General features: G+C 73.3%; 49 protein-coding genes and 1 tRNA gene (2 of these 50 running past the window's edge). 22 read left to right on the top strand and 28 right to left on the bottom strand.

Annotated elements, in window-relative coordinates; translation table 11 throughout:
* A protein-coding gene (locus MTF69_RS16285; protein WP_243334993.1) for an MMPL family transporter crosses the window boundary here: on the top strand, positions 1–357 show its 3' end. The gene continues 1887 nt to the left of window position 1, outside the view; the window shows 357 of its 2244 coding nt (coding positions 1888–2244); its start codon lies off the left edge, out of view; it ends in the stop codon at positions 355–357.
* A gap of 45 nt (positions 358–402) precedes the next feature.
* On the opposite strand, the gene MTF69_RS16280 is transcribed toward MTF69_RS16285, so the two are convergent.
* The 3 genes from MTF69_RS16280 to MTF69_RS16270 all read right to left on the bottom strand — a co-directional run bounded on the left by MTF69_RS16280 (position 403) and on the right by MTF69_RS16270 (position 2895).
* Entirely contained in the window at positions 403–603 is a 201-nt protein-coding gene (locus MTF69_RS16280; RefSeq protein WP_030297784.1) for an AlpA family transcriptional regulator, read from the bottom strand.
* A 320-nt stretch (positions 604–923) separates the two neighbouring features.
* Entirely contained in the window at positions 924–1937 is a 1014-nt protein-coding gene (locus tag MTF69_RS16275) for a Gfo/Idh/MocA family protein (protein WP_243334991.1), read from the bottom strand.
* 43 nt (positions 1938–1980) lie between these two features.
* Entirely contained in the window at positions 1981–2895 is a 915-nt protein-coding gene (locus MTF69_RS16270) for a sugar phosphate isomerase/epimerase (RefSeq protein WP_243334989.1), read from the bottom strand.
* 66 nt (positions 2896–2961) lie between these two features.
* Between MTF69_RS16270 and iolC the strand changes: the two genes are divergently transcribed.
* The 4 genes from iolC (at position 2962) to MTF69_RS16245 (ending at position 8540) form a co-directional block, all read left to right on the top strand.
* The gene (iolC, locus tag MTF69_RS16265; RefSeq protein ID WP_243334987.1) at positions 2962–4023 is read left to right on the top strand and encodes a 5-dehydro-2-deoxygluconokinase; all 1062 of its coding nucleotides are present in this window, start codon (positions 2962–2964) and stop codon (positions 4021–4023) included.
* Between the two features lie 286 nt (positions 4024–4309).
* Positions 4310–5146, top strand: a complete 837-nt coding sequence (gene iolB, locus MTF69_RS16255) for a 5-deoxy-glucuronate isomerase (RefSeq protein WP_243335106.1) — start codon at positions 4310–4312, stop codon at positions 5144–5146.
* Positions 5143–7029, top strand: coding sequence for a 3D-(3,5/4)-trihydroxycyclohexane-1,2-dione acylhydrolase (decyclizing) (gene iolD, locus MTF69_RS16250; protein ID WP_243334986.1), 1887 nt, complete (start codon positions 5143–5145; stop codon positions 7027–7029). Before iolB ends, iolD begins: the two co-directional genes overlap by 4 nt.
* Positions 7030–7040: 11 nt before the next feature.
* The gene (locus MTF69_RS16245; RefSeq protein ID WP_243334984.1) at positions 7041–8540 is read left to right on the top strand and encodes a CoA-acylating methylmalonate-semialdehyde dehydrogenase; all 1500 of its coding nucleotides are present in this window, start codon (positions 7041–7043) and stop codon (positions 8538–8540) included.
* Between the two features lie 275 nt (positions 8541–8815).
* Here MTF69_RS16245 and MTF69_RS16240 read toward each other — a convergent pair whose 3' ends face one another.
* The 5 genes from MTF69_RS16240 to MTF69_RS16220 all read right to left on the bottom strand — a co-directional run bounded on the left by MTF69_RS16240 (position 8816) and on the right by MTF69_RS16220 (position 13947).
* Positions 8816–9370: a hypothetical protein gene (locus tag MTF69_RS16240; protein ID WP_243334976.1), complete on the bottom strand. Its 555-nt coding sequence runs from the start codon at positions 9368–9370 to the stop codon at positions 8816–8818.
* 72 nt (positions 9371–9442) lie between these two features.
* Entirely contained in the window at positions 9443–10462 is a 1020-nt protein-coding gene (locus MTF69_RS16235) for a WxL protein peptidoglycan domain-containing protein (RefSeq protein WP_243334974.1), read from the bottom strand.
* 124 nt (positions 10463–10586) lie between these two features.
* Entirely contained in the window at positions 10587–11879 is a 1293-nt protein-coding gene (locus MTF69_RS16230; protein ID WP_243334972.1) for a hypothetical protein, read from the bottom strand.
* 309 nt (positions 11880–12188) lie between these two features.
* Positions 12189–13445 carry a S8 family peptidase gene (locus MTF69_RS16225; protein ID WP_279345808.1) on the bottom strand — a complete coding sequence of 419 codons (1257 nt, stop codon included), beginning with the start codon at positions 13443–13445 and terminating at the stop codon, positions 12189–12191.
* Positions 13446–13533: 88 nt separating this feature from the next.
* Complete coding sequence (locus MTF69_RS16220; protein WP_243334970.1) at positions 13534–13947, bottom strand: GNAT family N-acetyltransferase; 414 nt, start codon at positions 13945–13947, stop codon at positions 13534–13536.
* Between the two features lie 269 nt (positions 13948–14216).
* Here MTF69_RS16220 and MTF69_RS16215 point away from each other — a divergent pair, with 269 nt between their 5' ends.
* The gene (locus MTF69_RS16215) at positions 14217–14987 is read left to right on the top strand and encodes a nucleoside deaminase (RefSeq protein ID WP_243334968.1); all 771 of its coding nucleotides are present in this window, start codon (positions 14217–14219) and stop codon (positions 14985–14987) included.
* Here the strand turns inward: MTF69_RS16215 and MTF69_RS16210 are convergent.
* Positions 14894–15454: a hypothetical protein gene (locus MTF69_RS16210; protein ID WP_243334966.1), complete on the bottom strand. Its 561-nt coding sequence runs from the start codon at positions 15452–15454 to the stop codon at positions 14894–14896. The two genes, MTF69_RS16215 and MTF69_RS16210, sit on opposite strands and share 94 nt — an antisense overlap.
* Positions 15455–15664: 210 nt before the next feature.
* On the opposite strand from MTF69_RS16210, the gene MTF69_RS16205 reads away from it, so the two are divergent.
* Positions 15665–16090, top strand: a complete 426-nt coding sequence (locus MTF69_RS16205) for a phospholipase (RefSeq protein ID WP_243335101.1) — start codon at positions 15665–15667, stop codon at positions 16088–16090.
* Between the two features lie 43 nt (positions 16091–16133).
* Here the strand turns inward: MTF69_RS16205 and MTF69_RS16200 are convergent, their stop codons facing one another.
* Positions 16134–16988, bottom strand: a complete 855-nt coding sequence (locus tag MTF69_RS16200; RefSeq protein WP_243334965.1) for a LysR family transcriptional regulator — start codon at positions 16986–16988, stop codon at positions 16134–16136.
* On the opposite strand from MTF69_RS16200, the gene MTF69_RS16195 reads away from it, so the two are divergent.
* A complete protein-coding gene (locus tag MTF69_RS16195) occupies positions 16960–17481 on the top strand; it encodes a hypothetical protein (RefSeq protein ID WP_243334963.1) in 522 nt (173 codons plus the stop codon). The genes MTF69_RS16200 and MTF69_RS16195 overlap by 29 nt on opposite strands.
* Before the next feature lie 85 nt (positions 17482–17566).
* Here the strand turns inward: MTF69_RS16195 and MTF69_RS16190 are convergent, their stop codons facing one another.
* The 8 genes from MTF69_RS16190 to MTF69_RS16155 form a co-directional block, all read right to left on the bottom strand.
* Positions 17567–18877 carry a metallophosphoesterase gene (locus tag MTF69_RS16190; protein WP_243334961.1) on the bottom strand — a complete coding sequence of 437 codons (1311 nt, stop codon included), beginning with the start codon at positions 18875–18877 and terminating at the stop codon, positions 17567–17569.
* Positions 18878–18902: 25 nt separating this feature from the next.
* A complete protein-coding gene (locus MTF69_RS16185; protein ID WP_243334959.1) occupies positions 18903–21191 on the bottom strand; it encodes an MMPL family transporter in 2289 nt (762 codons plus the stop codon).
* Between the two features lie 113 nt (positions 21192–21304).
* Complete coding sequence (locus MTF69_RS16180) at positions 21305–22480, bottom strand: alpha/beta hydrolase (protein ID WP_243334957.1); 1176 nt, start codon at positions 22478–22480, stop codon at positions 21305–21307.
* A complete protein-coding gene (locus MTF69_RS16175) occupies positions 22477–23577 on the bottom strand; it encodes an NAD-dependent epimerase/dehydratase family protein (protein ID WP_243334955.1) in 1101 nt (366 codons plus the stop codon). The genes MTF69_RS16180 and MTF69_RS16175 overlap by 4 nt, the downstream gene beginning before the upstream one ends.
* Positions 23552–25930: an MMPL family transporter gene (locus MTF69_RS16170; protein ID WP_243335099.1), complete on the bottom strand. Its 2379-nt coding sequence runs from the start codon at positions 25928–25930 to the stop codon at positions 23552–23554. Before MTF69_RS16170 ends, MTF69_RS16175 begins: the two co-directional genes overlap by 26 nt.
* Positions 25930–27669, bottom strand: a complete 1740-nt coding sequence (locus tag MTF69_RS16165; protein ID WP_243334953.1) for an FAD-dependent monooxygenase — start codon at positions 27667–27669, stop codon at positions 25930–25932. Before MTF69_RS16165 ends, MTF69_RS16170 begins: the two co-directional genes overlap by 1 nt.
* Positions 27666–28343 (bottom strand): HAD family phosphatase, encoded by a 678-nt coding sequence (locus MTF69_RS16160; protein ID WP_243334952.1) that lies wholly within the window; start codon positions 28341–28343, stop codon positions 27666–27668. The genes MTF69_RS16165 and MTF69_RS16160 overlap by 4 nt, the downstream gene beginning before the upstream one ends.
* Positions 28340–29323, bottom strand: a complete 984-nt coding sequence (locus MTF69_RS16155) for a ScbA/BarX family gamma-butyrolactone biosynthesis protein (RefSeq protein ID WP_243334951.1) — start codon at positions 29321–29323, stop codon at positions 28340–28342. The genes MTF69_RS16160 and MTF69_RS16155 overlap by 4 nt, the downstream gene beginning before the upstream one ends.
* Positions 29324–29721: 398 nt before the next feature.
* Between MTF69_RS16155 and MTF69_RS16150 the strand changes: the two genes are divergently transcribed.
* The gene (locus MTF69_RS16150; RefSeq protein ID WP_243334950.1) at positions 29722–30525 is read left to right on the top strand and encodes an AfsR/SARP family transcriptional regulator; all 804 of its coding nucleotides are present in this window, start codon (positions 29722–29724) and stop codon (positions 30523–30525) included.
* Between the two features lie 140 nt (positions 30526–30665).
* Here MTF69_RS16150 and MTF69_RS16145 read toward each other — a convergent pair.
* A tRNA-Arg gene (locus MTF69_RS16145) sits at positions 30666–30738 on the bottom strand.
* 332 nt (positions 30739–31070) lie between these two features.
* Between MTF69_RS16145 and MTF69_RS16140 the strand changes: the two genes are divergently transcribed.
* The 5 genes from MTF69_RS16140 to MTF69_RS16120 all read left to right on the top strand — a co-directional run bounded on the left by MTF69_RS16140 (position 31071) and on the right by MTF69_RS16120 (position 38114).
* The gene (locus MTF69_RS16140) at positions 31071–32696 is read left to right on the top strand and encodes a dynamin family protein (protein WP_243334949.1); all 1626 of its coding nucleotides are present in this window, start codon (positions 31071–31073) and stop codon (positions 32694–32696) included.
* A gap of 4 nt (positions 32697–32700) precedes the next feature.
* Positions 32701–34527, top strand: a complete 1827-nt coding sequence (locus tag MTF69_RS16135) for a GTPase (protein ID WP_243334948.1) — start codon at positions 32701–32703, stop codon at positions 34525–34527.
* Positions 34528–34662: 135 nt separating this feature from the next.
* Positions 34663–35070: a single-stranded DNA-binding protein gene (locus MTF69_RS16130; RefSeq protein ID WP_243334947.1), complete on the top strand. Its 408-nt coding sequence runs from the start codon at positions 34663–34665 to the stop codon at positions 35068–35070.
* 68 nt (positions 35071–35138) lie between these two features.
* A complete protein-coding gene (locus MTF69_RS16125) occupies positions 35139–36551 on the top strand; it encodes a thioester domain-containing protein (RefSeq protein ID WP_243334946.1) in 1413 nt (470 codons plus the stop codon).
* 72 nt (positions 36552–36623) lie between these two features.
* Entirely contained in the window at positions 36624–38114 is a 1491-nt protein-coding gene (locus tag MTF69_RS16120) for a bifunctional phosphatase PAP2/diacylglycerol kinase family protein (RefSeq protein ID WP_243334945.1), read from the top strand.
* A 129-nt stretch (positions 38115–38243) separates the two neighbouring features.
* Here MTF69_RS16120 and MTF69_RS16115 read toward each other — a convergent pair whose 3' ends face one another.
* On the bottom strand, positions 38244–38801 hold the full coding sequence (locus MTF69_RS16115) for a hypothetical protein (RefSeq protein ID WP_243334944.1): 558 nt from the start codon (positions 38799–38801) through the stop codon (positions 38244–38246).
* A 195-nt stretch (positions 38802–38996) separates the two neighbouring features.
* Here MTF69_RS16115 and ettA point away from each other — a divergent pair, with 195 nt between their 5' ends.
* From ettA to MTF69_RS16090, 5 genes are all read left to right on the top strand, one after another.
* A complete protein-coding gene (ettA, locus tag MTF69_RS16110; protein WP_243334943.1) occupies positions 38997–40661 on the top strand; it encodes an energy-dependent translational throttle protein EttA in 1665 nt (554 codons plus the stop codon).
* Positions 40662–40679: 18 nt separating this feature from the next.
* Entirely contained in the window at positions 40680–41159 is a 480-nt protein-coding gene (locus MTF69_RS16105; protein WP_243334942.1) for a thioesterase family protein, read from the top strand.
* A complete protein-coding gene (locus tag MTF69_RS16100) occupies positions 41156–41869 on the top strand; it encodes a hypothetical protein (protein ID WP_243334941.1) in 714 nt (237 codons plus the stop codon). The genes MTF69_RS16105 and MTF69_RS16100 overlap by 4 nt, the downstream gene beginning before the upstream one ends.
* Positions 41870–41923: 54 nt before the next feature.
* A protein-coding gene (locus MTF69_RS16095) for an IS5 family transposase (protein ID WP_243334940.1) occupies positions 41924–42792 on the top strand; the annotation gives its coding sequence in 2 pieces (ribosomal slippage) (positions 41924–42488 and positions 42488–42792; 870 coding nt in all).
* A gap of 143 nt (positions 42793–42935) precedes the next feature.
* Positions 42936–43481, top strand: coding sequence for a hypothetical protein (locus MTF69_RS16090; protein ID WP_243334939.1), 546 nt, complete (start codon positions 42936–42938; stop codon positions 43479–43481).
* A 238-nt stretch (positions 43482–43719) separates the two neighbouring features.
* Here MTF69_RS16090 and MTF69_RS16085 read toward each other — a convergent pair whose 3' ends face one another.
* Positions 43720–44124 carry a globin gene (locus tag MTF69_RS16085; RefSeq protein WP_243334938.1) on the bottom strand — a complete coding sequence of 135 codons (405 nt, stop codon included), beginning with the start codon at positions 44122–44124 and terminating at the stop codon, positions 43720–43722.
* Between the two features lie 117 nt (positions 44125–44241).
* Here MTF69_RS16085 and MTF69_RS16080 point away from each other — a divergent pair, with 117 nt between their 5' ends.
* Genes MTF69_RS16080 through MTF69_RS16070 form a run of 3 tightly spaced genes read left to right on the top strand, consistent with a single transcriptional unit; the run spans position 44242 to position 46527 of the window.
* A complete protein-coding gene (locus tag MTF69_RS16080) occupies positions 44242–45231 on the top strand; it encodes a methyltransferase domain-containing protein (RefSeq protein ID WP_243334937.1) in 990 nt (329 codons plus the stop codon).
* 43 nt (positions 45232–45274) lie between these two features.
* Positions 45275–45664: a PadR family transcriptional regulator gene (locus MTF69_RS16075; RefSeq protein ID WP_243334936.1), complete on the top strand. Its 390-nt coding sequence runs from the start codon at positions 45275–45277 to the stop codon at positions 45662–45664.
* Positions 45661–46527, top strand: coding sequence for a hypothetical protein (locus MTF69_RS16070; RefSeq protein ID WP_243334935.1), 867 nt, complete (start codon positions 45661–45663; stop codon positions 46525–46527). Before MTF69_RS16075 ends, MTF69_RS16070 begins: the two co-directional genes overlap by 4 nt.
* A gap of 120 nt (positions 46528–46647) precedes the next feature.
* On the opposite strand, the gene MTF69_RS16065 is transcribed toward MTF69_RS16070, so the two are convergent.
* The 7 genes from MTF69_RS16065 to MTF69_RS16035 all read right to left on the bottom strand — a co-directional run.
* Positions 46648–47679, bottom strand: coding sequence for an FHA domain-containing protein (locus tag MTF69_RS16065; RefSeq protein ID WP_243334934.1), 1032 nt, complete (start codon positions 47677–47679; stop codon positions 46648–46650).
* A gap of 90 nt (positions 47680–47769) precedes the next feature.
* Positions 47770–49095 (bottom strand): VWA domain-containing protein, encoded by a 1326-nt coding sequence (locus MTF69_RS16060; protein WP_243334933.1) that lies wholly within the window; start codon positions 49093–49095, stop codon positions 47770–47772.
* A 26-nt stretch (positions 49096–49121) separates the two neighbouring features.
* On the bottom strand, positions 49122–50570 hold the full coding sequence (locus MTF69_RS16055) for a protein phosphatase 2C domain-containing protein (RefSeq protein WP_279345847.1): 1449 nt from the start codon (positions 50568–50570) through the stop codon (positions 49122–49124).
* Between the two features lie 708 nt (positions 50571–51278).
* A complete protein-coding gene (locus MTF69_RS16050; RefSeq protein ID WP_243335096.1) occupies positions 51279–54026 on the bottom strand; it encodes a serine/threonine-protein kinase in 2748 nt (915 codons plus the stop codon).
* Positions 54027–54031: 5 nt separating this feature from the next.
* On the bottom strand, positions 54032–55348 hold the full coding sequence (locus MTF69_RS16045; RefSeq protein ID WP_243334932.1) for a hypothetical protein: 1317 nt from the start codon (positions 55346–55348) through the stop codon (positions 54032–54034).
* An 86-nt stretch (positions 55349–55434) separates the two neighbouring features.
* Entirely contained in the window at positions 55435–56370 is a 936-nt protein-coding gene (locus tag MTF69_RS16040) for a glutamate ABC transporter substrate-binding protein (RefSeq protein ID WP_243335094.1), read from the bottom strand.
* 152 nt (positions 56371–56522) lie between these two features.
* Positions 56523–57506, bottom strand: partial view of a hypothetical protein gene (locus tag MTF69_RS16035; RefSeq protein ID WP_374323147.1) — the 3' portion only. It continues 420 nt past the right edge of the window; 984 of the gene's 1404 nt are visible here — the last part of the coding sequence; the start codon falls outside the window, past its right edge — the gene reads right to left on this strand; it ends in the stop codon at positions 56523–56525.

Raw genomic sequence — 57506 nt, 5'->3', positions numbered from 1 at the left:
GAGGAGTACGACCGGACCGGAGACCACGAGGGGGCGGTGCGCACCGGGCTGACCCGCACGGGCGGACTGATCACCGCGGCGGCAGTGATCCTGGCGGTGGTGATGGTCGCCATCGGCAGCTCACGGGTGACCAACACGAAGATGCTCGGCCTGGGGATCGCGCTGGCCGTGCTGATGGACGCGATGGTCGTGCGGAGCCTGCTCGTGCCGGCGGTGATGAAGCTGACCGGGAAGGCCACCTGGTGGGCGCCGGCGCCGCTGCGCAGACTGCACGAACGCTTCGGGCTGAGCGAGGGGGAGCCGGCGCCGGCCGCCGGGCGGGCCGAGCCCGAGCCGGTGCCCGCCGGGAGCCGCTAGCGGACGGGGCCCCTGGAGGGTCCCGTCCCTGGACCGGACGCCGGGTCAGTCCTCGCGGCGTCCGCGGTTGCCCGGCCGGCGCGCCACCCAGGTGCGGATGGTGTCGGCGTACCAGTAGGGCTTGCCGCCCTCCACGTGGTCGGGTGCGGGCAGCAGCCCGTGCTTGCGGTAGGAGCGCACCGTGTCCGGCTGGACCCGGATGTGAGCGGCGATCTCCTTGTACGACCACAGCTGTCGGTCGCTCATCCTCGAACACCTCCTTGTCCACGCCGCGGGGCCGGCCGGGAGGCCGTCGGGGGAGCCGGCGCGTGGACACTGACGATCACTCAGGTTGTGCCCGGGGAACGACGCAGGGTGAGGCCAGGGGAGGGGCTGTCGTCCGGCTGTGACGGAAGACCCGCGTAATGCGGACATGCGTGACACAAGGGCGACCCCCGTGACAGGGGTGGCACACGGGGAGCAGACGGAAAACGTGGGCCGAGTGGGCCAGGTGGACCACGCGGCGCAGGTGACCCCCTCCTCCGCGGACCGGCCGAGGGGTGTGCCCCGCGGCCGGGCCGGGCGGATCAGCGGTAGAGGGCCGGGCGTTGGGCCAGTTCCACCTGGGTCCGTACGCCGCTGCGTGCCGCGGTGAGGCCCGCCTCGGACACGGCCGCCGCCGCGTAGCCGTCCCACGCGTCGGGACCGTCCACCCGGCCCAGCGCGGCGGCGGCGACCCAGCGGCGGAGCTGGCGGTCGTAGGCGTCGGCGAACCGCACCGTGAAGTCCTGGTCGATCTCCCCGCCCCACCGGCCCGCCGACTGGACGACCATCGCGTGGCCGTCGCCGATCCGGGCGGTGCCGGATTCGCCGACCGCCTCGCACTGCACCTGGTAGCCGAAGCCGCAGTTGACGAAGATCTCCACGTCGACCACGGCGCCTCCGGAGGTCTCCATGAGGACGAACCGGGGATCGAGCAGCCCCTCGGGGGCGGCCGAGGCGGGCGTCGGGGAGAGCACGGTCACCGCGGTGATCTCCTGGCCCAGCAGCCAGCGGGCCGCGTCCACCTCGTGCACCACCGAATCGCTGATCAGCATGTCGCTGGTGAAGAAGGACGGCGAGGCGGCGTTGCGGTGCCGGCAGTGCAGGAACAGCGGCCGCCCGATACCGCCCGCGTCGAGGAGCTCCTTGAGCCGCGCGTACTCGGCGTCATAGCGCCGCATGAAGCCGACCTGGACGAGCCGGCGGCCCAGCCGCGCCTCCGCCTCCATGATCCGCAGGGCGCCCGCCGGATCGGGGGTCAGCGGCTTCTCGCAGAGCACCGGCAGCCGCCGCTCCAGCGCGTGCAGGATCGCTTCCTCATGGGCGGGCCCGGGCGAGGCGATCAGTACGGCGTCCACCCCGGGCGCCGCGATCGCGGCCGCCGGATCGGTGTGCGCGCTCGCCCCCTCCAGACCGGCCGCGACCTCCTTGACCCGGTCCCCGTCCGGGTCGGCCACGGCCACCACCCGGGCCCCGCCGACCGTCCGGCCGAAACGGCGGACGTGGTCGGAGCCCATCTTCCCGGTACCGATGACGGCGATGCCGAGCGTGCTGGTCATGTCGTGTTCCTCCACGAGGGTTCGTACGGCCGGGGGATCCGGTTCAACGGGCGCCGCAGGAGCGCAGGTGGGCGCGGGTGCGGCGGGCGATCGGGAGCGGCTGGTCGGGCGGGCACGGGTACATGTCCTGCTCCACGATGGCGAACAGGTCCACGCCGAGCCGCTCGGCGGCCGCCAGCACCGGTTCCAGCGCGGGCACCCCCGCGGGCGGCTCGCACATCACCCCGCGGGCCACGGCCGGCCCGAAGGGGACCTGGTCCCGGACGACTTCGGCGAGGATCCGCGGATCGACCTGCTTGAGGTGGAGGTAGCCGATCCGCTCGCCGAAGGTCTCGATCGCCCGGACGCTGTCGCCGCCGCAGTACGCGTAGTGCCCGGTGTCCAGGCAGAGGGAGACCAGCGCCGGGTCGGTGGCGTCGAGGAAGCGCGCCACGTTCTCGGGGGTGTCGATGTGCGTGTCCGCGTGCGGGTGGACGACGATCCGCAGCCCGTACTCGTCCTGGACCCGCTTACCCAGCCGCTCGGTCTGCGTGGTCAGTTCGCGCCAGCCCTCCGGGGTGAGGGTGCGGTCCTCCAGCACCTCGCCGGTCTTGTCGTCCCGCCAGAAGGACGGGATCGAGACGAGGTGCGCCGCACCCATGGCCCGGGTGAGCTCCGCGATCCGCGACACGTGCTCCCAGGTCTCCTCCCACACGGCGGGCCCGTGATGGAGTCCGGTGAAGACGGTTCCCGCGGAGACCCGCAGGCCGCGCGCCCCGACCTCGTCGGCGAGCCGGACGGGATCGGTGGGGAGATAGCCGTAGGGGCCGAGCTCGATCCACTCGTACCCGGCTTCGGCGACCTCGTCGAGGAACCGGTCCCACGGGGTCTGCCGGGGATCGTCGGGGAACCAGACCCCCCAGGAGTCCGGAGCCGAACCGACGCGGATACGGGTCAACGCGGGTGGTGAGGACGTCATACGGCCACCTTAGGGTGCGAGGCTCTTGGGGACGGGGAGCACTCGGTCGGGAGGAATGGTGTGGTGATGGCTGCGGATCCGTTGGCGTTCGACCTGATCACAATGGGGCGGATCGGGGTGGATCTCTACCCCCTGAAGACCGGCGTACCGCTCGGCGAGGCGGACACCTTCGGGAAGTTCCTGGGCGGTTCCCCGGCCAACGTCGCCGTCGCGGCGGCCCGGCTGGGCCGGCGGACCGCGGTGATCACCCGGACCGGCGCGGACCCCTTCGGCGCGTATCTCCGGGCGGAGCTGCGCGGGTTCGGCGTGGACGACCGGTGGGCCGGGGAGGTGGCGGCCTATCCGACGCCGGTGACCTTCTGCGAGATCTTCCCGCCGGACGATTTCCCGCTGTACTTCTACCGGTACCCGAAGGCGCCCGACCTGGAGATCGCCGCGGACGAGCTCGACCTCGACGCGGTGCGGGCGGCGCGGGTGTTCTGGATGACCGGTACGGGGCTCAGCGCGGAGCCGAGCCGGACGGCCACGCTGGCGGCGCTGGAGGCGCGTGGGAGGAGCCCGTTCACGGTGTTCGACCTGGACTGGCGCCCGATGCTGTGGCCCTCCGGGGAGGGAACCGGGGCCAGGCCGGTGCCGGTGCCCGGGGGCGGGGCCGCCGTGCCGGGGGCCGAAGCCGCAGCCGGGCCGGCGTCCGACGGTCCGGCCGCCGGGCCGCAGGAGTGGTACCGCCGGGCGCTGTCCTTCGCCACGGTGGCCGTGGGCAACGCCGAGGAGTGCGCGATCGCCACCGGCGAGACCGAGCCGTACGCGGCCGCGCGGGCCCTGCTCGCGGCCGGAGTCGAACTGGCGGTGGTGAAGCGGGGCCCCGCGGGAGTGCTGGCCGTCCACCGCGACGGGACGGTGGCGGACCTCCCGCCGGTACCGGTGACGGTCGTCAACGGACTGGGCGCCGGGGATGCCTTCGGTGGGGCCCTGTGTCACGGGCTCCTCGCGGGATGGGAGTTGGAGCGGGTGATCCGGTACGCGAACGCGGCCGGGGCGATCGTGGCCTCACGGCTGGCGTGTTCGACGGCGATGCCGTTCGCCGGGGAAGTGGAGGAGGTGCTCGGCCGTGCCGGTGGTGTCTGAGTGGGCGATGGACTGGACGAGGCTGCTCGTGCTCGACCTCTCCCCGGGGGAGCCGTACGCGCACGCGTGCGGGGAGTCCGAGTGGATCGTGCTCCCCCTGGCGGGCGGCTGCGAGGTCCGCTGCGCGGAGCCGTTCCCCTCCCCGCCCCTTCCCGAAACTGGTGGCTCCGCCCCCAGACCCCCGTCCCGGGGCTCCGCCCCGGACCCGGCGGGGGCTCCGCCCCCGGACCCCCGCGCCTCAAACGCCGGCGAGGCTGGAGTTGATCCGGGCGTCTTCAACACGGGCGTGGCTGCACGCGCCCCCAGCGCAGTCGAGCCTGGGCGTGCACCCCGGGCCTCAGAGCGCGCGGAGCGCCACGCGCACGTGCCGGCTGACGTCGGCGGAAATCCAGCCCCTCCGGCGTTTGAGGAGCGGGGTCCGGGGCGGCGCCCCGGGAGCGGACCGCAGGTTTTCCGGCTACGGGGGCGACGCGGGGTGTTCGACGGCCCCACCGACTTCGCCTACCTCCCCCGGGACGGCCACGCCGAGATCGCCTCCCGCGAGGGCGGCCGCTTCGCGCTGGTCGGCGCGCGCTGCGAGCAGAGCCTCCCTGCCCGGTACGGGCCCGCCGCCGAGGTACCCGTAGAGCTGCGCGGAGCCGGACACTGCTCCCGGCAGGTCAACAACTTCGCCGCCGCCGGAGTCTTCGACTGCGACCGGCTCATCGCCGTGGAGGTGCTCACCCCCGGCGGCAACTGGTCCTCGTACCCGCCCCACAAGCACGACGAGCACCACCCCGGTGTGGAATCCCGGCTGGAGGAGATCTACTACTACGAGATCGCCCCCCACGCAGACACGCCCGGCCTCGGCTACCAGCGTGTCAGCCCCTCCCCGGCGGGGAAGACCGACATCCTCACGGAGGTGAGGACCGGTGACGCGGTCCTCATCCCGGACGGCTGGCACGGCCCCTCCATCGCCGCGCCCGGCCACGACATGTACTACCTCAACGTCATGGCGGGACCCGGCGCGACCCGGGAGTGGCTCATCCGGGACCACCCCGACCACGGGTGGATCCGTTCCACCTGGACCGGCCGGGACACCGACCCCCGGCTGCCCTTCCACCGAGCGGAGGACCCCGCGTGAGCACCTCGCAGACCGTCCGGCTCACCGTCGCGCAGGCCCTCGTCCGCTTCCTCGCCCGGCAGTACACCGAGCGCGACGGGCACCGGCAGCGGCTGATCGCCGCCACCTGGGGGATCTTCGGGCACGGGAACGTCGCCGGGATCGGCCAGGCCCTGCTGGAGGCCGGCCGCGGGGAGATGCCCTTCCTGCAGGGCCGCAACGAGCAGGCGATGGTGCACGCCGCCGTCGGGTTCGCGCGCCAGAGCGGGCGGCTGTCCGCGCACGCCGTCACCACCTCCATCGGGCCGGGCGCCACCAACCTCGTCACCGGAGCCGCCCTCGCCACCATCAACCGGATCCCGGTGCTCCTGCTGCCCGGTGACGCCTTCGCGACCCGGCCCGCCGACCCCGTCCTCCAGCAGCTGGAGGTCCCCCATGCGGGTGATGTCTCCGTCAACGACACCCTGCGCCCCGTCTCCCGCCACTTCGACCGCGTCACCCGTCCCGAAGCCCTGATCCCCGCCGCCCTGCAGGCCGTACGGGTCCTCACCGATCCCGTGAGCACCGGCGCCGTCACCCTCGCGCTGCCGCAGGACGTACAGGCCGAGGCGTACGACTGGCCGCAGGAGTTCTTCGCCGAGCGGGTGTGGGGCGTACGCCGGCCCCGCCCCGACCGGACCGAGCTGGCAGCGGCCGCACGCGCCGTACGGGGCTCCGTGCGGCCGCTGATCATCGCCGGCGGCGGGATCCGGCACAGCGCGGCGGGGGCGGCGCTGGCGGAGTTCGCCGAGGCCACGGGGATCCCCGTGGCCTTCACGCAGGCGGGCAAGGGAGCTCTGCCGTGGGACCACCCCGCCGACGTGGGCGGGATCGGGCACACCGGCACGGCCACCGCCGACGCGCTGGCCCGCGAAGCCGATCTGGTGATCGCCGCCGGGACCCGGCTCACCGATTTCACCACCGCCTCCGCGACGCTGTTCCAGGACCCCGGGGTGCGGTTCCTCGGGCTGAACCTCGACCCGTACGACGCCCACAAGCTCGCCGCCCGCCCCCTGGTCTGCGATGCGCGGGCGGGCCTGGAGGAACTCCGGGCCGAGGTCGCCGGGTACCGGGTGGACCCCTCGTACGAGGCGGCGTACAAAGAAGGGAAGAGGGCGTGGGAGCGGCTGGTCGACGGGGCCTTCGCGGCTCCCGACGAGGACTCCGTCCCGACGCAGGCACAGGTGCTGGGCCTGCTGGACGGCCTCGTCGACGGTGACGACATCCTGATCAATGCCGCCGGTTCGCTCCCCGGGGACCTGCACAAGCTGTGGCGGGCCCGCTCCGCGGACCAGTACCACGTCGAATACGGGTACTCCTGCATGGGCTACGAGATCCCCGCCGCGATCGGCACCGCGCTGGCCGCCCCCGGGCGGCCGGTGTGGGCACTGGTCGGCGACGGGACGTACCTGATGAACCCGACCGAGATCGTCACCGCCGTGCAGGAGGGGATCCCGGTCAGGCTGGTGATCCTCGACAACCACGGGTACGCCTCGATCGGCGGGCTCTCGGACGCGGTGGGCGCCGAGGGGTTCGGTACCGCCTACCGCTTCCGGGCGGTGGACGGTTCGTACAGCGGTGCGCCCCTGCCGCTGGACCTGGCGGCCAACGCGGCCTCCCTCGGGATGGCCGTCCTTCGCCCCCGCACCCTCGGTGACCTGCGCAAAGCCTTCGCCGAGGCGCGGGTGGCGGACCGTCCCACATGTGTCTACGTGCAGACCCGAACACCCGACACTGTGTCGGGCCCGCCCCCCGCACAGGCGTGGTGGGATGTCCCTGTGGCCGAGACCGCGACCCGTGCGTCGGCGGTGGAAGCCCGAGAAGAGTACGACCGGCAAGCCGCGCAGCGACGTCGCCATCTGTGAAGGAGTTAGGCATGAAGACCGTCAACCACTGGATCGGTGGCAAGACCGTCGAGGGCGCGTCGGGCAACTACGGCCCGGTCACCGACCCGGCCACCGGCGAGGTCACCACGCAGGTCGCCCTCGCGTCCGCCGACGAGGTCGACGCGGCCGTACAGGTCGCCAAGGAGGCGTTCCTGTCCTGGGGGCAGTCCTCGCTGGCCGCCCGCACCAAGGTGCTGTTCGCCTACCGCGCCCTGCTGGACGCCAACCGCGACGCGATCGCCGAGCTGATCGTCGCCGAGCACGGCAAGGTGCACTCCGACGCGCTGGGCGAGGTCGCCCGCGGCCTGGAGATCGTCGAGCTGGCCTGCGGCATCACCGTGCAGCTCAAGGGCGAGCTGTCGACGTCCGTGTCCAACCGGGTGGACGTCTCCTCGATCCGTCAGCCGATCGGCGTGGTCGCGGGCATCACCCCGTTCAACTTCCCGGCGATGGTGCCGATGTGGATGTTCCCGCTGGCCGTGGCCTGCGGCAACACCTTCATCCTCAAGCCGAGCGAGAAGGACCCCTCGGCCTCCACGCTGCTGGCGCAGCTGGCGAGCCAGGCCGGTCTGCCGGCGGGCGTGCTGAACGTGGTCCACGGTGACAAGGTCGCCGTCGACGCGCTCCTCGCGCACCCCGACATCGCGGCCGTCTCCTTCGTGGGCTCGACCCCGATCGCCCGCCACATCCACACCACCGCCTCCGCCAACGGCAAGCGCGTACAGGCCCTGGGCGGCGCCAAGAACCACATGCTGGTGCTGCCGGACGCCGACCTGGACGCCGCCGCCGACGCCGCGGTCTCGGCCGCCTACGGCTCGGCCGGCGAGCGCTGCATGGCCATCTCCGCGGTCGTGGCCGTCGGCTCCATCGCCGACACCCTCGTGGACAAGATCCGCGAGCGCGCCGAGAAGATCAAGATCGGCCCCGGCAACGACCCGACCTCCGAGATGGGCCCGCTGATCACCGCCGCCCACCGCGACAAGGTCGCCTCGTACGTGACGGGCGCGGCCGCGCAGGGCGCCGACGTGGTCCTGGACGGCACCGGCTACACGGTGGAGGGCAACGAGAACGGCCACTGGATCGGCCTCTCGCTGCTGGACAACGTCAAGACCGACTCCGACGCCTACCGCGACGAGATCTTCGGCCCGGTGCTGTGCGTGCTGCGCGTCGAGACCTACGAGGAGGGCGTGGCGCTCATGAACGCCTCGCCGTTCGGCAACGGCACCGCCATCTTCACCCGCGACGGCGGCGCCGCCCGGCGCTTCCAGCTGGAGATCGAGGCGGGCATGGTCGGCGTCAACGTGCCGATCCCGGTGCCGGTGGGCTACCACTCCTTCGGTGGCTGGAAGGACTCGCTCTTCGGCGACCACCACATCTACGGCAACGACGGCATCCACTTCTACACCCGGGGCAAGGTCGTCACGACCCGCTGGCCCGACCCGTCGGACGCCCCCGCCGGCGTGGACCTCGGGTTCCCGCGCAACCACTGACCGCCAGGCTCCGGCGGCAGCCCTCGCACGCCCCGTAGGACCGCTCGCCCCCCGCAACCCTCACCGCGGGGGGCGAGCCCGTTTCCGGCCGGCCGTCCCGACCGCGCTCAAGCATCGACCAGACGTCCGCCGCCGCCGTCCGTGACCAGACGGGGTCGCCGTGCCCGTAGCCCGGGACGACGGTGAAGCGGACCCGCCGGTGGGCGCCCGCCCGGATCAGCCGGGGGCCAGGTCGCCGGAGTAGGGGCCGGTCGTGTCCAGGGCCACCACCCGGGTCAGGCGGGGTGATCGTCGTGCGCGGCCGCGTCCAGGGCGAGCAGGGCCCCGGCGGAGTGGCCGACGTACTGGTACGGCAGCCCGAGCGCCCCGTCCAGCGCCTCCACGACCCCGGCCAGATCCCGGAGGTGCGCGGCGAGCCCCCGGTCGGGGCCGATGTCCTGCAGGGTCGCGGCGTCCTCGCGCGGGGTGACGCCGACGACGAGCAGGCCCTCGCGGCGCAGCCGGTGGGCGAGATTCAGGTGGGACGGGGTGAAGAAGCCGGAGCCGAAGTTCAGTCCGGCGCCCGGCAGGAGGTACGCGATCCCGCGCGCGGTCCGCCGGGTGTCCGCGATCACGTCCACCGTGACCGGGGCCGGACCGCCGTCGTCGAGCGGGAGCGTGAGCCGGATCCAGCCGTCGCCCGGGACGTACACCGCGGTGCCGGTGCCCAGCGTCCGCTCGACGAGGGTCAGCAGCCCGATCCCCGCGTCGGCGGGATCCGGGGGCCGACCTGCGGGGATGGTTCCGTGCGCGGGCCGGCCGGGCTCCGCTTCGCCGTGCTGTCGTGCCATGTGTGGTGCCTCCCGGCGCCTGCCCCTGACCGGGGATGGCCGAATGCCGTCCCCTGGGGACACCTTTGCCGATCAGCGCACTTCGGCCAAGTCCGGTTCGCATTCCGGCTGTTCGGCTGCGGCCCGGCGGCGCTTGCGCAGTACCCGGGCGGCGATGGCGGCGCCGGCCAGGACCAGGAGGGCGCCGAGTGCGGGCCACGGCACGGCGAGGAACTCCGTGGCGGAGGAGGAGACGAGGTCGGGGTGGGCCGAGGCGCCGGCGGTGATGCCGACGGTGACCCAGTCCGACTGGGGTGCGTCCGCCCACTCCTCGGTCAGCTCGATCCGCTGGCCCGGCAGCAGGACGAGCTTCAGCTCGCGGGCAGGCCGGTCGAGCACCCGCCGCCCGAACAGCCCCTCGGCGGAGACGGTCACCTTCGGCTCGACGACCACGTTGCCCCGGTTGACCAGGGAGTACGTGATCCTGGCGCGGGCGTCCTTTACCCAGGGCAGCAGCGGCGCCGCCCGGCTGATCTTCACGTCTTCGACGCTCAGCCCCGGGGTCACCGGCCCCGGGACCCGGAAGTACAGGCGGGCGCCGACCTGGCGCTTCACCCCGACCTGGACCTTGCCCTCCTGCTGGATGCCCTCCACGGCGGTGTTGAGGGCGACGATCCCGCCCACGTGGTCACCGGGCGTCGCGTCCGCCGGAACCTTCACGGAGAACGGGAAGTCCTTGCGGCCCTTGGGCGGCACGGTGACCGTGGTCCTGGTCTCGGGCGGCAGCGCGACCCACGTGCCGACGTCCTTGGGCTTCGTCTCCACCGGCAGCAGCGCGAAGCCGCCGCCCACCGGGGTGTTGACGGCGTCGGTGGCGAATATCTGGAACGTCAGCTCCTTGTCGGAGGAGTTCACGATCGTCGCGCTGTCGCTGATGGTGGTGCCGGCCTCGCCCTGGTGGAAGAAGTACGCGCGGTCGGTCATCGCCGCACCGGCCGCGGGCGTCGGGAAGACGCCCCAGGTGCCGTTGTCCGCGGCCGTCGCGGGGAGGGCCGGGAGCAGCAGGGCGGCGAGGCCGAGGAGCAGGCCGAGGAGGAGGGTGCGGGTGCGCATGGGGGTTCTCCAGTCGGGCCGGACGGGGAGGGCGTGAGCCGGGGGTCCCTGGTCGAGGGGTGGTGCGCGGAAGGGTGGTGCGCGGAAGGGTGGTGCGCGGAAGGGTGGTGCGGGGTCGTACGGGTCAGGCGATCGAGAAGGTGACGACCGACTGGTAGCTGTCCGCGAACATGAACGGCGGGAGCTGGATCATTCCGGCTCCGCCGATCTCGAACTCGCCACCGGTCAGGTCTTCGCCGCCCGCGGCCGCCGAGGCGACCTTCAGCGGGACGTCGGAGATCGCACCGGGCGTACCGGTGGTGCATGTGCTCGGGCTGGCCGGGTTGGTCACCTTGCAGGTCGGCTGGATGCCGATCTGCGCCGTGGCCATGGAGTGGCCGGTGACCGAGTTCAGGAACGGCGTCCGGGTCGCCGAGACGTCCCAGCCGAGGGTCCCGCCGCGGAAGTCCTGGACGGCCATCGCGGTGAACTGGCCGACGACCGACTGGGACTTGCCGTTGATGGTGACCGAACCGAAGCTGACGGCGGGGTTGCCCGCCTGCGGGCCGATGGCCAGCGGGCCGGGCAGGACCTCCACGTCGACCGGGTTCTGCACGCCGGGCTGCGGAACGATGAAGATGTAGCCCTTGTACGGGAGGACCGAGCCGTCGATCTTGATCGCGTCGGCGGGCAGGTTGACCGTGATGTTGCAGGTCGCGACGCCGGCCGCGGTGGCCGTGCCGGTACCCGTGTCACCCGTGGCCGTACCGTTCTTGAGCGCGGAACAGGTGACCGCGCCCGCCGGGAAGTTGGCGCCCGTGACGACGACCTCGGTGCCCGCCTCACCGCTGTTGGGCGTGAGCTTGGTGGTGATCGGGTCCTTGGGCAGGGCCTCCACGGCCACCGAGCCGAGCGAGGCGCTCGGGCGCGGGTTCGGGGTGCAGGTGGTGGTGAAGACCGAGCCCATGAGGCTCGCGTCCGTCACCGCCAGGTCCAGGGCCACCTGCACGGTGGCGCCCTCGGAGCCGTCCGGGATCGTGACGGTGCCGGAGAAGGCGGCGGGGTTGAGCGCCTGTCCGGCGATCACGTCGACGGTCTCGGGCGGGCTGACGACCGTCTGGAGGGTCGACCCGACCTTGAGGGTGATCTTGGAGACGTTGGTGGTCGTCACCGAGAAGCTGGGGATGACCGGGCTCGGACCCGGGTCGATGGTGATCGGCACCACGTCGCCGGCCTTGGCGCCGTCGGGCAGCGTGATCGTGTAGGGCTGGGTGCCCGAACCACCCGGCTGGGGCGCGGGCGCGACGCAGTCCATCGGGACGGGCGTCGTCTTGGTCGCGGCCTGCGCGGTGCCCGACAGACCCACCACGGCGCCCGTCAGGGCCAGGGACAGAGCGCCAGCCCCGGCCAGAACTCTTCGTCGAAACGTTGTACTCACTGGGTCGCGACTCCTTCGTCATACGAACCCTCCCCCCACCCGCTGTGTGGGGGAGGTCGAGCCGGTGCGGTGGCCGACATTGACGCGTCGCGGGATTGAGAAGTCAATGACTTGCTTTCGCCCGAAGCACACAGAAATTGATGTGCCATCAGGCCGGGTGGAGCGGAGGGGCGGATACCCGTTGGCCGGCGCGCAGCGCGGGTGGGGCGGGTGGGGTTGCGGACGGGCCCATCGGGCCGGGCCTTCGCCTGGTCCCGCCGGGGTCCGCCGGGGCGCGTGAGGCGCCGCCGGCGGAGGACCCCGTACGGGCTACGGACCGGTCGGGACGTGCAGCAACAGGTTCGGTGTCCCGGCCGGCAGGGCGGTGATCCGGTCCCGCACGGAGTCCCGTACGAGGGTTTCGGCCACCTGCGCGGGAGTCTGGCGCGGACCGCCGGCCGCCAGCCCCCGGGCCAGCACCAGCGCGGCGGCGCCCGCCACGTGCGGGGCCGCCATCGAGGTGCCGGAGGCGCGGGCGACGGCCGTGGTGGAGCCCTTCCAGGCGGAGGTGACGGCCACGCCGGGGGCGGAGAGGTCCACGCAGGCGCCGTGGTTGGAGAAGGCGGGCCGCCGGTCCGTTGCGTCCGTCGCGCCCACGGTGAGCGCCTGCGGGACGCCGCCGGGGGAGCCGGTGCAGGCGTTCTCGCCGGAGTTGCCGGCCGCCACGGCGAAGGTGATCCCGGACGCGACGGCCCGCGTCACCGCCCGGTCGAGGGCGAAGCTGTGGCCGCCGCCCAGGCTCATGTTGGCCACGGCCGGGGTGGCGGGTGACTTGAGGGCGTCCTTCACCATCCAGTCGATGCCGCGCGTGATGGCCGACAAGGTAGCGTCCCCGCGGCAGTCCGCCACCTTCACGGCGACGAGCGAAACCCCCTTGGCCACCCCGTAGGCGGCTCCGCCGACGGTCCCGGCGACGTGCGTGCCGTGGCCGTTGCAGTCCGTGGCGCCTTCCATGAACACCGCGTTGGCGCCCCAGCGGGCCCGGCCGCCGAACTCCTGGTGCAGGGTGTTGATCCCGGTGTCCACGATGTACGCGGTGATCCCCTCGGCCTTGGCCGGGTACGTGTACGAGCCGTCGAGGGGCAACTCGCTCTGGTCGAGCCGGTCCAGGGCCCACGGCGCGGGGGTCTGGACGAGGGGAGCGGCGGGGGCGACGGCGTCGCCGGGAGGGGTGTCGCCGAGGGGAGTGTCGTCGTCGATCCGGAAGACCGTGTCGGGCTCCACGGAGGCAACCCGCGGATCGGCGGCGAGTTCGGCGGCGCGGGCGGCCGTGGTACGGACGGCGAAGCCGCTCAGGGCGGTGTCGTAGACGCTCTCGACGCGGTCGCCGGCGGCCTCGGCCTCGGTGGCGAGGGCGCGGGCGGCGGCTGCCGCGGAGGCGCGGATGGCGGTGTCCTTGAGGACGACGACGTAGGCGGAGGTGGGGGCGTCGGCGGTGGCGGCCGGGGCGGTGGCGGCGTACGGCGGCAGGGCGGTGGCCGCCGCCAGCAGGGCGGCGGCCGGGAGCAGCGCGGTGAATGCGGTCATGCCGCCGATGCTCGGCGAGGCACGGGCCGCCCGCGCGGAGGGTGCGCCGACTGGCCCCACGACACGCCGCCCCGGGGGGCGCTCGGGGCTACCGGGCGAAGGGCCAGCCGAGCATCCTGAAGACGCCCTCGTCACGGGCGCCGGCCGCCCCGTACGTGGCCAGCGCGGCTTCGTTGTCGGTGTCGACGCCCACCCACATGCCGTAGCAGCCGCGCGACTCGGCTTCGGCGGCGAGCGCCTCGGTCAGGGCCCGGCCGAGGCCGCGCCGACGGTGGGCCTCGGCGACGGAGAGCTCGTAGAGGCACATCTCGGTGCCCTTGTCGGGGTGGATCATCTCGATGCCGGAGACCATGCCGACGGGTGAGCCGTCCACGTAGGCGATCAGCATCAGGTGTCCCGGGGCGGAGAGGAACCGCTCTGACCAGTCCGCGCGGGCGGGCCCGTCGAAGAGGGCTTCCGCAGCTTGGAGTTCGGCGACGGTGCGGGCGGGGCGGATGTCCATGGCGGCGACGATAGCGGTGCCGAGAGCGGCGGCGAGAGCGATAACGAGACCGGCGGCGAATGAGGCGCTCACGGCGATGACGAGCAAGGCGCCGCCGGCCGTTACGAGTGAGGCGCGCCACCGGCGGTGACGAACGGGGTGACGCCAGGGGCGACGAAGCGGAGGCGAGGACAGTGCCGGGGCGGCGGCGCTGAAGGCGGTGGCGAAGGCGGCGGTCAGGGCGAGGTGGGGTTGAGGGGCGGCGTGAAGGCGGTGGCGATAATGGCCGGATGGCCAACGGGGAGCACGATTTCGACACGGAGTGGCGCGCCGCGCCGGAGCCTCTGCGCAGGGCGCTCACCCTCGCCCACGAGTCGCTCGCGGCCGGAGGCCTGGCGGTCGGAGCCGTCCTCACGGACGCCGACGGGAACCCGGTCGCCGAGGGGCGCAACGAGGCGTACGAGGACGGCCCGGGTACGGGGCCGCTGCGCGGGACGCCGCTCGCCCACGCCGAGATGAACGCGCTGGGGGCCGCGCGCACGGGCCGGGACCTGGGCACGGCGACGCTGTGGAGCACCCAGGAGCCGTGCTCGATGTGCGCGGCGGCGGCCGACTTCACCGGCGTCGGGCGGGTGCGGTACCTGGCCCCGGACCCGTGGGCGCTGTCGAGCGACAACGGCTCCGGCGCGGGCGCCGACCCCGGCCGGACGCACTGGCTGCTGGTGGCCAACGCCATGTTCCTGCGGAGCGTGGCCGCGGCCTCGGACGGCCCCGGGGAACCACGGATCCTGACACACCACCGGGCCGTCGAACCGGAGACCGCCGCCTTCCACGACAGCCTGCCGGCGGGTCTGCCGACGGCTGCCTCACCGGAGGACTGGCTGCGCCCCCACTGGTCCCGTCTCGCGGAGCTCTCGGCGGCCCGCGAGCTGCGCACGCTCTCCGACACCCGCGGGCTCACCCGGGATCAGGGGGTCGTGGCCGACACCTGCCGGACCGGGGTGCCGCCCCGCGTACCCGCCCCTGCCCCGGGGGACGGGGTGCCGTCGGTCCAGGCGTAGACCTCCTTGCCGCGCACCGTGACCTGGTACTGGTAGCCATCGCGGCATTCGGGCCGCTCCTCGGACCCGGTGCCCGCCGGCCACCACTTGGCTTCCAGCGCCGTCCCCGCGTGCTTGCTCGGCGTGCCCGCCGAGCACTGCGGGCCGTCCAGCGGGGTCGCACCCAGGGTGAAGCGGAGCAGCCGTGCCTCACCGTCGGTGCGCGCCATTATTCGCACGTCGGTCGCGTCCTTCGGCACCCAGCGCGGCAGCACCCACGTCGCCTCCCCGCGCGCCGATTCCCCGCGCGCCGGTTCCCCAAGCGTCGGAGCGTCGGCGGCCGTCGCGAAGCGCATGCCCTTCTCCTTGAACACCCGGTCGTTGATCGTGTCGGTCAGGGGGTTGGGCGGGAGGTTGGGCAGGGCGATGGCGGCGGTGGCGAGGACTCCCACGGTGGCGGCGGCGATGACGAGAGGACGGCGGTTCATGTCTACGAGTATTCGCGTCGGCGGCCCTAGTCCGCGTCCCTCCCGAGGCTGAACCGGATCTCTGCCGGAAGAGTGACATCGGCTCATACCTGAGTACCGGTCCTGGCCACTGGTCCTGACCACCGGCAGAGATCCCCGACACCAGTGCGGGCAGAACTCGTTAGAGGATGCGTGCCCCGCCTCCCCGCCCCCGCCCTCGTCACCGGCGCCGTGGCCGCCGTACTGGCCTTCGCGCCCCCGGCGTCCGCGGCCCGGCAGGCCCCGCAGGCCCCGCAGGACAAGCCGCAGGTGCTGAACGGCTGGACGCAGCCGGGCACGGCCAGCCAGGGCGCCTGGGCCGCGGCGCGCGGGAACCGGGTCGAGTGGGAGCCGTACGGCTTCGACTGGACCACGGACTACTGCACCACGTCCCCGGACAACCCCTTCGGCTTCCCCTTCCGCACGGCCTGCGCCCGGCACGACTTCGGCTACCGCAACTACAAGGCCGCGGGCGAGTTCCCGGCGGTGAAGCCCCGGCTGGACGAGATGTTCCACTTCGACCTGAAGCGCGTCTGCGCACGCTACTCGGGCGCCCGCAAGGCCTCCTGCGACGGCACCGCGTGGACCTACTACCAGGCCGTCAGGGCCTTCGAGTAGCCCTCAGGGCCGACGGCGCCGCCGGCCGCGTCCGGTGCGGCAGTCACAGCGAGACGGGTCCGATGTCGGCGGCGGTCCGGGCCAGTGCGCGGACGGCCGGGCTGTCGGTGGTGGAGCGCCAGACCAGTGCCAAGGGGAGCTGGGGGGCGTCGTGGAGGGGCACGAAGACGATGCCGGGGTGGCTGGTGTAGCGGGCGGCGAGCACGCCCAGCGGGTGGACGCACTGTCCGGCGGCCACCAGGGCGAGGATCTCGTGGAAGGTGTGCGCAGCGGGGCCGCGGGGTATTCGGCGGCCGAGCGGTGTGCGGGTGGGGACCATGGAGGCGAGCCAGTACTCGGGTGCGTCGGGGCCGAGGTCGGCGACGTGGTGGTCGGCGAGGTCCTCCAGGGACGCGGTGCCGAGACCGGCCAGCGGATGCCCTGCCGGCACGGCCAGGACTCGCCCTCCGGTGGCCACGGTGGGGCCGACGGTGAGGTCCGGTTCGGCCACGGGCAGCCACAGCACGTTCACGTCCGTCTCCCCGGTGCGCAGGGAGGTGAACGGGTCGCTGCCCACGACTTCGGTGAACTGCACGTCGCTGCCGGGGTAGCGGCTGCGGAACGCGTCGAGGTGGGGCCGCAGTTCGTATCCGAGCATGCCGATGACGCCCAGCCGTACCCGGCCCGCGCCCCCACCGGCCGCCTCGGCGCGGGCGAGTCCTGCTTGCAGAAGGTCGTGGGCCTGCTGCAGGTCATCGCGGAGGCGCCGGCCGACCGGAGTCAGGGCCACGCGCCGGCTGGTGCGGTCGAACAGCGCCGCACCGAGGCGCCGCTCCTGTTTGCCGATGGCCTGGCTGACGCGTGCCTGGGACACGTGCGGCCGTTCGGCGGTGCGGCCGAAGTGCAGCTCCTCGGCCAACGTCAGGAAGCTCGTCGCCGCCGTGCTCCTGGTGCCCGTCGCCGCCACCCTGGCCCGGCTGGTGCGGCAGGGGCAGGGGCAGGGGCACGGCCAAGGCGCCGCGGCGGCGACGGCGTTCGCCGGCGGACTGCTGGCCGGCGGCGCGCTGGCCTCCAGCGCCGTGCTCACCTGGACCCTCGGCCGGCTTCCGCACGAGGCACCGGAGGCACTGGCTCAGGCCCTGGCAGACCTGTCCTTCCTCACCGGCGGTCTCGGATACGCCGTGTCCTTCGCCCTCCTGGCGGCAGGCACCTGCCTGGCAGCCCGCGGCAGCGGGCTCCTGCCGCGCGCCTGTGTGACCACCGGTCTGGTCGTCGCCGCCGCCGGACTGGCCGCCACCCTCACGCTCCTCGTCTTCGTCTTCAGCTACCTGCTGCCCGTCGTCCGCTTCGGTGGCACGGCATGGCTGGTGTGGGCAGCGTTCGCACTGGCCCGCTCGCGCCCGGCTGCGTGAAACGCCGGAACCGGCCCCGGCGGAGATCGCCGGGGCCGGTCCTGGAGGGGCATGGGTGGGATGCTGGCTGCGCGGGCCACGCTGGCTACGCCTGCGGGGACCGCAGTTCCAGCAGGGTGATGTCCGCCGGGGCGCCGACCCGAACCGGTGGGCCGAAGAAGCCCGCCCCGTTCGTCACGTACACCTTGGTGTCGTCCACCTTGCCGAGCCCGGAGTTGACCGGATTGGCCAGCTTCGTGATCGCGGTGAGGGGAAACATCTGGCCGCCGTGCGTGTGTCCGGACAACTGGAGGTCCACCCCGTGCCGGGCGGCTTCGTCGGCGAACACCGGCTGGTGGGCCAGCAGTACGACGGGACGCGACAGATCCCGTCCGCCCAGGGCCTTCCCGAGGTCGGGCCCCCGGCCGTAGTCCTGCCCGGCGAGGTCCTCGACCCCGGCCAGGTCGAGGTAGGCCCCGTTGTGCCGGATCTCCACGCGTTCGTTCACCAGAGGGCGGACGCCGACGTTGCGCATCTCGTCCAGCCAGTCCTCGACGCCGTCGTAGAGGTACTCGTGGTTGCCGGTGACGAAGAAGGCGCCGTACCGCGATTCGAGCCCCTTCAGCGGCCGGGCCGCAGGCCCCAGCTGGGACGCCGTTCCGTCGGCGAGGTCGCCGACGATGGTCACCACGTCGGCCTGCAGCCCGTTGATCATCCGGACGATCCGCTCGGTGTGGGAGCGCCCGAGGAGCGGTCCCAGGTGGATGTCGCTGACGACGGCGATCCGCAGACCGGCCAGGCGCGGGTTCACCTTCGAGAGGGTGACCGGTACGCGCTTGATCAGCGGGTCACCGAGCGCCGAGGACATGCCGTAGCCCACAGTGCCGAGGGCGGTGGCCCCGGCCAGGGTGCCCACCGCCCGGCCGAGGAAGAGCCGGCGGCCGACCAGACGGTCCTCCGCCTTCGCCTCAGCTTCAGCCTCCACCTCCGCCGGTGCGGGTGCGGCCGCCGGTGCCGACGCCGCCGGTCCCGCCGCCGACACCGAAGCCGCCGCCGGCACGGGGACCCGTACCGCAGTCGCATCCGCCCGCTGCCCGGCGCGCCGCCACCTGCGCAGCGCGAGCGCCCGCGGCAGTTCGAGTATCACGAGCGTCGGCAGCAGGTAGAGCAGCACTCCGATCAACACGTAGCCGGGCCACGCCAGGAACCGGCCGCCACCTCCGTCCGAGGGATCGAACAGCGGGGTGAGGATCCGGGTCCCGGGAGCGAGCAGCGCCGACAGGACCACCCCCCACGTGGCCAGCCGCCGCACGGACGTCCCCGGCCTGGTCGTGTCACGGACCAGGCGGATCCACAGGTAGTAGTGGACGGCGGCGGAGCCCACCAGCATGAGCGCCGTCACTCCGAATCCCAGCATGTCTCTCTCCCTCGCGCCGGATGGATCAGGCGCGGTCGGCGCGGACGCCGACCCCTGCCGTGTCGGGCTGCCCGGAGGCAGCGGCAGTGGCAGCGGCACCGGCGGCGGGTGCGGCCGGGGCCGACGACTCGGAGATGCCGAACCGGTCGTGGAACGCGCGCAGGGGCGCCGGGGCCCACCAGTTGGCCTTGCCGGCGAGCCGCATGGAGACCGGTACGAGGACCGCGCGGATCAGCGTGGCGTCGACCAGGATGACCACGACCATGCCGATGCCGAGCATCTTGAGGAAGACGATCTCGGACGAGGCGTACGTGGCGAACGAGGCCGCGAGGATGACCGCCGCCGAGGTGATCAGCGGGCCGCTGCGCTCCAGGCCTGCGGCCACCGCGCCCGCGTTGTCGCCGGTGAGGTCGTACTCCTCCTTGATCCGCGACAGCATGAAGACCTCGTAGTCCATGGAGAGGCCGAAGGCCACGCAGAACATCAGGATCGGGATGCTGGGCTCGATCGAGCCGCTCGGGGTGAAGCCGAACAGGTCGGCCAGGTTGCCCTCCTGGAAGATCCACACGAGGACGCCGAACATCACGCCCATGCTCAGCGTGTTCAGGAGCATGGCCTTGGCCGGGAGGAGCAGGCTGCCGGTCATCAGGAACAGCACGAGGAACGTGGTCACCAGGATCAGCCCGAAGACCAGCGGCAGCCGGTCGACCAGCTCGGAGCGGAACTCGCTCAGTTCGGCGGGGTAGCCGCCGATCTTCACCGAGCCGGGCTCGGCGCCCTTGGCGGCGACGGAACGGATCTCCGAGTGGGCCCGGTCGATGTCCTGGGCGACGGTGCGGTGCGTGGCGACCACCGAGTACCAGGTGCTGCGCTCGCTCGCGAACCGGCGGGAGGACTCACCGGGTTCGGCGATCTTCTGGCCCTTCGCGTACGAACCGGTGAGGGCGTCGACCTGGTGGATGCCGGCGACCTGGGACAGCTCGGTGGCCGTGGCCTCGATCGAGGACCGGTTGGCGTCGGTACCGGCCTGGCCGGTACGCAGGACCTTGATCGCGCTCGTTTCCTCGGCGGCGAAGTTGTCGAGGATCTGCTGCTGGACCACCCGGCTGGACACGTCACTGGGCAGCACCTGCGCACCCGGCACGCCGAAGGTGAGACCCAGCGCCGGAGAGGCCAGCCCCAGCAGCACCACCAGCGCCGGGATCCCGTACAGCAGCGGGCGGCGCATCATGCGCAGCGCGGTGTGGTGCCACCAGCCCTGCTCGGGGCGGGTGTTCTCGTTCTTGCGGGCGACCTTGTGGCCGAGGCGGGCCAGCGAGGCGGGCAGGATCACCAGGGCTGCGAAGACCGAGGTGAGGACCGTGGCGATGCCGGCGTACGCGAACGAGCGCAGGAAGGGGAACGGGAAGAGCAGCAGGGCGGCCAGCGAGAGGATCACGGTGAGACCGCTGAAGGCGACAGTGCGGCCGGCGTTCGCGACGGAGTGCTCGACGGCCTCGGCGACGGACCGGCCGGCCCGCAGCTCCTCGCGGAAGCGGTTGATGACGAAGAGGCTGTAGTCGACGCCGAGCCCGATGCCCATCACCAGGGCCAGGTTGGCGGCGAAGGTGGAGACGTCGGTGATGTACGTGACACCGCGCATCAGCGCCAGAGTCGTGATCACCGAGAACAGGCCCATGCCGAGGGTGAGGAAGGCGGCCGAGAACCGGCGGTAGATGGCGAACAGCAGGAGCAGCACCAGGGGGAGGACGATCATCTCGGCCCGCAGGAAGTCCTTGCGGGACTGCTCGGCGGCCTGCCGGAACACCTCGTCACCGCCACCGACCTGGACCTTCACCTGCGGGCTGTCCCGGGTGAAGGCCGGTGAGATGTCCGCCAGCCTGGTGCGGGCCTCGGTCACCGTGCCCGACATCCGGGCGATGATCAGGGCCTGCTTGCCGTCCGTGCCCCGCATGGTGGGGGAGTTGCCCCGCGACCAGTACGAGAAGACCTCGGCCACTCCGGCCTGCCCGGCGAGCTCCCGCTCCAGGGCACGGCCCTCGGAAGCGACGGCGGCCTCGTCCACGCCGCCCTGCTTGGCGGTGACCATCAGCAGCACGCTGGGCGTGCCCGCCTTGAACTCCTTCTCCAGGACGGCGCGGGTGGTGACCGACTCGGATCCGGGGGTCTCGAAGCGGCTGAGGACCAGGCGGTTCATGGTGCCGGCGGCCAGGACCAGGCCCAGTACGGCCAGGGCGATGCCGACCCAGACCACGAGCCGGGACCGGGCGACGGTCACCCGCCCCCAGCGCTGCAGTGCGGGGGGATGCTCCACGGGGTTGGTGCGAGGGGACTGCTGTGTTCTCGGTGTGCTCGGTGTGCTCGGCATTTTCTGCTCTCTGGATGAAGGGGGATCTGTGGGGGGCAGGGGCGAGGAACGGACCGGGGTCACAGACCGCGGGCGTCGAGCCAGGTGTCGATCCGGTCGAAGGTGGCGGGCGCCGAGCGGGCCATCGTGGCGTAGTGCCCGGCTCCCGGGATGGTGACGAGCTCGCTCTGGGCGCCGGTGAACAGCCGCTGGTGGGCGGCGCCTCCGGTGACGCGGGCGTCCTCGTCCCCGTAGACGAGGAGGACCGGGACCTTGACCGAGGCCAGGTGCTTCAGGTCCGTGAAGACGGAGTCGAGCTGTGAGCTCATGTCGCCGCAGGGGTGTCGGTTCTGGTGCGGGGCCGCGGCGTCCATGACGCGCTCCTCCGTGTCGTGGAAGTTGCCCCGGCGGAACTGGTCGGGCCCCAGGTCGTAGTAGACGTAGCCGCTCGGGTCCGAGGGGTCGCGGCTGGGCTGTCCGCCGGCCATGCAGCTCTGGAGGGCGCTGAAGAAGCGGGTGTTGGCCTCGGGGGTCAGGCCCCGGTCGGTCCAGTCCATGATCATCAGGCCGTCGACGTCACCGAACGAGTAGGCCTCGATCTGGGCGACCTGCCCGCCGTTGGACTGCCCGGCCAGGGTGACCGTCTCGAAGCCCTGCGCCGTCGCGGGGCCCTCGGCGGGCTTGCCTTCGAGGGCGTACGTCCCTGCGCGCAGCTGCTGCACGATCTGGTGCGCGATGTCGGCCTCGGCGCCGATGCAGGTGTCGAAGCCGTCGGGGCGGTCGCTCGCCCCGTAGCCGAGGCGGTCGATGGTGACGGAGGCGTGCCCGCGCTTGGCGAGCTCCTCGGCGTAGTGGTAGCCGGGCACGTCGAGGCGCCAGTACCACTCGCCCGCCGCGATCCCGTGCTGGTAGAGCGTGACCGCCCGCTTCCCGCCGGAGAGTACGGAGGCGGGCGCGGTCAGGTGGCCGCTGATCCGGTGGGTTCCGCCGCTGGTGCGGCAACCGGTCTTGCTGCCGTTGGTGTTGCGCACGGTGAAGGAGACCGGCACGTCCACGATGTGCTGAGCCGCGAGCCGCGCGGCGGTCTCCTTCGCGGCCGCCTCGGCCTCGGCGGGGGACGGCGCGGCGGATACCTTCACCGATGCGCCGGCGGCGGCCGCGGCCGGGGTGTCGGCGGCGGTCATGGCCGCCAGCACCGGACTCGCCAGCAGTGCTGCGGCCGCGCCCAGTACGGCGACCCGCTTGATGATGCTCATGAACTCCTCGCCTCTCGTACCGGCGCCGCAGTGGCGGCCGGCAGTTCTCCTCGTACGCGGAGCCAGGCGGCCTGGTCCGTGACGGTCTGTTCCAACGGGCGGAAACTCGCACCGAGTTCGCGGACGGCGCGGGCGGAGGAAACCCTCCGGTGGTGTCCTTCGAGCAGCGTCCGCATGCCGGTCCGGGTGGCGATGGGCGCTGCCCCGCGCGCCTTCGCCTGCCACTCCAGGACCGAGGCGATCGTCATCGCGGCCGGCGGGGGCAGCTTGCGCGGCACCGTCCCGGTGCCGGTCGCCCGCACCACGGCGGCGCAGATCTCGTGCAGCGGATACCAGCTGCCGCCCGCGATGTAGCGCCGGCCGCCGGTTCCGAGCGCGGCCGCCGAGACACAGACGGCTGCCACGTCGCGGGCGTCCACCACGTGGTTGCCCGCCGTGGGCAGCGCCTTGATCTCACCGCGCGCCACCGCCAGGAAGAGCCGCCCCGCCGAGGTGGGTCCGGAGTCACCGGGGCCCCACATCCAGCCGGGCAGTACGAGCGGCACGCGCAGCCCGTACTTCTCGCCGAAGCCGTCGATCATCCGCTCCGCGCGGATCTTGCTCGCGCGGTAGTGGTTTCCCCGGTCGGGGTCCCCGTTCGGGGTCTGCTCGTCAGCGGGCGAGCGGACGTCGCCGCCGCCCAGCACGGCGATGGAGCTCGTCTGCACCACCGTGGGCACCTCGGCGTCGACCGCCGCCTTCAGCAGCTCCTCCACCGCGTCCACGTTGGTGCGGTGCAGCAGATCCAGGTCGTGGCCCGGCTGGTAGTACTCGCGGAAGTACGCGGCCGTGTGGATCACCGCGTCCATCCCGTGCAGGGCGCCGGCGTAGCTGTCGATGTCGGTGACGTCCCCGACGACCAGCCGCAGCGCGGGATCCCCCGGCAGCAGCGACGTGGCGCGCTCCAGGTCCCGAACCACCGCGGTCACCTCGCACCCGGCGGCGAGCAGCCGGGCGACGACGGCGTGGCCGAGCAGCCCGGTGGCTCCGGTGACCAGCACGGCGCCCAGCGCCGGGTACTGCGGGGCCGGCTCAGAGGGCGGCGGGTGCGCGGTCATGCGGGGTCCTTTCAGGGCCGTCCGGTGACGCCGGGGATGCGGGAGATGCCGCTGATTCCGGTGATGCCGCTGATTCCGGGGCGAGCGGCTCGGGCTCCTCGCGCAGCCCGAGGCGGCGGTGGATCCGGCGCAGCGGGGCGGGTGCCCACCAGGCGCGACGGCCCAGCAGCGCCAGCACCGCCGGGACCAGCAGGGTCCGTACGACGAGGGCGTCCACCAGCACGGCCAGGGCGACACCGAGGCCGAGCATCTTGGTGTTGGTGATCCGCGACAGGCCGATGGACACGAACACCACGCTGAGGACCACGGCGGCCGCGGTGATCAGCCCGCCGGTGGTGCGCATGCCGTGCATCACCGACTCCCGGTGGTCGCCGGTCCGGTCGAAGTGCTCCTTGATCCGGGCGACGAGGAAGACCCCGTAGTCCATGGACAGGCCGAAGGCCACGCAGAACATCAGGACCGGAAGGGTCGCCTCCACGTCCCCGGTCGCGGTGAAGCCCAGCAGCCCGGACAGGCCGCCCTCCTGGAACACCCACACCACCGCGCCGAACATGGCGGTCAGGCTGAGGCCGTTGAGCGCGATCGTCAGCAGCGGCAGCGCCAGGCTCCCGGTCATCAGGAAGACCAGCACCAGAGTGCCGACCAGGATGAAGGCGAGGGCGGGGACCAGGCCCCGGCCGATGGCCGCCTTGCTGTCCACCACCTCGGCCGCCGGACCGCCCACGGAGGCACCGTCGGATCCGGCCGCCTCGCGCAGCTGCCCCACGAGCTCCTGATGGGCGGCCGAGGTCGCGGCCGTGTCGTCCTCGGCCACCACCGTCAGCAGGTCGTAACCCGCCGTCCTGCGGCCGGAGTCGGCGGGCGAGGGGACCTCCGAGCGGACGCCGTCGCGGTAGGTGCCGGCCGAGGACTCGACCCGGGTCACCCCGGCGAGCGCGGACAGCTTCCCGGCGATCCGTTCCGTGGTGGCCCGCGCATCGGAGGAGGTGGTGGTGGAGGAGGAGGAGGAGGAGGAGGAGGTCGCTCCGCCCGTACGCAGCAGGACCGGGATCGAACCCTCGGGCAGGTCGTCGAAGTCCTCGCGCAGGGTCTCCTGGGCGATCCGCGATTCGCTCGCGGCAGGCAGCTGACGGTGGTCGGCGGTGCCGAACCGGGCGCCCAGGAACGGCAGTCCCAGCACCAGCAGGATGCCCGTCACCGCCACCGTGACCAGCGGCGCACGGCGCATCACCAGCTCCGTCACCCGCCCCTTGGGCGGCGGCGCGTCCGCGCGGCCCCGGCGGCGCACCGTCAGCGCGTCCACCCGGCGTCCCAGCAGCGCCAGGACCGCGGGCAGCACGGTCAGCGCGGTGAGGGCCGAGACCAGCACCACCGTGATCCCCGCGTAGGCGAGGGAGCGCAGGAAGTAGAGCGGGAAGACCAGCATCGCCGCCAGGGCGACCGCCACGGTCATCGCCGAGAACAGGACGGTCCGGCCGGCCGTGCGCACGGTGCGCAGCACGGCCTCCCCGGGGAGCAGCCCGGCGTCCAGTTCCTCGCGGAACCTGCGCACGATCAGCAGCGCGTAGTCGATGGCGAGGCCGAGCCCCAGCGCCGTGGTGAGGTTCTGTGCGAAGACCGACACGTCGGTGAAGCCGGTGATGATCCGCAGCACCGCGCCCGTGGCGAGGACGGTGACCAGGCCCACCAGGACCGGCAGCGCAGCGGCGAGCACTCCGCCGAAGACCCAGACCAGGACGATCAGGGTGAGCGGCAGGGCGATCAGCTCGGAGCGGGCCAGGTCCTCGGCCACGGTGCTCTGGATCTCGTTCTGCACGGCGAGCTGGCCGGTGATCCGTACGGTGAGTCCGCCCTTCTCACCCCTCTCACCCCTCTCACCCTTCTCACCCGTCTCGCCCTGCTCACCGCGGAACCGGGGCGCCAGTTCCTCCAGCGCCGCGCGGGCCTGCTTCTCGTCGCCCTCGATGCGGGCGGCGACCACCGCCTGCCGGCCGTCGTGGGAGCGCAGCTCGGCGAGCCCGGTCTGCCAGTACGAGACGACACCGACGACCGGCTTCTCGAAGGCCAGCCGCTCGGCCAGCGCGGCGCCCTGCGCGGCGAACGCGCGGTCGTCGACCTGCGCGCCCTCCGGCACGGACACCAGCAGGACGAGATTGGGCTGCTGCTCCGGGTAGTGCGCCTCCAGTACGCGCTGCACGCGTGCCGATTCCGAACCGGGGTCCGTGGTGCCGCCGTTGCCGAGCCGGTCGGGGAGGTCCGCCCCGAGCAGGAGGGCGTCCAGGACCAGCACGAGGGCCGCCACCAGGAACAGCCATGGCCGGCGCACGATGTGCGCGCCGAGGAGCCTCAGCATCACGCCACGCTTTCCACGGCGGCGCCGAGTACGGACACCCCGGCCGCCAGCAGCGTCAGATCGGGGTGCGAGGACCACGCGCCGACCGCGCCGTCAGGGCGTACGTAGATGACCAGGGGGCGCTGTTCGGCTTCGGCCAGTGCGGTCAGCTTCCGACCGACGTCCACGGCCCGGGCGTACGGGGCCGAGGCGTCCCACCCGCCCCGGGGCCGGTGGTCGGTGAGCAGCACGACGTCCGTCTGAGACCCCACCGGCGAGCGGGCCGCCAGCTCGGCGGCCTCCCGGGCGGTGGCGTCGGCGAGGTCGGCGCTGCCCCCCTGAACGACGAGCAGGGCGTGCCGGCCGGCCGCGAGGAACTCGTGCAGCGACGGCGCCCCGGTGCCGTGCAGCGGCTGCCACGGGGTGTCGGGCAACCGCACCCCGGGCCGCAGCAGTCGCGGACGCCTGGCGTTCTTGGTGCCCGTGGCGTTCGTCGTGCTCGTGGTGCCCCGAGGGTCCGTCTTCGGCAGCGCGCCCGGGACCGCCGGGCTCGATTCCAGACCGGGATCGAGCTGGGCGAGTTCGGGAACGATCTTGCGGTCCAGCGCACCGGTGGCCGTGGCCACCTTCAGCAGGGTGTCGCGCAGCACCCGCTTGGGGCCGCTGCGCAGCATCCACAGCCGGGTCTGGCGGTCGGAGTTGCGCAGCGCCCGCAGGGCGGCGGGCCGCCGCTCCGCCTCGTAGCTGTCCAGCAGTGCCGGATCCGCGCCGTGGATCACCGCGGCCAGCTTCCAGCCCAGGTTGAAACCGTCCTGCACCCCGGTGTTGAGGCCCTGCCCACCGGCCGGGCTGTGGCAGTGGGCGGCGTCCCCGGCGAGGAAGACCGGACCGGCGCGGAACGTCCCGGCCACCTTGGTGTGGACCCGGAAGGTGCTGCGCCACCAGGTGGAGTCGACCCTCCAGCCCTTCGGGCCGCGGGCCGTCAGCAGCTTCTGGAGGTCCTCGTCGGACGGCGGCCGCACCTCGCCCGTGGCGTCGCGGTCGAAGAAGACGCGGTGCCCGCCGCCGGGCAGCGGTACGACGACCAGCACCCCCTCGGGGGTGAGGTGGTACTGGGCCTCGCCCTCGGGCAGGCCACCGCTGAACTCGCCGTCGCCCAGCAGGAAGTCACGTGCGTACGTACTTCCCTCGAAGGAGATCCCGGCGGCCTCGCGCACCTTGCTGTGCGTGCCGTCGGCACCCACCAGCCAGTGCGGCGAGAAGGGGGCGGGGGAGCCCGTACCGGGAACCGAGAGCGTGACCGAGACGTTGGAGGAGGCGAGTCCGCCGTCGCCGCGCGCGGACGAGGCGGGGTCGGTGATCTGGACCTCGGCGAGCTCGGTGTCCCACTCGACGTCACCGCCGAGCCTGAGCAGCCGGTCGTACAGCACGCCCTCGGTCACCGACTGCGGTACGCACAGCGGGTGGGGGAACGCCGTGTCGGCCAGCGCGCCGAAGCGGACCCCTCCGGTGCGCCGGCCGTTGGACCAGTACGACGCGCCGGACAGGGGCAGCGAGCGCTTCTCCAGTGCGTCGGCGACATCGATGCGCCGAAGCACCTCCAGCGCGCCGCTCCACAGGATCAGGGCCTTGGGCTCGCTGGCCGGGCCCTTCCTGCGGTCGATCACCCGGCAGTCCACTCCGTGCTGGAGCAGCGTGCAGGCCGTGGTGAGGCCGGTGGGCCCGGCCCCCACGATCAGAACGGTGTCGGTCTGCGTCATACGAGGCTCCTGGCATAGGAGCCGCCGCGAGAACGCAGCAGGTCCACGATCTGGTCGATGGCCTCGTCGGTGCTGGTGAAGTGGACCGCGAGCATGCCGAGGTCCGAGGCGGCCTGGCAGTTCTCGTCGAGGTCGTCGAGGAACAGGCACTCGTGCGCCGCCGCGGGCAGCCGCTCCAGCAGCCGCCGGTAGATCAGCGGATCGGGCTTGCGCACCCCTTCGGCCGACGAGTCGACGACGGCGTCGAAGAGCTCGTCCACCGGAAGCTGGGCGCGCCAGCGCGGGCCCCATTCCACGACGTTGTTGGTGAGCAGGGCGGTTCGGTAGCCGTTCCCGCGCAGTTCGCGCAGGAACCGCACCAGCCGCTCGTTGACGGTCCGGGCGCGGAACCACACCTCGCCGAACTCCTGCCCGCCGAGCAGCTCCGCGTACGTCCTGTTGCCGGGCAGCTCGACGAGTACCCGCTCGACCATCTCGCGCTCGGTGCACGAAGCGGTCTCCAGGTCCGCCATCGGGCTGCGGCCGTGGCGCTGTGCCGCCCGCGCGAAGGCCCCCTGGAGCTCGGGGAGCGGCACGTTCACGGCCTCGGCGAAGGCCGCGAAGGTGTCCTGCAGCGGATTGGTCAGGACGCCGCCGTAGTCGACCACGACGGTGCTGATGTGGCGCGAGGTCACTGCGCCACCTCCAGGCGGAACGAGGCGACGACACGGCCCTGCTGGAGGATGTCCACCACGACCGGGACGACCAGCCTGCCCAGCGACTCGTTCAACCGGAACTGCTCCACGCGGGCCACGGCCCGGGTCTGGAGGTCGAGTTCCGCGAACTCCTGGAACTGCGCGTCCATCGAGGTCACCTGGAGACCGTGCGCCGAGATGGCGTGCAGCGAGGACACGGAGGCCGCGGCCAGCTGTCGGGCGGCCTCCAGCAGGAGGTTGCCGGGAACGTGGTCGAGCTGGTGGTCGAAGAGGTGGGGGTGCGTCGTGTCGGAGAGCACGGTGGCGGCGAACGCACTCTCCCCGGCGGCGATGGGCTGGGTGATCACCACGTTGTACGGGTCGCGACGTCCCACCGAGGCGGGGGCGGCGGCCACATGGGTGGGGAGGACGCCGATGGTGTCTGCCAGCGTGGTGCGGCGGCGCTCGCGCAGCGCGTGGTAGACGCCGCGGGTGAAGAAGGCCAGGCCGCCGCTGCACTGGAGCGCGTCCCTGTCCTCGATGGCCAGCGAGCCGGAGAAGTCGATGGCCTGCACCCGGCCGTTGCGCTTGCGCTGCGGGAGGACGGTGAGGGTGGCGACCGCACGGGCCGGCCGGTCACCGGTACGCAGGGCCGACTGGTCCCGCACCTCGGTCTGCAGGTGGCGGAAGATGAAGGACTCGTCGAGGGGGACGTCCTCGTAGGTGTGGGCGAGGAACACCCCGGCCTGCCGCAGCATTTCGATCAGCAGGAGGAAGTCGTGCGTGCCGGACTGCTCGCCCATGATGTGGGCGCGGGGCAGCTGGGCCGCCACCTCGTACGTATCGGTTTGATCCGGCACCCGGCGGGAATCGGTCAAAAAGACCTCGGCGATCGCGGCGCGGTGGACCATGGCACGGGGGACGGTGCTGTCGTATCTGAGAGCGGAACGGAGCTCGTCCTGCTGCGCTGGACCGGTCATCGATTTCTCCAAAGAGCGAGAGCGGGGACCGGTCCACCTTGGAGGACGGGGTTTGACCAGCCGCTGGAGTAATCGCTGACCGTCCATGGGAGGGCCTTTGGGCGACGTCCGCCCGAGCTCGGGACGACCCTGGGTGCGCCGTCGTTACGGACGTCCTCCCTCCGCGATTCTCAAATATCGGACGCCGTCAAGACGTCAGGTGATGTGAGCTCCCTCTCATCCGAATTTCGGGTGGTGAGAACCAGCCGGTAATACCTAGCCTTACGAAGGTTTTACTTGGGGGAGTAGAAATGTCTGGTGTATTGCTGCGCGAGCGCGGCTTCAGAGGAGGCGACGGAGGGTCGTCGCGACTGCGGTTCCGTCTCCTCGGACCTTTACAGACCAACCGGGGAACGAAGGTGCTGGAGCTCGGTCCGCCCAAACAACGGGCCCTGCTGGCAGTGCTGTTGCTCAGACCAGGGCTGGAGACCGGTGTCGACCAGCTGATCGAGGCCCTCTGGGGGGAGGATTATCCGGCCTACGCGAAGAACCTGATCCAGAAATCCGTCTCGGGCCTGCGGGGCCTCCTGTCGACCAACGGGAGCGACGGCGGGGGAGTCTTCCTGGAGTGGTCGTCCGGTGGCTACCGGATGGACATCGGCGACTCCGAAGTGGACCTGTACGACTACGAACAGCTGGCGGCCGCCGGCATCGCCGCCGCGCGCAAGGGCGAGATCCTGCAGGCGGTCGGGCTGCTGGAGAAGGCGCGCACGATGTCCACGGGGCCGCTGGTGGAAGGGCTCGAGGGGCCCATGCTCGACCGCGAACGGCTCTACCGCCAGGAGCGTTTCCTGGCGGACATGGAGGTGCGGGCCGAGCTGGAACTGGAGCTGGGCAGGCACCGCAACGCGGTGCCGTACCTGTACTACGCGGTGGACAAGTACCCGCTGCGGGAACGCTTCCTGTGGCTGCTGATGCTCGCGCTCTACCGCTCGGACCGCGGCAACGAGGCGCTGACGGTGTACGCCGTCCAGCGCGCCCGTGTGATCCAGGAGCTCGGCGTGGAGCCGGGCTCGGCCCTGCGGGCACTGCACGCGCGACTGCTGCTCCAGGACCCGCAGCTGATGGTGATGTCGGCCCTGCGTCAGGACAGTGGGGCGGCGGAGGACGATTTCGTCCCGACCCCGCGCCTCCCGCTGGCCCGCCGCGGCCCGTTCGGCTGACCTTCGGCCGACCGGCCGGCGCCCCGGACTCCCTCAGGGAGCTCCGGGGCTTACGCCACCTCTACCGCGTCGGCGCTAAAGTGCCCTGACCTGCACGAAAGCCCTCCGCGGGGGAGGGCTTCGGGGTGGGACGGGAAAAGTGCCCCCGGCAGGACTCGAACCTGCGGCCAAGTGCTTAGAAGGCACCTGCTCTATCCACTGAGCTACGGGGGCCGGAAGGTGGCCGTGGTGGCCTGGAGCCCCTGGATGGGGGTGGGGCTTTGGTCCGTGCCGGGTCAAGGATAGGGCTCCGGTTGCCTTGTCCCGGTTGCTTCACTCGCGTGCCACGATGTGGAGGTTCGGTGAAGCGGTCCCGATAATCGCAGGCAGGTGCGATTCTCGCACCGCTTTTGCGCCGTGGCGCCCTGGGTGTTGTGCACTCGTTATGCCTGCGCCCCACTCGTCCGCTGTGTCCGGGATGTGCCGCCGGAGTAGCGCTCGGCGCGCAGAGGACGTATAAGCTTCAAAAATGCTCCTAAATTGGGCATTCTTCGCATGTGGTGACCTTGGATGTTCGGCCTCAGCTGCTCGATGCCCTGTCCGCCCTGCGCGACCGGGTCGCGTCCGTGCGTCTGCCGCTGCCCCTGCCCGGCGCCCCCCGCGCCCGCCAGACCAGAGCCGAGCTGCTCGCGCAGCTCGACGACTATCTCGTACCCCGGCTGAAGGCGCCGGAGGCACCGCTGCTCGCCGTCGTCGGCGGGTCCACCGGGGCCGGTAAGTCCACCCTCGTCAACTCCCTCGTGGGGCGCCAAGTGAGTGAAGCCGGGGTACTCCGGCCCACGACGCGCACCCCCGTCCTCGTCTGCCATCCGGATGACCACCACTGGTTCGCCGGGGTGCGGGTGCTGCCCGATCTGATGCGGGTCTGGGCCCCCCAGGACGACGAGGACACCCCCTTGTCCGCCCGGAAGCCCCACCGGCCGGGCGGCAACCACGGGCACGGGTACCCGCCCGCCACCCGCGAGGTGCGGATCGAGACCGTCTCCACCCTGCCCCGCGGCCTCGCCATCCTCGACGCCCCCGACATCGACTCCCTCGTCGTCGACAACCGGACGCTCGCAGCCCAGCTCATCTGCGCCGCGGACGTCTGGGTGATGGTCACCACCGCCTCGCGGTACGCCGACGCCGTGCCCTGGCACCTCCTGCGCACCGCCAAGCAGTACAAGGCCACCCTCGTCACCGTCCTCGACCGGGTCCCGCACCAGGTGCTCGCCGAAGTCTCCCGGCAGTACGGAGCCCTGCTCACGCGGGCCGGGCTGGGCGAGGTGCCCCGCTTCACGGTTCCCGAACTGCCCGAATCGGCCGGCGGGGGCGGGCTGCTGCCCGCCAGCGCCGTGGCCCCGCTGTTCGCCTGGCTCGCCCACCACGCGCAGGACCCGGCCGCCCGCCAGTACGCCGTCGGGCGCACCGCGCTCGGCGCGCTCGACTCCCTCGGGCGCCGGATGCCGGAGCTCGCCTCGGCCGTCGCGGCCCAGCACGCCGCCGCCGTACGGCTGACCTTCGCCGTCGAGGACGCCTACAAGCGGGAGGGCAAGCGGGTCCGCGGCCGCCTGGACCGGGGCGCCGTACTCGCCGGGGACGCGCTGACCCGCTGGCGCGGCTACCCGCTCGACACCAGCGCCGACGAACTGCTCGACTCCCTCGCGGAGTCCCTCGCGGCGCTGCTCCAGTGCGCCGTCGCGGCCGCCGACGAACGCATCGCGGAGGCCTGGCGGCGCGAGCCCGCCGCGGGCGCCGTGTCCCTGCCCGCCCCCGACCGGGAGGCGGCGGAACGTATCGGCATGGCCGTACGGCGCTGGCGGCGCGTGCTGGAGGAACTCGCCGAGGAAGAGGTCGCGGCGCTCGACAAGCAGCCCGCGCCCGACCCCGACGGGGTCGCCGCCCTGCTGGTCGCGGCCCTCCTCGGCGGCAAGCGGGCCCGGCCGGCCGGAGAGAAGCTCGCCGAACGGATCGGAGTGCAGGCCGCCGTACGCCTGCGAGACCGCGGCGGCGAGCTCGTCGCCGAGCACCTCGACCAGGTGCTGCGCGCCGAACGCGACCGCCGCCTCGCCCCGATCGAAGCGCTCGAAGTGAGTCCCGAACCCCAGGCCGAGCTGATCGCCGCGCTGTCCGTACTGCAGAAGGAGAGGTGACGCGGTGACCGCCCTGACCGACCGCACCGACGACCGCTGGGACGACGGACTGATCGCCCGCTCGCGCCCCCGGACCAGCGAGGACGACTGGCCCTCGAGCGGTGACGAGGAGGGCGACGAAGCACTCGTACGGGCGGTTTCCGGCGCCGGAAGCGACGGTGGCAAGGCCCCCGCGCCCCCGCTCAGCCCCGAGGCGCAGGCCCTGCGCGTCCGCCTCGACGCGCTGCGCCAGCTCATCGGGCTGTCCCGGACCAGGATCCTCGACGGAAAGACCCTCGCCGAAGCCGGCCGCGTGCTCGACGAGGCGGCCGCGCGCCGCGGGCTGTCGGCGCAGCACACCGTCGTCGCCATCGCCGGAGCGACCGGAAGCGGCAAGTCCACTCTCTTCAACTCACTCGCCGGAGTGCAGATCTCCGAGACCGGACTGCGCAGGCCGACGACCGCCGCACCCATCGCGTGCAGCTGGTCCGACGGCGCCGCGGGACTGCTGGACCGCCTCGAGATCCCCGGACGGCTGCGCCGCCGCCCCCGCGAGACCTCGGAGGCCGAAGTGCTGCGCGGCATGGTCCTCGTCGACCTGCCCGACCTGGACTCGGCCGTCGGAGCCCACCGCGACCACGTGGACCGGGTACTGGCCCTGGTCGACGCGGTGGTGTGGGTGGTGGACCCGGAGAAGTACGCGGACGCCGTCCTGCACGAGCGGTACCTGCGCCCGCTGGCCGGGCACGCCGAAGTCACCTTCGTCGTACTGAACCAGGTGGACCGGCTGCCCGGGGAATCCGCCGATCTCGTACTGGACGACCTGCGCCGGCTCCTCGACGACGACGGCATCGCGCTCGGCGAACACGGCGAGCCCGGAGCCACCGTCATCGGACTTTCCGCCCTTACGGGTGAAGGCGTCGGGGAACTGCGCGAGATGCTCGGACAGTTCACCCAGGAGAAGGGCGCCGCGACCCGCCGCATCTGCGCCGATGTCGACAAGGCCGCGGCCCGGCTGCGGCCGCTCTACGTGGCCGACGGCCACGCCGGCCCGGAGATCGGGGAGACCGCGCGCGCCGAGTTCGAGGACCGGCTCGCCGAAGCGGTCGGGGCGTACGCGGCCGGTCTCGCCGCCGAGCGGGCCTGGCGGCGCAACGCCGGAAAGGCCTGCGGCACCCCGTGGCTGCGCCTGTGGCGGTGGTACGAGAGCCGGCGCTCCCCGCGCTCGCTGGCCGGTCTCGCCGCCCTGGCGGCGATCGGGCGTTCCCCGACGGCCTCGGAGCCGCCGGTCGAGGAAGAGGTGACGGCCCGCCAGCGGGTGGAACAGGCCGTACGGACCGTCGCCGACGAGGCGGTCCGGGGCCTGCCCGACCCCTGGGCGCAGGCCGTACGGGAGACCGCGGTCCGCGGCGCCGAGGGGCTGCCCCAGGCGCTGGACGAGATCGCGGTGACCCTCGGGCCGGCGGTCGCGGTGCCCAGCGCCCGTCCGCCGCGCCCCTCGTGGTGGCCGGCGGCGGTGCTGGCACAGGCGGCCATGACCCTGCTCCAGATCTTCGGCGGGCTGTGGCTGGCCGGGCAGATCGTCGGGGTCCTCGAGCCGAGCCTGATGCCGCCGGTCCTGCTGATGGTGGCCGGGATCATCGGCGGACCGCTGGTGGAGTGGGCCTGTTCGATCGGGGCCCGGGGTCCGGCGCGGCGCTACGGGCAGGACGCGGAGCGGCGGCTGCGGCAGGCCGCGGCCGGCTGCGGGCGGGCCCGGGTACTGGAGCCGGTGGCGGCCGAGCTGCTGCGCTACCGGGAGGTGCGCGAGCAGTACGCGACGGTGGCGAAGTTGTCCACAAGCCGTCAGTAGTCCACAGGCTCCAGCGGGTTCCGGCGGACCGGGCCAGCATGGTCGTACCTCGTGCGGATGGTCCGGGCGGGTACGGAACGCGGGTCGGGCGGCGCGTGGTCGAGCGCGCCGCCGGGCCCCGGAAGGACGGCCGGGATGAACGACACCCAGGTGACGCTGGTGGGCTACGTGGCCACGCAGATCGACTACAAGGACACGGCGAGCGGCCCGGCGGCCCGGTTCCGCTTCGCGGTCACCCCGAGGTACTACGACCGCAAGAAGGAGACCTGGGCGGACGCGCCCACCAGCTTCTACACGGTGTGGGCCCGGCGCGGCCTCGCCGTGAACCTCGCCGGATCCGTTTCCGTCGGTGAACCGCTGGTCGTCCACGGAAGGCTGCGGGTGCGGGAGGACCCGCCCGACGGGGAGGGCAACCGGTGGTTCTCGGCGAACATCGACGCGACCGCCATCGGGCACGACCTGAACCGCGGCACGGCCGCCTTCCGGCGAGTCGTCAGGACGGACGTACCGCTGATGGGTACTCAGAAGGCGGCGGTGGTCTGAGTGTTCGAGGGAGCTAGGATTCCCCGGTACTCACGGGCACCTGGGCCTTCGGCCCGAAGGGGAAGACTGTGTCGATTGCCGTTCCCGCACCCTCCACTCCTGCCGCCGCCACCGGCGCTGCTCCTGCCGGCGCTCCGGGCGGTGTTCCGGTTCCCGCTGCCGCCGCGCGGCCCTGCGACGCACCGGCGACGCGCACCACGGTCGCCGCGGCCATACGGGGCTCCGTGCGGCGGCCGATCGCGCTGGCCCTGCTCGCCGCCGCGCTGGCCGGGGCCCCGGGTGCGGTGGCGGCCGCCGACGCCGGTCCGGCCGCACCCCGGACGCCGGAGGGAGCGAGCGCCGTCCTGGACGGGCTGAAGACCTACGGGCAGGCCGTCCTGCACGGCACGGACGGAACCGTGCGGCAGATCCCGGCAGGGCTCTACGAGATGCGGGTCGACGGTGGCGGCATGCTCCAGACGTACGGAGTCGGCGTCACGGGCGACGCGCAGCCCCAGGCCCGGTTCACGGAGATCGGGTGGAGCGGCACGCCGCTCGCCGAGAAGGGCGATGCGGGCCGGATCCGCTGGGTGCTGGAGCACTCCTACCCCCAGCTGAACGACCTGGCCGGGCTCGCCAAGGCGGCCGGAGCGGCGGCGCTCACAGCGGAGAGCGCCGCGGCCGGGACCCAGGTGGCCATCTGGAGGCTGGCCGAGGGCGTTGCCGTGGAGGCCGTCGACCCGGCGGCCGAGAAGCTCGCCGACTACCTCCAGCGGGAGGCGCGGCGGCTGCCCGAACCGCCGGCGTCACTCGCGGTGGATCCCGGCGAGGTGTCGGGGCCGCTGGGCACCCGGATCGGGCCGGTCACCGTGCGGACGGGCGCGCAGAGCGTGAGCGTGACCCCGGACGCGGCGGCCGTGGCCATGGGGGTGCGGGTGGTGGACGCCCGGGGCCTGCCGGTCAGCTCCGCCGTCAACGGCGCGAAGCTCTTCTTCGAGGTGCCGCAGGGGACGCCGGACGGCAGCGCCGAGGTCACCCTCCGCGGCTCCACCCGGGTACCGGTCGGCCGGGTCTTCACCAGCGGGGTCCCGGCGCAGGTCCAGATCGTGGCCGGCTCCAGCGAGTCCGCCACCGTGGCCACGGCGACGGCGAAGTGGCGGCTCCCCGCCGCCCAGCCGGCCGACGGCGCGACGCCGGGCGGGGCGATGGCCGCGCTGGGCGCGGCGGGCGCGGCGGGCGAGCAGGGGGCGCAGGGCGCGGCGGGCGCGCAGGGCCCGATGGGTGGCCTGGGCACCCCGGGCGCCCGGTCGGAATCTTCCCCGGCCGGGGATCCGGACACCTCGCACACACGGCTGGCCGCCAGCGGCAGCTCGGCGGCCACCCCGGTGATCGCCTCCCTGGCGGTGGGCCTGGTCGTCCTGGGCGGCCTGGTCGTCCTCCTCCTGCGCAAGCGCCCCCTGGAAGACGGCCCCGGCCCGGAACGGCCGGCGGAACCGGAGTAGGACGCACACGGGATCCGGGGCTCCCGCCCTGGGGCCCTGGTTCGGATGCGGGGGTTCGGGTAGGGGCAAGGGATGGCTGATCAAGAGCTGACCTGGCGGGGCACGGTCGCACGAGGGGACCGGTGGCTGTTCGACGTGGTGGCCCGGCGGCATTGGCCGGGGGCCGACCGGGTGCTGCCGCGGCTCGGGCGGGCCGCGAACCACGGGCTGCTGTGGGGCGGGGCCGCCGCCGGGATCGCCGTCCTCGGCTCGGCCGGGGCCCGCAAGGCGGCCGTGCGCGGTGCCGCGTCGCTGGCACTGGCCTCCGCGACCATCAACACCGTCGGCAAATGGTCCGTGCGAAGGCCGCGCCCGGTGCTGGACGGGGTTCCCGCCGTGCGGCAGCTCGCCACGCAGCCGCGGACCACCTCCTTCCCCTCCGGGCACGCCGCGTCCGCGTTCGCCTTCACCGCCGGAGTGGCGCTGCAATCACCGCTTTGGGGCGCCGCGCTGGCCCCGGTCGCCGCCTCCGTCGCCTTCTCCCGCGTGTACACCGGGGTCCACTACCCCTCGGACGTGCTCGCGGGCGCCGCGCTCGGGGTCGCGGCAGGATTCGTCGTGCGCCGCCTCACCCGGGACGCCGTGGAGGCCCGGATCGTGCCGGGCGACGAGCGGGCCGCCGCGGGGGCACCCGCGCTGCCCGACGGGGCCGGGCTCACGGTGGTGGTCAACACCGGGTCCGGCACGGCCGCCACGGCGGGCCTCGACGTACTGCGGGAACGGCTGCCGAAGGCCGAGCTCATCCTGTGCGAGGGCCCGGAGCTCGCCGCCGAACTGGCCTCGGCCGCCGAGCGGGCCACCGTGCTCGGCGTGTGCGGCGGCGACGGCACGGTCAACGCCGCCGCCACCGCCGCGCTGCGCGCCGGGATCCCCCTGGCGGTGTTCCCCGGAGGCACGCTCAACCACTTCGCGCTCGACCTCGGCCTCGCGGGCTGCGAGGACACCTGCCGGGCCGTGGCGGCCGGCCACGCCGTCCACATCGGCGTCGGCCGCTTCACCCCGGGCCCCGGCCCGGACCCCGAGGACACCAGGGCCGGGTACTTCCTGAACAACTTCAGCATCGGGGCCTACCCCGAGCTGCTCGGCCACCGGCTCCGCTGGGCCCCCCGGATCGGCGGCGGCCCCGCCGCCCTCCTGGCGGCCTGGCGGGTGCTGCGCGCCGAGCGCCCGGTACGGCTCAAGCTCGCCGGGAAGCCGCGCAGCGTCTGGCTGCTCTTCGCGGGCAACGGCACCTACCAGGGCACGGGCCCGGCGCCCCGCTACCGCAAGAGCCTGGGCGAGGGCCTGCTCGACGTCCGGCTCGTCCACGGCGGCGGCCGCCCCGGCCCCCGCCTGCTCGCCGCCGCCTTCGCGGGCCCGCTGACCCGCTCCCCGGTCCACGTGGCCACCCGGCTGCGCAGCCTGCGCCTCGGCGACATCCCCGCCGGCACCCCCCTCGCCTACGACGGCGAATACGCCCAGGCCCCCACCGCCCTGGTCCTGGACGACCTCCCGGACGCCCTCACGGTCTACCGCCCCCGCTGAGCCTCACGGGCACCCGGGTTCGGCCCGGCCTCGGACCCGCCGCGGCACCGGCCTGGCCGCCAGGCCCCGATCCGCGCACCCGGCCCTGTCCGGGCCCGGGTCCTGCCCGGGCCCCGGCCCCGCCCGCGCTCACACCATGCCGAGATCTGCCCGCATGGTGCCCCGCATGACCTCAGAGCGCTCCGTGAGTCCGAGCAGCTCGGCATGGATCTCCTCGAAGGAGCAGTTCGGCCCGGGAGCGCCCTCGGCCAGCCGCATCGTGCGGGCGTAGGCCCCCGCCATGGCCCGGGTCATCGAGTCCAGCTCCGCGAGGACGGTGGCGGAGGCGATCATCTGCGCCTCCGCGAAGGCGGCGTGATGCCCACCACGGGCCTCCTCCAGCGCCGCCCGTGCGGTCGCGGGCGGCTCCGCCGGATCGGCCTGCGCGTTGTGGACGACCCAGAGGAAGGACATGAGCGCGATCCGGTAGCGCCGGTATGCGGCGTTCGTCGCCGCGTAGCACTCCCGCCTGCGGTCGAGCTCGGCCAGCTGCTGTTCCCGGGCCCACCCCACCTGCGCGACCCGCTGCTCCCGCTCGAACTGCGCCGCCTGCACCCGCGCCAGCATCCGCTGCGAAAGCACCGTCGCCAGCAAAGTTCCGGCCACGCCGACCACGGCAGCGCCGAGCGCGATCAGTCCGCTGTCCATACGTCCCCCCACCTCGGCCGCAGCCCCCCGGCCGCGCCCTCGTCGATGGCATCCTGCCGTGCGCCACAAGGCCTCGGGGGGCTTTCGGGGACGCCAGTCCGGCTGCCTCGGGGCCGAACGGGTTTCCCCCCGGGGATGGACGTCAGGCAAGATGGGGTGTATCTGCCCACCCATCGATCTGCCGGACGGTTTCTCTTGGCTGAGTTCATCTACACCATGCGCAAGACGCGCAAGGCGCACGGCGACAAGGTGATTCTTGATGACGTCACCCTGAACTTCCTGCCCGGCGCGAAGATCGGTGTGGTCGGCCCCAACGGCGCCGGTAAGTCCACCGTCCTCAAGATCATGGCGGGGCTGGAGCAGCCGTCCAACGGCGAGGCGTACCTGTCTCCCGGCTTCACCGTCGGCATCCTCATGCAGGAGCCGAAGCTCGACGAGTCCAAGACGGTCCTGGAGAACGTCCAGGACGGCGCGGCCGACATCATGGCCAAGCTGAAGCGCTTCAACGAGGTCGCCGAGGAAATGGCGACCGACTACACCGACGCGCTGCTGGACGAGATGGGCAAGCTGCAGGAAGTCCTGGACCACGCCAACGCCTGGGACCTCGACGCCCAGCTGGAGCAGGCCATGGACGCCCTGGGCTGCCCGCCCGGCGACTGGCCCGTCACCAACCTCTCCGGTGGCGAGAAGCGCCGCGTCGCGCTCTGCAAGCTGCTGATCGAGGCCCCGGACCTGCTCCTCCTCGACGAGCCCACCAACCACCTCGACGCCGAGTCGGTGAACTGGCTGGAGCAGCACCTTTCGCAGTACAAGGGCGCCGTCGTGGCCGTCACCCACGACCGGTACTTCCTGAACAACGTCGCCGAGTGGATCCTCGAGCTCGACCGCGGCCGCGCCCACCCGTACGAGGGCAACTACTCCACCTACCTGGAGAAGAAGGCCACCCGTCTCAAGGTCGAGGGCCGCAAGGACGAGAAGCGCCAGAAGCGCCTCAAGGAAGAGCTCGAGTGGGTGCGGTCCAACGCCAAGGGGCGTCAGACCAAGTCCAAGGCCCGCCTCGCCCGCTACGAGGAGATGGCCGCCGAGGCGGACAAGATGCGGAAGCTGGACTTCGAGGAGATCCAGATCCCGCCGGGCCCGCGTCTGGGCTCGATCGTGGTCGAGGTCAACAACCTCAACAAGGCGTTCGGTGACAAGGTCCTGGTCGACGACCTGTCCTTCACCCTGCCGCGCAACGGCATCGTGGGCATCATCGGCCCGAACGGCGCCGGCAAGACCACGCTCTTCAAGATGCTCCTGGGTCTGGAGGCGCCGGACTCCGGCTCCGTCAAGGTCGGCGAGACCGTCAAGATCTCGTACGTCGACCAGAGCCGCGCCAACATCGACCCCAAGAAGTCCCTGTGGGCCGTCGTGTCGGACGAGCTGGACTACATCAACGTCGGCCAGGTCGAGATGCCGTCGCGCGCGTACGTCAGCGCCTTCGGCTTCAAGGGTCCGGACCAGCAGAAGGCCGCCGGCATCCTGTCCGGTGGTGAGCGCAACCGCCTCAACCTGGCGCTGACGCTCAAGGAGGGCGGCAACCTGCTGCTCCTCGACGAGCCCACCAACGACCTCGACGTCGAGACCCTGTCCTCGCTCGAGAACGCGCTCCTGGAGTTCCCGGGTGCGGCCGTGGTCATCTCCCACGACCGCTGGTTCCTGGACCGCGTCGCCACGCACATCCTGGCGTACGAGGGCGAGTCCAAGTGGTACTGGTTCGAGGGCAACTTCGAGTCGTACGAGAAGAACAAGGTCGAGCGGCTCGGCGCGGACGCGACCCGTCCGCACCGTGCCACCTACAAGAAGCTCACCCGAGGCTGAGGGCCGAGGAAACGGGCCATGGCCAGACACCACTACCGATGCCCCCTCCGCTGGGCGGACATGGATGCCTTCGGGCACGTCAACAACGTCGTCTTCCTCCGCTATCTGGAGGAGGCGCGGATCGACTTCATGTTCCGCCTCGCGCCGGGGGAGGGCAGTGAGTCCTTCACGGGCGGTTCCGTCGTGGCCCGTCACGAGATCGACTACAAGCTGCCCCTCGTGCACCGTCACGAGCCGGTCCTCATCGAGTCCTGGGTGACCCGGATAGGCGCCGCGTCCCTGACCATCCGCTACGAGGTCAAGGACGAGGCGACCGAGGACGCGCCCGAGACGGTCTACGTGCGCGCCGAGACCGTGGTCGTGCCCTACAACCTCGCCGAGGGGCGGCCCCGCCGCATCACGGCCGAGGAGAAGCTCTTCCTCGAGGAGTACCTCGACGAGCCGAAGGCACAGCCCAAGACCGGCGCCGGTGCTCCTGCCGGGGGCATCGCGGCATGAACGAGCAGCTGCACTTCGCCGACTCCGGGGAGGCGGCGGACCTCGCCGCCTTCCTGGGCCGGCTGGTGCACTACGACCGCGCCGCCGCCGTCCGCCTGCAGGCGCAGGCCGGCGGCGGCGCGCTCGCCGTTTTCGGGCGGCCGCCGTCCTTCGACGTGCTGGCCGTCCGTACGGTGCGGCTCGCCGCACACCTCTCCGCTCCGCTCGACCTGACCGTCTCGGCCGGGGAGCTGCTGGAGTCCGTGGACGAGGGCGAGCGGGCCGGCGCCGTCGTCCCCGCGGCCGTCACCGGACCGCCCTGGGCGGGCGTGCTCCCGCCCCGTGGCGGCTGGACCCCGGTCCCGGGGCTGCCCGGTCCCGAGGCGATGGCCAAGGCCCTGGCGGCCGCCGTCGCCGAGTTCCGGGCCCGCGACGAGGCCCTGCCCCCGCAGCACCGGACCCGCTCCGAGCGCGACCGCATCGGCCGCGAGATCTGGTCCCGCACGCTGGGGGACACCGAACTTCCGCTGCGCGCCGTGCACGCCGCGCAGTCCCTGGGCTTCCTGCGGCCGGTACGGTCCACCGTGCCCCCCGCGCCCACCCCGGCCGGCGCCTTCGCACCGGTGGCCCTGTTCGCCTCCGGGGGCTGGCTGCGGCTGCGCACCCCGTACGGGTCCGTGGCCACGCGCCGCCCCGGCGGCCTCGGCACCCTGCTCGTCCGGCCGGTCTAGGGCATGTTTTAGAACTGGGGTCCGTGTCTCGCCTCGCGCCGCGATGATCTGGGTGTGGGGCGAGGGGATCTTTCAGATGACCAGTGGGCGGTGCTGGGGCCGTTGTTGCCGGTCGCGGGGTTGGGCAGGCCGTCGGTGTGCCGGCGGCGGTTGATCGACGGAATCCGCTGGCGGGTGCGGACCGGCGCTCCGTGGCGTGATCTGCCCACGGAATACGGTCCGTGGCAGACGGTCTATGGGCTGTTCCGGCGCTGGCAGCGCAGTGGCGTCTGGTCGTCGGTGCTGACCGGGTTGCAGGCCCGGGCGGATGCCGTCGGGCTGATCACCTGGGACGTGAACGTCGACTCCACGATCTGCCGGGCCCATCAACACGCGGCCGGCGCCCGTCGGGACGGTCAAGCCCAGAAGGAGCCGCCGGGCGGCCACCGGTCCGAACCCGGTGATCACGGTTTGGGTCGGTCCCGCGGGGGCTGGACCACGAAGATTCACCTAGCCTGTGAGCAAGGCCAGCGGCCGTTATCGCTGCTGGTGACAGCCGGTCAGCGGGGAGATAGCCCGCAGTTCACGGCGGTGCTGGAAGCTATCCGGGTCCCTCGTCTCGGCCTGGGCCGGCCCCGGTCCGCCCGTTGCGGGTGCGGGCCGACAAGGCCTACTCATCGCGTGCGAACCGTGCCTATCTCCGGCGGCGCGGGATCCGTTGCACCATTCCGGAACCTGCCGATCAGGCCGGTCACCGTAAGCGCCGGGGGATGTCGGGCGGGAGGCCTCCGGCCTTCGACCGTGAGGACTACAAGGCCCGGCATGCGGTCGAGTGCGGCATCAACCGGCTGAAGCGGAACCGGGCGGTGGCCACCCGGTTCGACAAGCTCTCTGTCCGCTTCGAAGCCACGGTCCTCATCGCCGCGATCAACGAATGGCTGTGACCTCCCCGGACGACCCACCTGTCCTGTGCCGACTGACCTTGCATAGGTCGGGTTGGCCTTTGGCCTGGGGCTGCACAAGCCAGCGGCCTTCACTGGGAGCGGACAGGTGCAACCGGACAGCGGCATGGCGCGTCTGGAGGGGAATGAGACGAAGATCGGGACTGTGGGGGGCGGTGCTGGCGCTGGCGCTGGCGTCGACTGGATGCGAGGAGCCGACACCGCCGCTCCAGCCCTTGGACCCGGAGTTCGTGCGCACGATGCAGCCAGTGATCCAGGAGTCTCTGGCCGCGACTCTGAACAGTCGAGCTTCCCTTCCGAAGCACTACGGCGAGCATCCGGGGTGGGAGCTCCGCTATTTCTGCGACGTGCGGATCATCGAGGTCACCCCGATGCCGGCGAAGGGCGTGTCGAGCGTCGGGGTGCTCGCCCACTGCACGACGTTTGAGCGCGTGGGTATGGAACTGGTGGAGGCGTTCGGTCAGGTGGGTCAGTGGCTCATCGAGCTGGACGGCCCCCGGGTCCGCGCGAGCGAAGAGTACCCGGATGGCCCCGAACCGGAGGCCTGGAAGAAGCGCTGGTCGAAGCAGGCCAGGGAAGAGGTGTACCGCCTGATAGGCACCAAGTGGGCGGATCCCGCCGTCGCCGCCCGCCGGCACTTCGGCCTCCCCGCGGACGCGCCCCTGCGATGACGGCTGCGGATTCATAGAGCGGGATACGGTGCGCGACGGGACGCGGCCGCCGAAAATGCAAGGTGGGTCTGCACGATCTCCGCGTCGGTCGACCAGGTGAACCTTGCACCTCGCTGGTCACGATCGCCGAAAGGTGCAGCCTCCAGCCGCACAGGACACCAGCCAGCACACCAGCAACTTCTAAAACAGGCCCTAGCCGCCCGCGCCGTACGGGACCCCGCGAGGGCCCTCGTACGGGCTAGCCCGCGGTGTTGATCATCGACGCGGCGGCGTACGTCAGGTACCGCCACAGCTGTGCCTCGTGCTCCGGCGCGAGGGCGAGCTCGTCCACCGCCACCCGCATGTGGGCCAGCCACGCGTCGTGCGCGGCGGCGTCCACCTGGAAGGGCGCGTGCCGCATGCGCAGGCGCGGGTGGCCGCGGTTCTCGCTGTAGGTGTTCGGGCCGCCCCAGTACTGCATCAGGAACAGCGCGAACCGCTCCTCGGCGGGACCGAGGTCCCCCTCCGGGTACATCGGGCGCAGCAGCGGGTCCTCGGCGACCCCCTGGTAGAAGCGGTGGACCAGACGGCGGAAGGTGTCCTCGCCGCCCACCAGTTCGTAGAAGGTCTGCTCCTGGACCGTGCCCCGCGGAATCTCATTCACCCGACCATCGTCTCAGACGCCCGGACGGAGGACGCCGGTCCTAGGACCGGCCCTTCACGGCCGCAGCGCACTCGGAGCGCGGTCGCACCCGGGCGGTGTCCGCAGGACAGTGGAGACATGGGCGCACACCCCGAGGTACGCGACGTGCGGGAGACCGCGCACGCCGCCCAGATACGGGAGCTGACCGCCGCCGGGGCGCTGGAGGATCCGCGCTGGCGGGCGGCCTTTGCCGCCGTGCCCCGGCATGTGTTCGTCCCGTACTTCTACACGGGCCGCGGCGCCGGACACGAGCGGGTCTGGGGCGAGGACCCCGACCCCGAACAGCGGGCCCGCTGGCTGCGCGGGGTCTACACCGACACCCCGCTCGCCACCCGGCTGCGCGACGGCGAGCTGGTCTCCTCCAGCAGCCAGCCCTCGCTGATGGCGAAGATGCTGGAGGCCCTGGAGGTGCGCGACGGGGACAACGTGCTGGAGATCGGCGCGGGCACCGGCTACAACGCCGCCCTGCTGTGCCACCGGCTCGGCGACGGGCTGGTCACCACCGTGGACCTGGACGAGGAGATCACCGAGTCGGCGCGCGCGCACCTGGCCGAGCTCGGCTACCACCCGGTGGTGGTCACCGGCGACGGGGCGCGGGGCTGCCCCGCCCGCGCCCCCTTCGACCGGATCCTGGTGACCTGCACGATTCCGCTGATCCCGCCCGCCTGGCTGGGCCAGTGCAGGCCCGGGGCCCGGATCCTGGCCCCGCTGTCGACCGGGCTGATCGCGCTCACGGTGCGGGACGCCGGCTTCGCCGAGGGCCGCTTCCTGCACACCTCGGCCTACTTCGTGCCGCTGCGCGGGGCCACGGCCGCGCCGCCGGGCACGTACGGGATGCCGCAGGGGCTCCCGTACGAGCTGGTGGAGAACGAGCGCTTCCAGTTCATGCTGCTGCTCACCTCGGGCGCGCTCCACCCGAGGGAGGCACTGGACTTGTGGCGGCGCGAGGACCGGCCTGGGCGCGAGCGCTTCGGGGTGACGGTCGGCGAGGCGGGGCAGTGGTCCTGGCTGGACGATCCGCAGGGGCCCTACGTGTGGCCCCTGGGGGAGACGGAGGGGGAGTCATAGGTCGGCCATCGGCATATGCCGGTTGCCGAGCTATGGTCGGGGTGTGAATGATCAAGCTCTCCGCGAGCCGACCCTGCTGATCCTCACGGCGATCGCCGATGCCCCACGGCACGGTTACGCGATCGCCCAGGAGGTCGAGAAGATTTCGGAAGGCCGCACCAAGATGCGCACCGGCACGCTGTACGGGGCCCTGGAGCGGCTCCTGGAACAAGAACTCATCGCCGTCCACGAGGAAGAGGTGGTCGACGGGCGCAGGCGGCGCAGTTACGCGCTCGCCCCGCGCGGGCGGGAGACCCTGGCCGCCGAGGCGGCCCGGCTCGCGCGCACCGCGCAGGAGGCCACCCGGCGGCTGGGGCTCGGCGGCGCCGCGGCCTCCCCCGGCGCCTCCTTCAGCGCCTCCTTCTCCGGCGGCGGCGCGGTGGTGGGCTCGTGACCGCGCTGGTGAGGCTGTATCCCGCCGCCTACCGGCGGGAGTTCGGCGACGAGATCTCCGAAGCGTTCCGGGAGGCCACCCGGGAGGCCGGGACGCCGGCCCGGGTGCGCGAGGGCGCCGATGTCCTCGGGCACGCCCTGCGCATGCGGCTCGGGCTCGGCTCGGGCGGGCGCGCCGGACGGCTGCTGGCCGCGCTGGCGCCGTTCGCCCTGATCGCGGTCGGGGCGAGCGCGCTGAGCTGGGCCGGAGTGATGCGCTCCGCCCTGTTCTCCGCAGAGCCGGGCGAGGTCGGCCCGGCCTTCGCCGCGCTGGTGGCGGCGTACCTCGTCACCGTGCTCGGTGCGTTCCTCGGACTGGCCGGACGCTGGTCGGCGGGCAGCTGGATCGCGCTGGCGGGCGTGGTCGCGCAGCTCGCGGCCGGCGCGCCCCGGATGGGTGTCGGCGGCATGGTGCTCTTCGCCGGTCCGATGCTCGTCCTCGCCCTGGTGGCGGTGGCGTGCCCGCCCGACGTGCGACCGGCTGCGCGCATCCGCACGGGAACCGGGGTGGTCGCCGCCATGACGTGGGCGGTGGTGCTGATGGGCACGGTGATGGTGGTTCCGCTGTCGTACCCGCTCACGCAGCTGCGCTTCGTCGTGCCGGTGGCCGCCGGGCTGCTGCTGACCGGGCGGCAGGGGTTCGCCCGACTGCGCACCGCGCCGGCCGTCCTGCTGGCAGGGCTGCCGTTCCTGTTCCTCGGGGGGTGGCCCGGGACGGTCGAGCCGCTCGTGCTCGCCGGCCTGCTCGTGCTGCTGCTGGCCGCCGCAGCGACGGTGGGCGTACGGCGACGGCGGGGTGCGCGGGACCCGCTGGTCGGGAGCTAGGCCGCCGTACCTGGCGCGAAAAGACGAGGACCTCCGGTGCGGTGGGCTGCTGAGCAGCCCACCGAGCCGGAGGTCCTCGGCGTGTTCGGACCCGCTCCGTGGCGGGTCAGCCGTGCAGGGTCAGCCGTGCCGGACGGTGATCGTGGTCCAGGCACCGACGTGGACGCGGTCGCCGTCGGCGAGCGGCACCGGAACGTAGGGCTGGATCGAGTCCTCGCCGTCGTTGATCGTGGTGCCGTTGGTGGAGTTCTGGTCCACCACGGCCCAGCTGCCGTCGGGCTGCTGGACGAGCACCGCGTGCTGGTGCGAGACGCCCGGGTCCTCCGGGGGCACCGACAGGTCGATGTCGGGGGACTCGCCCGTCGAGGCGCGGCGGCGGCCGATGGTGATCTGGCCGCCGGAGAGCGGGAGGTGCTGCTCGGGGGAGTAGGCGGGCAGGTCGAGCCCGGCCGCCTCGGGGCCGCTGCGCCGCATCATCGCCATGAAGTACGTGCGGTCCGGACCGATGGTCGCGGACCAGGAGCCGCCGCCCTGGGGCTGGTAGGGCTGCTGCTGGTACGACTGCTGGGGCGGAGGCGCCTGCTGCTGGTGGTGCGGGGGCGGCTGGTACTGCCCGGTCCGCGAAGGCTGCTGCTGCGGGTACCCCGGCGGGGCCTGCTGCGCCTGCTGCTGCTGCGCCTGCTGCTGCTGCGGGGGCGGCGGCTGCTGCTGGTACGGGGGCTGCTGGTAGTCCTGGCGCCCCGGGGGCGGCAGCATCCAGTCGTCCTCGCGCTGCAGCGGCTCGGCCGGGCGGTTGACCCGGGAGGGCCGCGAGCCCTGGTAGTCGAAGTGGTCCTGGGAGTACGCCTGCGGAGCCGCGGGCATGCCCGGCGGCGGGGGCGGCTGGGGCAGGTCCGGGGAGAGAGGGGTGTACGAGGTCGCCGTACGGGTCAGGAAGTTGTACCGGCACTCCTCGCAGAACGGGGCCATGGCCTCGCGCGGGGTCCGGCACTGCGGGCAGAGCTCGGCCTGTGCGGTCGGCTCGCCGGTGGGAGGGTAGCCGTAGCCGTAGGAGGGCGCCCCGGGGGTGCCCGTAGGGGCGGCCATGCGGTGGCCGCAGACCTCGCACCAGTCGTCGGAGGCGGACTGGTGCCCGTTCGGGCAGGTCGGCATCGCGGCGCTTCCTCCTTCTTCCTGCGTCTACGAGGCAGGGTCTTCTTCTTCGCGTCTGATTCGCGTCTGATCAGAGCGTCAAGCTTTACGTCAAGATTTTCGCACTCGAACGGTTTGAGTGGAACGCGTTTCTAGTGTCATCTCGTCCGCGTCGGCGACCTTTGCCTTCAGCCGCACAGTACCCGCCGCCGCATCGACGACATCCACCACCTTCGCGAGCAGCTTGGCGGTGTCGGCGTTGCCCGAGGAACTCGCCAGCTGCACGGCCCGGCCGAGCTTGGCCGTGGCCCCGCCGACATCCCCCAGTTTGCGGGCCTCCAGGCCCTGCTGGATGGCCTGCGCGAGCTCCGCCTGCCCGGTGTAGTGGGCCACCTGCGGGTTGATGGCGGTGGACGCGGCGAGATCGTCCGTCCAGACGGCGCGGACCAGGCCCTGGGCGAGTACGGCCGGGTCCTCACCGGGCGCCCCCGGCATGAGCAGGGCGGCGCGGGCGGCGAGCATCTCCTGGCCGACGGAGGCGCCGGGGACCCGTACGCACACGTGGTACTCGCGGGACTCGTCGCCCCAGGAACCCGTCGGATAGTCCCCGGCGCGCGGGGACGCCTCCGTGCGGCGGCCGGTCAGGTCCTGCACGGCGGGAGCGACCTGCTTGACGTACAGGACCTCCGCGCCCACCGGGGTCCACAGACGCAGTGAGACGTCCGCCACTTCCTTGCCCATGACCTTCTCCATCATGTGCGTGAAGTCCTCGGTCAGCCGGGCCGGATCGGCCACGATGTCGGCAGTGCCGAGCAGCGCGCTCGCGATGCCGGTGACCTCCTTGACCTCCCAGTCGGTTCCCACGCCCCGGGCGTCACAGGTGAAACGGCCCGCGCAGGCGTCGAGCGTCGCGCGGAGCACGGCCGGGTCCTCGTGTTCGTTGCGGCCGTCGGTGAGCAGGATCCCGTGCCGGATCGCCGCGGTGGACCCGTGCAGCAGGCCGTCGGCGAGGCGCAGCCAGGTGCCGATGGCGGTGCCGCCGCCGGAGGTGAGGCCGCGCAGGGCCTCCTTGGCCTGGGCGCGGGTGGCCGCGTCGGCGATGGCGAGGCGGCCCTGGCGGGGGTACACCTCCCTGGCCACGTGGGTACCGGCGATCACGGCGAAGGCGGTGCCGTCGCGGAGGGTGTCGACGGCGGCGGCCGTCGCCTCGCGGGCGCCGCGCATCTTGTCGGGCGGGTACTCCATGGAGCCGGAGCAGTCGACCATGATCACCACGGCGGCGCCGCCGGGGGCGACGGACGTCCGGGTGGCCGTGGCACCGCCGGTGGAGGTGACCGTGACGATGGCGTGGACGTCGCGGGCGCCCTCGGCGAGGAACTCGTTCTGGTACACCTCCACGCTGAAGCGCGGGGCGCTCGGCTTGGCGAAGTTCGCCATCGGTCGCTACTCCTCGGGGACGGGGATCAGGCCTGGGCCTGCGGGGCGGCGGGGCCGGGGCCTTCCGGGCCTGCGGACGGGGGCGGCGGGGTCTGGGCGGTCGGCGGGGTCGCGGCGAAGGGGACGACGGCCACGGTCACGTTGTCGTGCCCGCCGCCGTCCAGGGCGTGCCCCACCAGGACCTGCGCACTGTGCAGGGGCCGGACGGCGGCGTCGTACGGGAGCACCTGGGCCATGTCGCGCGCGGACTCGGCGTAGTTCCACAGGCCGTCGGTGCAGACCACGACCACGCCGTCGTGGTCGGGCTTGAAGGTGGCGGTGTGCGGTTCCAGGTCGTAGGCGTCGGCCCCGAGCCAGCCGGTGATGGCGTGCGCGCGGACGTCGGCGTAGGCCTCGGCCTCCCCCATCAGGCCCGCCGCGACCATCTGGGCGGCCCAGGAGTCGTCCTCGGTGAGGCGGCGGGGCAGGGCGGCGCGGTCGTCGGGGACCCAGTACGCACGGCTGTCGCCGACCCAGCCGATGGTCAGCAGGCCGCGGCTGACCACGGCGCCGACCAGGGTGCAGGCGGGGGCGTTCTGGGCGCCGGGCACCTCGGGGGCGAGGGCGTTCACCGCGGCGGCGGCGGCCAGGATCGCCTCGTGCATGGCCTCCTGGGGGTGGGCGCCACGGGGGAGGGCGTCGAGCAGCGCCTCGTTGGCGGCTCCGGCGGCGGCCGCGGAGGCCTCGTCGGGGCGGCTGGCGGAGGAGACGCCGTCGCAGACGATCGCCACGGTGGCGGCGGAGCCGTCGGGCAGCGCGGTGGCCGCCACGGCGAAGGAGTCCTCGTTGCGGTGGTGGCGCAGCCCGCGGTCGCTGACGGCGGCGACGCTCCCGAGCTCCTCTTCGAGGTGGTCCCGCTCCCGGGGCTGCGCGTGGCCGCAGTGCTCGCAGTACCCGTCGGTGTCCACCCGCCCGGCGCGGCAGGCCACACAGGTCTTCCCGCCGGCCTCCCCCTGCGGGACGTGGGGGGCTTCGCCCCCGGGGACGCGGCCCTGGCCTGCGGCGCCGTCGCCGTACGGGGCTTCGCCGCCGTGGTGCCCGGCCTGCGGGGCGGGGCGGCCGCCGTACGGGGCTTCGGGGCCCGGGCCCGGTCCCTGGGAGCCGGGTGCCTGCGGGCCGGTGTCGCGCCGGCCGGGGTCGTGCCCGCCTGTCGGGTTGCCGTACGGGGCTTCGCCGCCGGGGTGTTGTCCCTGCCGGGCGGCGTGGTGGTACGGGGAGGCGTGTTCCCCCGGGCTCGGTGTGCCGTACGCGTCGTGGCCGTCGTGGCCGGATCCGCCCGCGGGACCCGTGCCCTGTGCGCTCGCGCCGTAGGGGGAGGTGTCCGCCGGGTGCCAGCCCTGAGAGGGTGCGGCGTACGGGCCCTCGGGGGCCGGAGGCGTGCCGTGGGGGGCGACCGGGGAGGCGGGGTCGGACCAGCCCGTGGGGCCCGACACCAGGGTGGGCGCGGCGGTGGAGACGCTGCCCCAGCCGGGCGCGGCCTCGCCGGCGTACCCGGGGGCCGCCGGTTCGGCGTAGCCGCCGGAGTGCCGGGGCGCGAGGGCTTCGTCGGGCGACGGGCGCCCGCGCGTGGCCGGGACCCCGCCCGCAGGGGTGGCCCGGCCGGCGGCGCCCGCGTGAGCAGCAGCCGTCGCCGGGATGATCGGCGCAGCCGGATCCGCCCCGGCCGGAGCGGGCGGTGCTGCTGGCGCCGGGGTCACCGGCACAGCCGGCAGCGCCGCGCCCGGGCCCGCAGAGCCGAGCCCCGCCGAGCCCCGCCCCGGTGCAGCCGGCTGCGCCGCGCCCGGGCCTGCCGAGCCCAGCCCCGGCGCAGCCGGACCCGCCGCGCCCGCGCCCGCCGAGCCCAGCCCCGGCGCAGCCGGACCTGCCGGGCCCGGGCCTGCCGAGCCCCGCCCCGGCGCAGCCGGATCCATCGAGGCCGGACCCTGCGCGCCCACACCCGCCGCGCCCGCCGGGATCGCGGGCGGTGTGCTCATCGGGGGCGCCGGAGGCGCCGGGGGTGCGGGGGGCGTCGTTCGTTGCGGGGGTCGGGGCTCCGTGGGGGCGGCGGTGGTGAGGGCGTAGCCGCAGAGGCCGCAGAAACGATCACCCTCTTCCAGCGGTTCCGCGCAGCTGGGGCAGCCCGACAGCCGATGCATCGACATCAATCACACCCACGTCCGGGGACGGAAACGGTTTGCCCGCTCCACCAGTTCGATCCTCTCCTCGCCCCGCTGCGCCAGCCGTGCCAGCACGCGGAACGAGCGCTCCAGGCCGAAGCGCAGCCCCCGCTCGTCCAGTTGGCAGCCGAGCAGCGAGGTACGGCCGGGGTCGGAACCCCGGCTGCCCGACAGTACCCAGTCCAGCGCCGAGCCCAGAACTTCCGCCCTGAGCCGCTCGTGGCGCACCGAGTCCAGGCCGAACCGCCCCAGCGCCTCCACCTGGGCCGCGGCCGCCGACAGATCGGCCAGCAGCGCCTCCTCGGGAGACCGGTCGCGCAGGCGTGCCCGTACGGCCGCCACCCGCGCGGCGGTGTGGTGGATCGAGGCCTCCGGTACGGATTCCAGCGTGCGCACGGCTCCGGCCCGGTCCCCGGCGGCCAGCTGCACCCGGGCCAGCCCGAACGCCGCCCCGACGAACCCGGGGTCCGTGGCCCACACCAGCCGGTAGTACTCGGCGGCGTTGTCCAACTGCCCCAGCACCTCCGCGCACAGCCCCAGCGCCAGCTTCGGCGCCGGCTCGCCCGGGAAGGCGTCGTAGACGGCGTCGAAGGACAGGGCGGCCGTCTCGTCCTCCCCGACGGCCAGCGAGGCGATGCCCCGGGCCCACACCACGCGCCAGTCGTCGGGGTGCCGCGCCTCCAGCCGGGTCAGTGCCTCGGCGACGAGCGGCGCGTCGGTACCGCCCAGTTCGATCCGGGCCCGCAGCTCCCGCAGCCGCAGCTCCGCGGATTCGGCCGGCGCCGAGCCCAGCGCGGCCAGCAGGTCGGCCGGCGCGGAGGCCAGCAGGCCCGCCAGGAAACCGGCGTTGGGGTCCGCGGCGTCGACCAGCGGCACGGGCAGCGCCAGCGCCGCCTCACGGGTGTCCAGCGTGGACAGCTCCGGCCGCCGTGAGGCGGTGATCCCCACGGGTGGCAGGGGCGCGGCCGCCGGGGCCCGGCGCGGGGCCGGCACGCCGGGACCGGCGGCCCGGTGCGTCGCCGTGGTGACCAGCCCGGTCGTGCCGTACCCCGTGATCGGCGAAGCCGAAGGAGGAGCGGCGGGAGCCCCCGCCCCCGCCCCCGCCGCCGCGGAGGCCGCATCAGGAGCCGGGGCCGGTCCGGGGACGGCGGCCGGGACCCGCGCCGGGGCCGGACCCCGGCCCGCCCGCCACCGCTTCACGGGCCGCTCGCCCAGCCGGGACACGTGCCCGCCCGACGTGTCGTCGGTGAACAGCCGGTCGTCCGGAACCCGCAGCTCGGGCCCGAAGAGGGTGGAGACCTGGGGCCTCGGCTGGCCCGTCTGGAGCGCGACGACCTCCCGCAGCACCCCCGTCAGCTGGTCCGCCATCTCCTGCGCGGACGCGAACCGCCGTCCCGGATCCGGGTCGGTGGCCCGTACCAGCAGCCGGTAGAAGGACTCGTACCGCCCGAAGACCTCGATGTGCTCCGGGTCGGGCAGCGAGTCCACGAACACGTTCGTGTAGCCCTGGAAGTCGAAGGTCAGCACGGCCAGCGTGCGCGCCACCGTGTACAGGTCGGAGGCGACCGACGGGCCGAGCTCCGCGACCTCCGGCGCCTGGTAGCCGACGGTGCCGTAGATGGCCGACTCCTCGTCGTCCATCCGCCGGACCGCGCCCATGTCGATCAGCTTCAGCTGGTCGGCCTGCTGGATGGCGTTGTCGACCTTGAAGTCGCAGTACAGGAGGTTCCTGCTGTGCAGGTGGCCGAGCGCCTCCAGCGCCTCGATGCCGTACGCGCACGCCTGCTCCACGGGCAGCGGGTCGCGGCGGCCGTCCAGCCGGCGCCGCTCGTTGGCGATCTCCTTGAGCGATTTGCCGCCCACGTACTCCATGACGATGTACCCGTCCAGCGAACCGGTCCGCTGGTCCAGGTGCTCCACGAAGTTGTAGATCCGCACGATGTTGGAGTGCTCGATCTCCGCGAGGAAGCGCCGCTCGGAGATCGCGGCCGCCATCGCGTCCTGGTCCCCGGTGTCCAGCAGGCCCTTGAGCACCACCCACCGGTCCGACACGGCCCGGTCCACCGCGAGGTAGACCCAGCCCAGCCCGCCGTGTGCGAGACAGCCCGCGACCTCGTACTGGCCGTGGACGAGGTCGCCCGCGCGCAGCTTGGGCACGAAGGAGTACGGGTGCCCGCACTTGGTGCAGAAACCTTCTGTCCGCCCCGGCCGCTCGCCTCGGGCCCGGCCCACGGGCGCCCCGCAGTCCGAGCGCGAGCAGAACCGCTTGCGCTCCGGGACCTCCGGGTTCTCCAGTACCGCCGCGGAGGGATCCGGACGAGGCACCTCCGGTACGTTGACCAGCCCGGCTCCCAGCCGGCTGCGGCCCGACACCGAGGCGGCCGACCCCGAACTGCGCACCGACACCGACCGGGTGGACGCGGCTCCCGAGAGCGCGCGCGAGAGCCGGCCGGACACGGAGCGCCGGGAGGAAGACGACCGCGACGAGCGCGAGGCCCGTGAGGAGGACGAGGAGGAGGACCGCCCGGACCCGTGCGAGCCCTGGGATCCGTTCGACCCCTGCGAGTCCCCGTGGCGGGCCGCGCTCGTCATCGCCGTCGGTACGGACACCAGCTCCTCGGCGCCCGCCGCGACGGCGCCGGCCGGCGCCAGCCCGCAGGTGTCGCAGTAGACCTCGCCGCCGCCCATGTCCTCGTACGTCCCCGGGCAGCCGGGGCGCATGCACGCCGTTCCGATCAGACTCACGCGTCCCCCTCCCTAGGCCCGTCGGGCCACTCACGCACCGGTCGGTGCCCCTGCTGATCCCGCTGATCCCACTGATCCCGCTGGTCCTGCTGCTGCGCCGGCAGCGCCTCGGCCGTCGCCCACTGGTAGCGCAGCACCGCCTGCTCGGCGGCCCGCAGATCGCAGGGCGCGCTCCACAGCATCCGCCGGGCCGTGTCGTACCGCTCCGTCAGCAGCGGATCCTCCGCCATGCCCAGCCGGGCCACCTTCGCCTTGTAGGCGTCGAGCCGTCCGCGCAGCTCCGCCCGTACCGCCAGCGGCGCCGTCACCGCGGTCAACGATTCGCGGGCCCGTCGCAGTTCCTCCTCGGCCCGCTCTTCCAAGGACTCCAGCAGGGGCGACAGCCGGTGCCACTGGGCCCGGCGCCGGTACTCCGCCGCCGCGGAGAGCTGCTCCTGCAGCGCCGTCGGCGGACCGCTCACCGCCGGCACCTCGGACGCCGCGATCTTCGCCAGCACCTCGCCGCGGGCCACCCGGGCCTCCGCGAGGGTCCGGTCGGCCCGCGAGAGCACGTCGCGCAGGCCGATCAGCCGCTGCTCGGCGTCCTGCCGGACGGCGAGCACCGCTTCGACCTCCCGGCGCACGTCCTCCAGCGCGAGCGCGGCCCGGTCGTAGCGCCCGGTGTCCGGACGGCCGCCGCCCGGCGCCGAGCTCCCGGCCACCGCGGACCAGAACGCCAGCGGGTCCTCGATCACCCGGGCCCGCAGGTCCGCCAGCTCGGCCGTGATGGCCTCCAGGTCGTCCCCCGAGGGGTGTTCCCCCGGCCGGACACCCACCGAGTGGGCGAGGGCGCGGGTGCGGTGCAGTTCGGCGGAGAGGAGGTCGATCCGGGCGGGCAGCGCCGACCAGACGGAGTCTGCGGCGACCACCACGTCCAGGGAGCCCGCGTAGAGCTCGTTCATGCGGGACACCAGCTCGGCGAGGGAGAACCGCTCCGCGAGCGGGACGCCCTCCACCGCGGCGCCGGAGATCAGCACCCCGGGCCCGCGCAGCCGGTCGGTCAGCTCGACCAGGTCCTCGCGGCTCGGCCAGCGACGCCGCTCGCGGATCTCCCGGGCGGCGCCCAGCGCCCCGCTGTAGGCGTCGAAGTACCGCCACAGCCGGGTGATGGCCGCATCGGCCTCGGCCCACCGCTCCTTGGTGAGCCCGGTCAGCCCGGCGCCCTCCAGGAGCCGCCGGCCCGCGTGGTCCTGGAGCGCGAGCAACGAGGTCTCGACGGCCTCGTGCTCCGCGCCCAGCCGGGCCAGCGCACGGTCCACACCGTCCCGGTCCATCACAGCAGGCTGCGCCCCCCAAGGATGTGCCTCCACCGATCCCGCCTCCGGTCTCGTGACATCGGGCTCAGAGTCCGCCACCGGCCTCAGTCCCGGTACTTGGGAACGGGCGGGCCGCCCACGCCGGGCAGCACGGGCTCCAGATGGGCCTTGTAGGCCTTCATCCAGGGGCTGTCGCCGCCGCCCGCGCGGTAGTCCTCCAGCACCTTGTTGACCCGGCGCACCAGGTCGCCGGCGTCCTTGTTCATGGCCACCCCGTAGAACTCCTTGGTGAACGGGGAGCCCACCAGTGCGACCGAGGGGTCCTGCGCGGCCTGGCCGGCGGCGAGGGCGTTGTCGGTGATGATGCCGTCCACCTCGCCCAACTGCAGCCGGACCAGGCAGTCGAGCTGGTTGGGCACGCTGACCGGGACGGCGCCGTAGGACTGGGCGGCCAGCGCGGCCTCCGCCGTGGAGCCGGCCGCCGTGCAGATGCGGCGGCCCTTCAGCGACGCGTCGTAGCCGGTGATCGCCGAGCCCTTGGGGGCCAGCACCTGCTGCCCGGCCTCGAAGTACGCCGTCGAGAAGGCGACCTCCTCAAGCCGCTTGCAGTTGACGGTCATCGTGCGCACGACGATGTCGACGGTGCCGTCCTTGAGCGCGGGGATGCGCTGGCTGGTGGGGATGGCCCGGTAGATGACCTTGCCGTCCTCACCGAATATGTCCTTCGCTATGGCCTTGACCAGGGCGATGTCGAAGCCGTCGAGCTCCCCGGCCGGGTTGCGGTAGCCCCATTTGAAGCTGTTCTGGTCCACGCCCGCGACGAGGTGGCCCGCGGCGCGGATCCGCTGGATGGCGGAGCCGTCCAGCCCGTTGGGGCGCAGGCTCGCCTCAGGGTTCTCGCAGGTGTCCCCGGGGGCCTGCGGAGCGACGGCCATCCTGGCCGGCTCGCGCACCAGCGAGGAGGGTCCCGGGCCGCCCGGGGCCGCCTGGGCCAGGGGCAGCAGCACGGCCGCCGCCGTCAGCGCGCAGGCCACGGCCATCGCCCCGACCCCGCCCCAGCCGCGCAGCCGGCCCGTCAGCCGCCGCAGGCCGCGTACCTCCTGAACCTCCACGGCGCCCTCGGAGGCCGCATCGGGAGCCAGGGCCCCCTCGCACACGCCGCCCGCGCGCTTCACCCGTCCCGGCATCGCTCTCACCTGTACTCCGAAAGCCTGCGCCCGATGCCGAGCAGGGCGGCCACCGCGCCGACGACCGCCAGGGCCGCCGTGCCTGTCACCAAACCGTCGAGCGCCCTGAGCCCGTCCCGCGCCGCCCGGGTGAACTCACGCTGCTCGTGGGCCACGGCCTCTTCCAGCGAGGCGTCCACCGTGTCGAAGGCGGTTCCCGTGGGCTTCTTGTGGTTCTCGTCCCCGATGACCTGCCCGACGGCGCCCTGGTAGTCGCCCTTCAAGTCGGTCTCCCGGGCCGCCGCGTGGAGTTCCTTCCACTGCTTCACGCCTTCCGCGGCGCGGGACACGGGGTCGCGGCCGGCCGTGTCGTCGGCCAGCTTCGCCGCCGTCGCCAGGCCCGCGTCCAGGGCCTTCATGTCGTTCGAGTAGTCGACGTCGTACTTGTCGGACTTCTTGTCCTCGGCCAGTACGGCGCCGCGCGAGACCAGGGTCAGGTTCTCGTTGGCCCGCGCCTGGAGCGAGGCGATCCGCGCGTCGTTGAGCACCTTGAGCGACTCCTGCCCGTCCGTGCGGGCCTCGCTCAGCCCCGACCGGGCGACCGTGTGCCCCGCGGCCAGCCACAGCAGCAGCACCAGCGAGGCGGTGGTCGCGGCGACGAGCCCGTGGTTCAAGACGCGGTTCGTACGCCGGTAGTTGCGCCGCTGGGCCCAGAACAGGGCGGCGAGTGCGAGCAGACCCGCCCCGAGCGAGGCCAGGGGCAGCGCACGGGCCTCGTCGTAGTCGTTGTAGAGCCGGCCCGTCTCCGCCTCGTAGAGCCGCTGCGCGGCGGGCAGCAGCTGGGTGCTCATCTGCTCGTTCGCGTACCGGAGATAGGCGCCGCCGAGCGGCAGGCCCTGCTTGTTGGTGGCCCTGGCCTGCTCGATCAGGCCGGCGTAGCGGGGGAGCTGCTCGCTCAGCAGGGTGATCTGCTTGCGGGAGTCCTCGCCGGCCGTGGTGCTGGCGGCCGC

The organism is Streptomyces sp. AP-93 (assembly GCF_022808175.1).
Lineage (GTDB): Bacteria > Actinomycetota > Actinomycetes > Streptomycetales > Streptomycetaceae > Streptomyces.
This window is presented reverse-complemented; position numbering and strand designations above follow the sequence as displayed.

What these genes read in the sequence shown, in the direction of transcription:
- MTF69_RS16120 (WP_243334945.1), top strand. Translation starts at nt 36,624, where the DNA reads ATGGCTGATCAAGAGCTGACCTGGCGGGGCACGGTCGCACGAGGGGAC.
- MTF69_RS16040 (WP_243335094.1), bottom strand. Translation starts at nt 56,370, where the DNA reads ATGGCCGTGGCCTGCGCGCTGACGGCGGCGGCCGTGCTGCTGCCCCTG.
- MTF69_RS16060 (WP_243334933.1), bottom strand. Translation starts at nt 49,095, where the DNA reads ATGGCGAACTTCGCCAAGCCGAGCGCCCCGCGCTTCAGCGTGGAGGTG.
- MTF69_RS16225 (WP_279345808.1), bottom strand. Translation starts at nt 13,445, where the DNA reads ATGACCGCATTCACCGCGCTGCTCCCGGCCGCCGCCCTGCTGGCGGCG.
- MTF69_RS16155 (WP_243334951.1), bottom strand. Translation starts at nt 29,323, where the DNA reads ATGACCGGTCCAGCGCAGCAGGACGAGCTCCGTTCCGCTCTCAGATAC.
- MTF69_RS16065 (WP_243334934.1), bottom strand. Translation starts at nt 47,679, where the DNA reads ATGCCGACCTGCCCGAACGGGCACCAGTCCGCCTCCGACGACTGGTGC.
- MTF69_RS16190 (WP_243334961.1), bottom strand. Translation starts at nt 18,877, where the DNA reads ATGCTGGGATTCGGAGTGACGGCGCTCATGCTGGTGGGCTCCGCCGCC.
- MTF69_RS16080 (WP_243334937.1), top strand. Translation starts at nt 44,242, where the DNA reads ATGGGCGCACACCCCGAGGTACGCGACGTGCGGGAGACCGCGCACGCC.
- MTF69_RS16045 (WP_243334932.1), bottom strand. Translation starts at nt 55,348, where the DNA reads ATGGACCGGGACGGTGTGGACCGTGCGCTGGCCCGGCTGGGCGCGGAG.
- MTF69_RS16175 (WP_243334955.1), bottom strand. Translation starts at nt 23,577, where the DNA reads ATGACCGCGCACCCGCCGCCCTCTGAGCCGGCCCCGCAGTACCCGGCG.
- MTF69_RS16170 (WP_243335099.1), bottom strand. Translation starts at nt 25,930, where the DNA reads ATGCTGAGGCTCCTCGGCGCGCACATCGTGCGCCGGCCATGGCTGTTC.
- MTF69_RS16100 (WP_243334941.1), top strand. Translation starts at nt 41,156, where the DNA reads ATGAACGAGCAGCTGCACTTCGCCGACTCCGGGGAGGCGGCGGACCTC.
- MTF69_RS16180 (WP_243334957.1), bottom strand. Translation starts at nt 22,480, where the DNA reads ATGAGCATCATCAAGCGGGTCGCCGTACTGGGCGCGGCCGCAGCACTG.
- MTF69_RS16210 (WP_243334966.1), bottom strand. Translation starts at nt 15,454, where the DNA reads ATGAACCGCCGTCCTCTCGTCATCGCCGCCGCCACCGTGGGAGTCCTC.
- iolC (WP_243334987.1), top strand. Translation starts at nt 2,962, where the DNA reads ATGGCTGCGGATCCGTTGGCGTTCGACCTGATCACAATGGGGCGGATC.
- MTF69_RS16105 (WP_243334942.1), top strand. Translation starts at nt 40,680, where the DNA reads ATGGCCAGACACCACTACCGATGCCCCCTCCGCTGGGCGGACATGGAT.
- MTF69_RS16240 (WP_243334976.1), bottom strand. Translation starts at nt 9,370, where the DNA reads ATGGCACGACAGCACGGCGAAGCGGAGCCCGGCCGGCCCGCGCACGGA.
- MTF69_RS16275 (WP_243334991.1), bottom strand. Translation starts at nt 1,937, where the DNA reads ATGACCAGCACGCTCGGCATCGCCGTCATCGGTACCGGGAAGATGGGC.
- MTF69_RS16115 (WP_243334944.1), bottom strand. Translation starts at nt 38,801, where the DNA reads ATGGACAGCGGACTGATCGCGCTCGGCGCTGCCGTGGTCGGCGTGGCC.
- MTF69_RS16235 (WP_243334974.1), bottom strand. Translation starts at nt 10,462, where the DNA reads ATGCGCACCCGCACCCTCCTCCTCGGCCTGCTCCTCGGCCTCGCCGCC.
- MTF69_RS16220 (WP_243334970.1), bottom strand. Translation starts at nt 13,947, where the DNA reads ATGGACATCCGCCCCGCCCGCACCGTCGCCGAACTCCAAGCTGCGGAA.
- MTF69_RS16165 (WP_243334953.1), bottom strand. Translation starts at nt 27,669, where the DNA reads ATGACGCAGACCGACACCGTTCTGATCGTGGGGGCCGGGCCCACCGGC.
- MTF69_RS16280 (WP_030297784.1), bottom strand. Translation starts at nt 603, where the DNA reads ATGAGCGACCGACAGCTGTGGTCGTACAAGGAGATCGCCGCTCACATC.
- MTF69_RS16270 (WP_243334989.1), bottom strand. Translation starts at nt 2,895, where the DNA reads ATGACGTCCTCACCACCCGCGTTGACCCGTATCCGCGTCGGTTCGGCT.
- MTF69_RS16215 (WP_243334968.1), top strand. Translation starts at nt 14,217, where the DNA reads ATGGCCAACGGGGAGCACGATTTCGACACGGAGTGGCGCGCCGCGCCG.
- MTF69_RS16245 (WP_243334984.1), top strand. Translation starts at nt 7,041, where the DNA reads ATGAAGACCGTCAACCACTGGATCGGTGGCAAGACCGTCGAGGGCGCG.
- MTF69_RS16130 (WP_243334947.1), top strand. Translation starts at nt 34,663, where the DNA reads ATGAACGACACCCAGGTGACGCTGGTGGGCTACGTGGCCACGCAGATC.
- MTF69_RS16090 (WP_243334939.1), top strand. Translation starts at nt 42,936, where the DNA reads ATGAGACGAAGATCGGGACTGTGGGGGGCGGTGCTGGCGCTGGCGCTG.